Annotated in this window: 51 protein-coding genes, 2 tRNA genes and 1 pseudogene (1 of these 54 only partly in view); 45 read left to right on the top strand and 9 right to left on the bottom strand. The window is 70.1% G+C overall.

What is annotated here, in order from left to right:
* The first annotated feature begins 85 nt into the window (after positions 1-85).
* From AC07DF_RS25355 to AC07DF_RS25345, 3 genes are read left to right on the top strand one after another with little or no spacing between them, the layout of a single operon-like run.
* Positions 86-1,579 (top strand): FGGY-family carbohydrate kinase, encoded by a 1,494-nt coding sequence (locus tag AC07DF_RS25355; RefSeq protein WP_478975581.1) that lies wholly within the window; start codon positions 86-88, stop codon positions 1,577-1,579.
* Entirely contained in the window at positions 1,576-2,202 is a 627-nt protein-coding gene (locus AC07DF_RS25350) for a histidine phosphatase family protein (protein WP_478975578.1), read from the top strand. The genes AC07DF_RS25355 and AC07DF_RS25350 overlap by 4 nt, the downstream gene beginning before the upstream one ends.
* A gap of 12 nt (positions 2,203-2,214) precedes the next feature.
* On the top strand, positions 2,215-2,991 hold the full coding sequence (locus AC07DF_RS25345) for an SAM-dependent methyltransferase (protein ID WP_478975575.1): 777 nt from the start codon (positions 2,215-2,217) through the stop codon (positions 2,989-2,991).
* Between the two features lie 113 nt (positions 2,992-3,104).
* Here the strand turns inward: AC07DF_RS25345 and AC07DF_RS25340 are convergent, their stop codons facing one another.
* Positions 3,105-3,752: a superoxide dismutase gene (locus AC07DF_RS25340; RefSeq protein WP_478975572.1), complete on the bottom strand. Its 648-nt coding sequence runs from the start codon at positions 3,750-3,752 to the stop codon at positions 3,105-3,107.
* A gap of 159 nt (positions 3,753-3,911) precedes the next feature.
* On the opposite strand from AC07DF_RS25340, the gene AC07DF_RS25335 reads away from it, so the two are divergent.
* Positions 3,912-4,331, top strand: coding sequence for a hypothetical protein (locus AC07DF_RS25335; RefSeq protein ID WP_478975569.1), 420 nt, complete (start codon positions 3,912-3,914; stop codon positions 4,329-4,331).
* Entirely contained in the window at positions 4,328-6,520 is a 2,193-nt protein-coding gene (locus AC07DF_RS25330; protein WP_478975566.1) for a tetratricopeptide repeat protein, read from the top strand. Before AC07DF_RS25335 ends, AC07DF_RS25330 begins: the two co-directional genes overlap by 4 nt.
* On the opposite strand, the gene AC07DF_RS25325 is transcribed toward AC07DF_RS25330, so the two are convergent.
* Positions 6,521-7,909 (bottom strand): amino acid permease, encoded by a 1,389-nt coding sequence (locus AC07DF_RS25325; RefSeq protein ID WP_478975563.1) that lies wholly within the window; start codon positions 7,907-7,909, stop codon positions 6,521-6,523.
* Between the two features lie 403 nt (positions 7,910-8,312).
* Here AC07DF_RS25325 and AC07DF_RS25320 point away from each other — a divergent pair, with 403 nt between their 5' ends.
* A complete protein-coding gene (locus AC07DF_RS25320; protein ID WP_478975560.1) occupies positions 8,313-8,891 on the top strand; it encodes a biotin transporter BioY in 579 nt (192 codons plus the stop codon).
* Between the two features lie 83 nt (positions 8,892-8,974).
* Here the strand turns inward: AC07DF_RS25320 and AC07DF_RS25315 are convergent, their stop codons facing one another.
* Positions 8,975-9,718 (bottom strand): hypothetical protein, encoded by a 744-nt coding sequence (locus AC07DF_RS25315; protein WP_478975557.1) that lies wholly within the window; start codon positions 9,716-9,718, stop codon positions 8,975-8,977.
* Between the two features lie 240 nt (positions 9,719-9,958).
* Between AC07DF_RS25315 and AC07DF_RS25310 the strand changes: the two are divergent.
* A pseudogene (locus tag AC07DF_RS25310) lies at positions 9,959-10,667 on the top strand (serine/threonine-protein kinase); the annotation flags it as partial.
* Positions 10,668-12,532: 1,865 nt separating this feature from the next.
* Here AC07DF_RS25310 and AC07DF_RS25305 read toward each other — a convergent pair.
* Positions 12,533-14,023: an amino acid permease gene (locus AC07DF_RS25305; protein ID WP_478975554.1), complete on the bottom strand. Its 1,491-nt coding sequence runs from the start codon at positions 14,021-14,023 to the stop codon at positions 12,533-12,535.
* Positions 14,024-14,302: 279 nt separating this feature from the next.
* On the opposite strand from AC07DF_RS25305, the gene AC07DF_RS25300 reads away from it, so the two are divergent.
* Positions 14,303-14,788, top strand: coding sequence for a ribose-5-phosphate isomerase (locus tag AC07DF_RS25300; protein ID WP_478975551.1), 486 nt, complete (start codon positions 14,303-14,305; stop codon positions 14,786-14,788).
* Positions 14,789-15,678: 890 nt separating this feature from the next.
* Positions 15,679-16,488 carry an Fpg/Nei family DNA glycosylase gene (locus AC07DF_RS25295; RefSeq protein WP_478975548.1) on the top strand — a complete coding sequence of 270 codons (810 nt, stop codon included), beginning with the start codon at positions 15,679-15,681 and terminating at the stop codon, positions 16,486-16,488.
* A gap of 37 nt (positions 16,489-16,525) precedes the next feature.
* Here the strand turns inward: AC07DF_RS25295 and AC07DF_RS25290 are convergent, their stop codons facing one another.
* Positions 16,526-17,776 (bottom strand): GNAT family N-acetyltransferase, encoded by a 1,251-nt coding sequence (locus tag AC07DF_RS25290; RefSeq protein WP_478975545.1) that lies wholly within the window; start codon positions 17,774-17,776, stop codon positions 16,526-16,528.
* Between the two features lie 162 nt (positions 17,777-17,938).
* Here AC07DF_RS25290 and AC07DF_RS25285 point away from each other — a divergent pair, with 162 nt between their 5' ends.
* The 4 genes from AC07DF_RS25285 to AC07DF_RS25270 all read left to right on the top strand — a co-directional run bounded on the left by AC07DF_RS25285 (position 17,939) and on the right by AC07DF_RS25270 (position 22,928).
* Positions 17,939-19,117, top strand: coding sequence for a SpoIIE family protein phosphatase (locus AC07DF_RS25285; RefSeq protein WP_478975542.1), 1,179 nt, complete (start codon positions 17,939-17,941; stop codon positions 19,115-19,117).
* 123 nt (positions 19,118-19,240) lie between these two features.
* The gene (locus AC07DF_RS25280) at positions 19,241-20,032 is read left to right on the top strand and encodes an ABC transporter ATP-binding protein (RefSeq protein ID WP_478975539.1); all 792 of its coding nucleotides are present in this window, start codon (positions 19,241-19,243) and stop codon (positions 20,030-20,032) included.
* Positions 20,032-22,464 (top strand): ABC transporter permease, encoded by a 2,433-nt coding sequence (locus AC07DF_RS25275; RefSeq protein ID WP_478975537.1) that lies wholly within the window; start codon positions 20,032-20,034, stop codon positions 22,462-22,464. The genes AC07DF_RS25280 and AC07DF_RS25275 overlap by 1 nt, the downstream gene beginning before the upstream one ends.
* Positions 22,461-22,928, top strand: a complete 468-nt coding sequence (locus AC07DF_RS25270; protein WP_478975534.1) for an HD domain-containing protein — start codon at positions 22,461-22,463, stop codon at positions 22,926-22,928. The genes AC07DF_RS25275 and AC07DF_RS25270 overlap by 4 nt, the downstream gene beginning before the upstream one ends.
* A gap of 7 nt (positions 22,929-22,935) precedes the next feature.
* Here AC07DF_RS25270 and AC07DF_RS25265 read toward each other — a convergent pair whose 3' ends face one another.
* Positions 22,936-24,114 carry an acyltransferase family protein gene (locus AC07DF_RS25265; RefSeq protein WP_478975531.1) on the bottom strand — a complete coding sequence of 393 codons (1,179 nt, stop codon included), beginning with the start codon at positions 24,112-24,114 and terminating at the stop codon, positions 22,936-22,938.
* Positions 24,115-24,737: 623 nt separating this feature from the next.
* Between AC07DF_RS25265 and AC07DF_RS25260 the strand changes: the two genes are divergently transcribed.
* The 4 genes from AC07DF_RS25260 to AC07DF_RS25245 all read left to right on the top strand — a co-directional run bounded on the left by AC07DF_RS25260 (position 24,738) and on the right by AC07DF_RS25245 (position 29,424).
* Positions 24,738-24,932, top strand: coding sequence for a hypothetical protein (locus AC07DF_RS25260; protein ID WP_382493725.1), 195 nt, complete (start codon positions 24,738-24,740; stop codon positions 24,930-24,932).
* Between the two features lie 102 nt (positions 24,933-25,034).
* On the top strand, positions 25,035-27,281 hold the full coding sequence (locus AC07DF_RS25255) for a serine/threonine-protein kinase (protein ID WP_478975528.1): 2,247 nt from the start codon (positions 25,035-25,037) through the stop codon (positions 27,279-27,281).
* Positions 27,282-27,858: 577 nt separating this feature from the next.
* The gene (locus AC07DF_RS25250; RefSeq protein ID WP_478975525.1) at positions 27,859-28,269 is read left to right on the top strand and encodes a VOC family protein; all 411 of its coding nucleotides are present in this window, start codon (positions 27,859-27,861) and stop codon (positions 28,267-28,269) included.
* A gap of 537 nt (positions 28,270-28,806) precedes the next feature.
* Entirely contained in the window at positions 28,807-29,424 is a 618-nt protein-coding gene (locus AC07DF_RS25245; protein WP_478975522.1) for a nuclease-related domain-containing protein, read from the top strand.
* Here the strand turns inward: AC07DF_RS25245 and AC07DF_RS25240 are convergent, their stop codons facing one another.
* Complete coding sequence (locus AC07DF_RS25240; RefSeq protein WP_478975519.1) at positions 29,425-30,183, bottom strand: GntR family transcriptional regulator; 759 nt, start codon at positions 30,181-30,183, stop codon at positions 29,425-29,427. It lies immediately after the preceding gene.
* 190 nt (positions 30,184-30,373) lie between these two features.
* Between AC07DF_RS25240 and AC07DF_RS25235 the strand changes: the two genes are divergently transcribed.
* The 12 genes from AC07DF_RS25235 (at position 30,374) to AC07DF_RS25180 (ending at position 37,596) form a co-directional block, all read left to right on the top strand.
* Positions 30,374-30,706 carry an SCO3933 family regulatory protein gene (locus AC07DF_RS25235; protein WP_215121412.1) on the top strand — a complete coding sequence of 111 codons (333 nt, stop codon included), beginning with the start codon at positions 30,374-30,376 and terminating at the stop codon, positions 30,704-30,706.
* Positions 30,707-30,708: 2 nt separating this feature from the next.
* Positions 30,709-32,052: an FtsK/SpoIIIE domain-containing protein gene (locus tag AC07DF_RS25230; protein ID WP_478975515.1), complete on the top strand. Its 1,344-nt coding sequence runs from the start codon at positions 30,709-30,711 to the stop codon at positions 32,050-32,052.
* 74 nt (positions 32,053-32,126) lie between these two features.
* Positions 32,127-32,306 carry a hypothetical protein gene (locus AC07DF_RS25225; protein ID WP_478975512.1) on the top strand — a complete coding sequence of 60 codons (180 nt, stop codon included), beginning with the start codon at positions 32,127-32,129 and terminating at the stop codon, positions 32,304-32,306.
* A gap of 12 nt (positions 32,307-32,318) precedes the next feature.
* Positions 32,319-33,140: a deazapurine DNA modification protein DpdA family protein gene (locus AC07DF_RS25220; protein ID WP_478975510.1), complete on the top strand. Its 822-nt coding sequence runs from the start codon at positions 32,319-32,321 to the stop codon at positions 33,138-33,140.
* 20 nt (positions 33,141-33,160) lie between these two features.
* Positions 33,161-33,814: a DUF2637 domain-containing protein gene (locus tag AC07DF_RS25215; RefSeq protein WP_478976235.1), complete on the top strand. Its 654-nt coding sequence runs from the start codon at positions 33,161-33,163 to the stop codon at positions 33,812-33,814.
* Between the two features lie 19 nt (positions 33,815-33,833).
* Positions 33,834-34,019, top strand: a complete 186-nt coding sequence (locus AC07DF_RS25210) for a mobile element transfer protein (protein ID WP_478975507.1) — start codon at positions 33,834-33,836, stop codon at positions 34,017-34,019.
* Positions 34,020-34,033: 14 nt separating this feature from the next.
* Positions 34,034-34,357, top strand: coding sequence for a hypothetical protein (locus AC07DF_RS25205; protein ID WP_478975504.1), 324 nt, complete (start codon positions 34,034-34,036; stop codon positions 34,355-34,357).
* A 92-nt stretch (positions 34,358-34,449) separates the two neighbouring features.
* A complete protein-coding gene (locus tag AC07DF_RS25200; protein ID WP_478975501.1) occupies positions 34,450-34,629 on the top strand; it encodes a hypothetical protein in 180 nt (59 codons plus the stop codon).
* Between the two features lie 5 nt (positions 34,630-34,634).
* Entirely contained in the window at positions 34,635-34,823 is a 189-nt protein-coding gene (locus tag AC07DF_RS25195) for a hypothetical protein (RefSeq protein WP_478975498.1), read from the top strand.
* A gap of 4 nt (positions 34,824-34,827) precedes the next feature.
* Entirely contained in the window at positions 34,828-36,222 is a 1,395-nt protein-coding gene (gene repSA / locus AC07DF_RS25190) for a replication initiator protein RepSA (protein WP_478975495.1), read from the top strand.
* The gene (locus tag AC07DF_RS25185; RefSeq protein WP_390981202.1) at positions 36,215-36,427 is read left to right on the top strand and encodes an excisionase family DNA-binding protein; all 213 of its coding nucleotides are present in this window, start codon (positions 36,215-36,217) and stop codon (positions 36,425-36,427) included. The genes repSA and AC07DF_RS25185 overlap by 8 nt, the downstream gene beginning before the upstream one ends.
* Positions 36,427-37,596 (top strand): tyrosine-type recombinase/integrase, encoded by a 1,170-nt coding sequence (locus AC07DF_RS25180; protein ID WP_478975490.1) that lies wholly within the window; start codon positions 36,427-36,429, stop codon positions 37,594-37,596. The genes AC07DF_RS25185 and AC07DF_RS25180 overlap by 1 nt, the downstream gene beginning before the upstream one ends.
* A gap of 66 nt (positions 37,597-37,662) precedes the next feature.
* On the opposite strand, the gene AC07DF_RS25175 is transcribed toward AC07DF_RS25180, so the two are convergent.
* Positions 37,663-37,736 (bottom strand) — tRNA-Gly (locus AC07DF_RS25175).
* Positions 37,737-37,899: 163 nt separating this feature from the next.
* Between AC07DF_RS25175 and AC07DF_RS25170 the strand changes: the two genes are divergently transcribed.
* The 5 genes from AC07DF_RS25170 (at position 37,900) to clpX (ending at position 42,815) form a co-directional block, all read left to right on the top strand.
* Positions 37,900-37,976: transfer RNA gene (locus tag AC07DF_RS25170), tRNA-Pro, on the top strand.
* 202 nt (positions 37,977-38,178) lie between these two features.
* Positions 38,179-39,567: a trigger factor gene (gene tig / locus AC07DF_RS25165; protein ID WP_478975487.1), complete on the top strand. Its 1,389-nt coding sequence runs from the start codon at positions 38,179-38,181 to the stop codon at positions 39,565-39,567.
* Between the two features lie 358 nt (positions 39,568-39,925).
* Positions 39,926-40,531 carry an ATP-dependent Clp protease proteolytic subunit gene (locus tag AC07DF_RS25160; RefSeq protein ID WP_248501432.1) on the top strand — a complete coding sequence of 202 codons (606 nt, stop codon included), beginning with the start codon at positions 39,926-39,928 and terminating at the stop codon, positions 40,529-40,531.
* A 109-nt stretch (positions 40,532-40,640) separates the two neighbouring features.
* Positions 40,641-41,348 (top strand): ATP-dependent Clp protease proteolytic subunit, encoded by a 708-nt coding sequence (locus AC07DF_RS25155; protein WP_478975484.1) that lies wholly within the window; start codon positions 40,641-40,643, stop codon positions 41,346-41,348.
* 180 nt (positions 41,349-41,528) lie between these two features.
* Complete coding sequence (gene clpX / locus AC07DF_RS25150; protein ID WP_010041898.1) at positions 41,529-42,815, top strand: ATP-dependent Clp protease ATP-binding subunit ClpX; 1,287 nt, start codon at positions 41,529-41,531, stop codon at positions 42,813-42,815.
* 84 nt (positions 42,816-42,899) lie between these two features.
* Here the strand turns inward: clpX and AC07DF_RS25145 are convergent, their stop codons facing one another.
* Positions 42,900-43,862 carry a hypothetical protein gene (locus AC07DF_RS25145; RefSeq protein ID WP_478975480.1) on the bottom strand — a complete coding sequence of 321 codons (963 nt, stop codon included), beginning with the start codon at positions 43,860-43,862 and terminating at the stop codon, positions 42,900-42,902.
* Between the two features lie 139 nt (positions 43,863-44,001).
* On the opposite strand from AC07DF_RS25145, the gene AC07DF_RS25140 reads away from it, so the two are divergent.
* The 11 genes from AC07DF_RS25140 to AC07DF_RS25090 form a co-directional block, all read left to right on the top strand.
* Positions 44,002-46,632, top strand: coding sequence for a valine--tRNA ligase (locus tag AC07DF_RS25140; protein WP_478975477.1), 2,631 nt, complete (start codon positions 44,002-44,004; stop codon positions 46,630-46,632).
* Positions 46,633-46,804: 172 nt separating this feature from the next.
* Entirely contained in the window at positions 46,805-48,328 is a 1,524-nt protein-coding gene (gene folC / locus AC07DF_RS25135; RefSeq protein ID WP_478975474.1) for a bifunctional tetrahydrofolate synthase/dihydrofolate synthase, read from the top strand.
* 5 nt (positions 48,329-48,333) lie between these two features.
* Positions 48,334-48,690, top strand: a complete 357-nt coding sequence (locus tag AC07DF_RS25130) for a DUF4233 domain-containing protein (protein WP_478975471.1) — start codon at positions 48,334-48,336, stop codon at positions 48,688-48,690.
* Positions 48,691-48,755: 65 nt separating this feature from the next.
* A complete protein-coding gene (ndk, locus tag AC07DF_RS25125; RefSeq protein ID WP_184592637.1) occupies positions 48,756-49,169 on the top strand; it encodes a nucleoside-diphosphate kinase in 414 nt (137 codons plus the stop codon).
* A 265-nt stretch (positions 49,170-49,434) separates the two neighbouring features.
* Positions 49,435-50,454 carry a rod shape-determining protein gene (locus AC07DF_RS25120; protein ID WP_121888712.1) on the top strand — a complete coding sequence of 340 codons (1,020 nt, stop codon included), beginning with the start codon at positions 49,435-49,437 and terminating at the stop codon, positions 50,452-50,454.
* 144 nt (positions 50,455-50,598) lie between these two features.
* The gene (gene mreC, locus AC07DF_RS25115) at positions 50,599-51,546 is read left to right on the top strand and encodes a rod shape-determining protein MreC (RefSeq protein WP_478975466.1); all 948 of its coding nucleotides are present in this window, start codon (positions 50,599-50,601) and stop codon (positions 51,544-51,546) included.
* A gap of 13 nt (positions 51,547-51,559) precedes the next feature.
* Positions 51,560-52,231 (top strand): rod shape-determining protein MreD, encoded by a 672-nt coding sequence (gene mreD, locus AC07DF_RS25110; RefSeq protein WP_478975463.1) that lies wholly within the window; start codon positions 51,560-51,562, stop codon positions 52,229-52,231.
* A 76-nt stretch (positions 52,232-52,307) separates the two neighbouring features.
* On the top strand, positions 52,308-54,554 hold the full coding sequence (gene mrdA / locus AC07DF_RS25105) for a penicillin-binding protein 2 (protein WP_478975460.1): 2,247 nt from the start codon (positions 52,308-52,310) through the stop codon (positions 54,552-54,554).
* Complete coding sequence (rodA, locus tag AC07DF_RS25100) at positions 54,551-55,753, top strand: rod shape-determining protein RodA (RefSeq protein WP_478975457.1); 1,203 nt, start codon at positions 54,551-54,553, stop codon at positions 55,751-55,753. The genes mrdA and rodA overlap by 4 nt, the downstream gene beginning before the upstream one ends.
* A 54-nt stretch (positions 55,754-55,807) precedes the next feature.
* Entirely contained in the window at positions 55,808-57,313 is a 1,506-nt protein-coding gene (locus AC07DF_RS25095) for a CYTH and CHAD domain-containing protein (RefSeq protein WP_478975454.1), read from the top strand.
* 87 nt (positions 57,314-57,400) lie between these two features.
* On the top strand, positions 57,401-57,671 hold the 5' portion of the coding sequence (locus tag AC07DF_RS25090) for a TIGR03960 family B12-binding radical SAM protein (RefSeq protein ID WP_478975450.1). 1,700 nt of this gene lie beyond the right edge of the window; 271 of the gene's 1,971 nt are visible here — the first part of the coding sequence; its start codon is at positions 57,401-57,403; the stop codon falls past the right edge of the window.

The following is a 57,671-nucleotide window of genomic DNA, read 5'->3' as shown; positions in this document are numbered from 1 at the left end:
GGGCGTCAATCCCTCGCGCACGGGAAAATATCGGGGCACAGTGAGAAGTTCACAGATCCGGCTGCGACGGCCTGGGAGGTTCCGGATGGTGGACGAGGGTGCGGGCGAGGGGGAGGGCAGGGGCGCGGGCTGGCTGGGGATCGACCTGGGCACACAGAGCGTCCGCGTGCTGCTCGTCACAGCCGACGGCACGGTCCTCGGCAGCGGTTCGGCCCCCCTGGCCGGGCGGCGCGAGGGGGTCCGGCACGAGCAGGACCCGGAGCGCTGGTGGGAGGCCCTGTGCACGGCGTCGCGGACGGCGCTCGGCTCCGCCCCGCCGGGCCTGCCGATCGGCGGACTCGCGGTGTGCGGCACGTCCGGCACGGTCCTGCTCACGGACGGCTCGGGCCGGCCGGTGAGCCCCGCGCTGATGTACGACGACGGACGGGCGGCCGGGGAGGCGGCGCGGGCCCGGGAGGCGGGGCTCGCGGTGCAGGACACCTGGGCGCTGCCGAAGGCGCTGTGGCTGGTGGGGGAGTACGGTCCCGGCCTCCGCCTCGCCCACCAGCCGGACCTGATCGTCACCCGCCTCACCGGCGAACCGCCCCCGGCCGACTCCAGCCACGCTCTCAAGACGGGCTACGACCTCCACCGGGAGGCCTGGCCGGAGGCAGCCCTGGCCCAACTGGGCGTACCGGAACGCCTGTTGCCCGACGTCGTACGCCCGGGCACCCGCCTCGGCGAGATCTGCGCGCGGGCCGCCGAGGCCACGGGTATCCCCGCCGGTACGCCGGTGCTCGCCGGCATGACCGACGGCTGCGCGGCCCAGATCGCCTCGGGCGCGCTGCGGCCCGGCTCCTGGAACTCGGTGCTCGGCACCACGCTCGTGCTCAAGGGAGCCTCCCGGGACCCGGTCCGGGACCCCACCGGCGTGGTCTACAACCACCGTGCCCCCGACGGCACCTGGCTGCCCGGCGGGGCGTCGAGCGTGGGCGCCGGGGCCCTGGCGGCGCACTTCCCGGAGGGCGACCCGGCCGCGATGGACGAGCGGGCGGCGGCCTTCGAGCCGGCCCGTGCGATCGCCTACCCGCTGGTGTCGCCGGGGGAGCGGTTCCCGTTCCGGGCGCCGGAGGCCATCGGGTTCGTCCTCGGCGACCCCGCGGACGACGCCGAGCTGTGGGCCGCGCTGCTCCAGGGCGTGGGCTTCGCGGAACGCCTGTGCCTGGACTATCTGCACCACCTGGGCGCCCCCCTCGACGGCCCGCTCACCTTCACGGGCGGCGGCGCCCGCAGCCCGTACTGGAACCAGCTGCGCACCGACATCCTCGGCCGCCCGGCCCGCGTCCCTGAGCAGACGGAACCGGCCCTCGGAATGGCGGCGTTGGCCGCGTACGGGGTGTCCCGAGCGGGGACACTCGCGGAGGTCGCCGAGCGCATGGTCCGCGTCCGCACCGTCCTCGAACCCCGCGCCGACCGCACGGCGGCCTTCGCCGACCCGTACGCTCACCTCGTCGACGCACTGGAGCAGCGCGGCTGGCTGCCCGCTCCGGTCGCGGAACACGCCCGTACCCGCCTGCACCTGGACACCGGGAAGTCATGACCACCACCACCCTTCTGCTGGCCCGGCACGGGCAGACCGTCTGGCACGCCGAGAACCGGTACGCCGGTGTCAGCGACATCGAGCTGACCGACACCGGACGCGCCCAGGCCGAGGCCCTCGGCCGGTGGGCCGCCGCCCACCCCGTCGACGCGATCTGGACGTCCCCGCTGTCCCGGGCCGGCGCCACCGCCGAGCCCGCCTGCCGCGCCCTGGGCCTCACCCCGCAGCGCGAACCCGGCCTCATCGAATGCGACTTCGGGGTGGTGGAGGGCCGCACACTCGCCGAGTTCGAGGCGGAGGACCCTGAGTGGGCCGCGGCCTACCGTGCCGACCCGGTGGCCCACTCCTTCCCTGGCGCCGAGGATCCGCTGGCGGCAGCGGCCCGGGGCATCCGTGCCCTGCGGGACATCGCCACCGCCCACCCCGGCGGACGCGTCCTGGTCGTCGCCCACAACACCCTGCTGCGGCTGGTGCTGTGCACGCTGCTGTCCATCCCGCCCCGGGAGTACCGCAGAGTGCTCCCGCGGTTGCGGAACGGGGCGATCAGCGAACTGCGGATGAACTCCGACGGTTCCGCCGCACTCCTCTCACTCAATGTGCCCTGCGAGGCGGATGTGCCGTAGCAGTATGAGCCCATGACGCAGATCGACACCTCGGTGCCGCACTCGGCCCGGATCTGGAACTACTGGCTGGGCGGCAAGGACAACTACCCGGTGGACGAGGCGGCCGGTGACGCCTACACCGCCGTGTTCCCCGGCATCGTCACCATCGCCCGCGGCAGCCGCGCCTTCCTCGGCCGCACCATCCGCCACCTCGTCCAGGAGGCGGGCGTACGGCAGTTCCTCGACGTGGGCACCGGCCTGCCCACCGTCGACAACACGCACGAGGTGGCCCAGCGCCTGGCACCCGAGTCGCGCGTCGTCTACGTCGACAACGACCCCCTGGTCCTCGCGCACGCCCGCGCCCTGCTCACCTCCACGCCCGAGGGCGCGACGGCCTACGAGCCCATCAGCCTCTACGAGCCGGAGCACATCATCGAGGCGGCCGGGAAGACACTCGACCTCACCCGCCCCACCGCCCTGATCCTCAGCGGCATCCTGGGCCACGTGCCCGACTACGACCAGGCCCGCGACCTCGTCCGCCGCCTCCTGGCCGGACTGCCCGCAGGCAGCTTCCTCTCCCTCAACGAGGGCTCCCGCGGCACCGACCCGGCCTATGAGCGGGCCCAGGACGCCTACAACGAGACCGGCGCGGTCCCGTACTTCCTACGGCCGGTGGAGCAGATCGAGGCGTACTTCGAGGGCCTCGACCTGGTGGAACCGGGCGTGGTCTCGGTACCGCTGTGGCACCCCGAGCCGGGCGCGTCCACGGAGGCGATCGGCCAGCACGGCGGTCTGGGCCGCAAGCCGTAGCCCTCACACGGGAACGCCCCCGCGAGTCACGTCCTCGCGGGGGCTTCCTTCTTTCCGCCTGCCGCCGTGAAGGGTGAGAAGACGATCACGAGGCAGGACGCTTCAGAGCGACCTCAGGGCGCCAGCAGCAGCACGTCCGCGCGGGACTTGGCCGCCTCGTAACGCCGGGCCACATCCTGCCAGTTGACGACCTGCCACATCGCTTCGATGAAGTCGACCTTCTGGTTCTTGTACTGCAGGTAGAAGGCGTGCTCCCAGGCGTCGAAGACGAGGATCGGGGTGGCACCCTGGCCGACGTTGCCCTGGTGGTCGTAGACCTGCTCCACGATCAGCCGCCCGCTCAGCGGCTCGTAGGCGAGCACGCCCCAGCCCGAGCCCTGCGTGGTCGCGGAGGCCTTGGTCAGCTGTGCCTTGAAGTTCGCGTAGGAGCCGAAGGACTCGGTGATCGCGTCCGCCAGTTCACCCACGCCGTCCGCGGCCAGCGGCTCCCCGCCACCGTCCTTCGGGCCGGTCATGTTCTGCCAGTAGATGCTGTGCAGGATGTGCCCGGAAAGGTGGAAGGCCAGGTTCTTCTCGAGCCCGTTGATCGACCCCCACGTCTCCTTGTCCCGCGCCTCCGCAAGCTGCTCCAGCGTGTCGTTGGCGCCTTTCACATAGGCCGCGTGGTGCTTGTCGTGGTGCAGCTCGATGATCTCGGGGCTGATCACGGGGGCGAGCGCGGAGTAGTCGTACGGGAGCTCGGGCAGCGTGTAGACGGGCAAGGCAAGATCCCTTCGAACCTCTTATTGCAATTAGCTTGCAAGTGCAGGCTAGCAGCATCAAGGCGGTGGAGGTGGGAGGGTCGCAAGCGTTGCGTGAATGCGTTCGGCAGGGCCCGAGAGCGCGATCTACCATCGGTGTGTACGCGACAGGGGGATGCCGTGGGTCCGGAGATGGCCGAGCTCGCCAGAACGGCGGGCACGACGATGGTGACGCTGATGGCCACTCAGGCCTGGGAGTCCACGCGCGAGGGCGTTCTCGCTCTGTGGCAGCGCTTCCAGCCCGATCGCGCCGACACCGTGGGCGGTGAACTCGAGGCCACCCGCGAGGACCTGCTCCTCGCCCGCGAGTCGGGAGACGCCGACACCGAGGCCGAGCTCACCGCCGAATGGCAGGCGAGGCTGCGCCGGCTCCTGGTCGCCCGGCCCGAGGTCGCCGACGAACTCCGCCGGATCCTGGCCGAGTTGAACCCCGAGTCACCTCAGACGCATACGGCGGTGGACGTCCGGCTGCGTGCCGAGGTCTCCGGCAGCGGGCGTGTCTACCAGGCCGGACGCGACCAGCACATCACCGAGCGATGAGCGAACTCGGCGCCCGGGCCTCGGGACAGGGGCGGATCTTCCAGACCTCCGGCGACCAGTACATAGAGGAACACCACCATCACTACGACACCGGCGCCGGGGGCCCGCTCTTCGGACGCCAGGTCGTGTCCCCGGCGGGGGCCGGTCCGGCCGCTCCTGACTCCGTGCGGATGCCGCTCGTCGGCAGGGCGCCGGGCATCCTCCGCGACCGCCAGGAACTCCGCGAGGCGCTCGGCGCGGCCGTCGCCAAACCCGGCGGCGAGGTCCACGTCGTGCACGGCATGGGCGGCTGCGGCAAGACCGCGCTGGCGTACTGGCTGTTCAACGAGGCGGTACGCGAACACGGCCGCGTCGGGTTCTGGGTCAACGCGTCCGAACTGATGTCGTTGCGCGCCGGGATGCTGGCGGTGGCCGGGGACCGCGGCGCCGCGGCCGTCGAGCTCGCCGCCGCGGCAGCGGGGCAGCGCGCCGCCGCCGACCTCGTCTGGCACCACCTGGACCGCTCCACCGAGCCCTGGCTCCTCGTCCTCGACAACGCCGACGACCCGGCGGTCCTGGAGGGCGGTGCGTGGCTCCGGTCCAGCGACCGCGGCACGGTACTGGTCACGACCCGGCACGCCACGTCGCCGCTGTGGCGGGGACCGGGTGTACACCGGCACGCGTTGGGTGTCCTGCCGTTGGAGGAGGCGGCCCAGGTGCTGTGCGACCTGGCGCCGGACGCGGGGGACCTGGAGTCCGCACGGAAGGTCGCCGAGCGCCTGGGACGGCTGCCGCTCGCCCTCACGCTGGCCGGATCCCATCTCGGCCACCAACTTCTGGAGACGTGGTCCATGGACGAGTACGACCGCAAGCTCGGTGAGGAGTCGACGGCGATCGTCGACCGCGGCGCGGCCGGGCACGGGAGCAGCCAGTCCCGGCAACTGGTCGGCCGCACCTGGCAGTTGTCGCTGGACACGCTGGCGGATCAAGGCCTTCCCGAGTCGACGACGCTGCTGCGGCTGCTGTCGTTCCTGGCCGCGGATCCCCTGCCGCTGAGCGTGCTCGTACCGGTGGCCCGGGGAGAGGTGACGCTCGACGGCCTCGAACCCGCCCTTCACGCCGAACAGTTGGAGCCGGCGCTGAAGGGGCTGATCGACCACTCGCTGGCCGAGTTGGTCACCGTGGACGGGGCGCGCTGCGTGCGGGCCCACGGGGTGCTGCTCGACAGCGTGGCCGGGGGAGTTCCGCAGGACCGGCGGGCGATCGTCGCGGACACGGCGGCCTCGCTCCTGGAGGCCGCGCTGCCCGACCAGGGCTCCGACTCTCCCGAGGCCCGGCGCCGGCTCGCGCTGCTGGCACCCCACGCGACGAGACTGCTCGCGGTGGCCGCGGACGAACGGACCGCTTCCCTCGCGGTGCGGGTTTTGCGCCAGGTCTACGACTCGGGGGACTACGCGGCGGCGCTGTCCCTCGCGCCCACGGTCGTCGCGTCCGTCCGGGGTGTCCTGGGCGCTGACCGCAGACTGGTCCTGGACGCCCGGCACCTGGAGGGCACGGCGCTGTTCCGGATGGGACGCTTCGCCGAGGCCGAGGCATCACACCGCGAGGTGCTGGAACGCCGGGAGACCCTGCTCGGCGCCGATGATGTGGACACGCTCCACAGCTGTGCCGCGCTGTCCCAGTCGCTCGACCTGCTCGACCGGGACGAGGAGGCCGAGAGCTGGGGCAGGCGGGCGCTCGACGGTTACCGGCGGGTGCTGGGCGAGGAGAGCGCGGAGGCACTGTTCATCTGGTGCGGGCTGATCGAGATCCTGCCCCAGCTCGGCAAGGAAAGGGAGTTCGCGGAGGAGGGCCCCGCGCTGGTCGAGGCCGGAGAGCGTGCCCTGGGCCCGGACCATCCCACGACGGTGCTGGCCCGGCACGACTACGCGGGCGGCCTGTTCCAGTTCGGCCGCTACGAGGAGGCCGAGCCGCTGGCACGACGGGTGCTGGCCGACCGGACCCGGCTCCAGGGCCCGGAGCATCCCCTGACCTTGTCGGCCACCTCCCTCACCGCCCGCATCGCCCACGGCCTGGGCAGGATCGACGAGGCCATCGGGATCATGAAGGAGCTGTCCGAACGCCGGGCGCGGGTGCTGGGCCCCGAGCACCCGTTCGCCGCCGCCGACCGGGCCTGGGTCGCCACCTGGCAGACCGAGGCCCGGGGCTGATCAGCCCTCGGTCCGGGCGCGCGCCTTCTGCCACGCGTACCCGACGGCCGCCAGCACCAGCGTCATCGCGCCCGTCGAGTACAACTGCACCCGCGTGTCCGGCTCCCGGGCCATCAGGACGAAGACCGCGACCATGCCGGCCAGGGCGACCCACGTCAGCCACGGGAACGCCCACATCCGTACGACCAGCTTCTCCGGCGTCTCGCGCTCCAGGCGGCGGCGCAGCCGCAGCTGCGAGACGGCGATGAAGATCCAGACGACCAGGATCACCGCGCCGATCATGTTCAGCAGCCAGGCGAAGACGTCGTTCGGCCGCCAGTAGCTCAACAGCACGCACAGGAACCCGAAGACGGAGGACGCCAGTACGGCGATCCGCGGCACCCCGCCCGAGACCTTGCCCAGCACCTTCGGGCCCTGGCCGCGCTCCACCAGGGAGTAGCCGATGCGCGAGGCGCCGTAGACGTTGGCGTTCATGGCGGACAGCAGGGCCACCAGCACGACCACGTTCATCAGCTGCCCGGCGCCGGGGATGCCCAGCTCGTCCAGGGCCGCGACGTACGGGCCCTTCTCGACGACCTCCTTGGAGTCCCACGGCACCAGGGTGACGATGACGGCCATCGAGCCGACGTAGAACAGCGCGATACGCCACATCGCCGTACGGACCGCGCTCGCCACGCCCTTGACCGGGTTCTCCGACTCGGCCGCCGCGATGGTGACCGTCTCCAGGCCGCCGTAGGCGAAGACCGAGGCGAGCAAACCGATGACGAGGCCCTCGCCGCCGTTCGGCATGAAGTCGGTGAGGTGGCTCGTGCCCGGCGAGTCCGTGCCGGGCAGGACGCCGGCGATCGCCAGGACGCCGAGCGCCAGGAACAGGGTGATCGCGCCGACCTTCAGGGCCGCGAACCAGAACTCGAACTCGCCGAAGTTCTTCACGGCCGCGAGGTTCGTGCCGCAGAAGACGACCATGAACAGCGCCACCCACGCCCACTCCGGGGTGCCCGGCAGCCAGCCGCTGACGATCTTCGCGGTCCCGATGCCCTCCAGGCCGACGGCCGTGCAGAGGAGGACCCAGAACGCCCAGCCGACGGTGAACCCGGCCCAGGGGCCGATCGCCCGCTCCGCGTGCGCCGAGAACGAGCCCGACGACGGATACGCGGCCGACATCTCGCCGAGCATCCGCATCACCAGCATCACGAGGAGACCGGAGAGGGCGTAGGCGACCACGATCGACGGACCGGCGGCGGCGATGCCCGCACCGGAGCCGACGAACAGACCGGCGCCGATCACCCCGCCGAGGGCGATCATCGACAAGTGGCGCTGTTTCAGGCCATGGGAGAGGGAGGCGTCGTCCGTGCTGGGCGGCGTCGTCCCGGTGGTGGTGCTGGGCATGGGCGCGGCTCGTCCAATGCGTGAGAGGCGAGAGAGGGCAAAAACGCCGCCAGTCTGGGTGGTCCCCTCACCTGGGAGGGAGGGGAGTCCAGCATGCGGACAGCTGGAACGCACGCCGTGAGGACCCGGGGACGCAGGGTGGACGCCCGTCGCGGAAGTCATCGGCACCCGTCCTGGCGGGCGTTTGGCGAAACCCTACAGTCCGCTTCACCGTAGGGTCCGTGACCGAAACCTCGCTGCCTCAGTGACCGGCATCACGTAGCGCTCGGTGTAACCCCCACCTTTTGTCCGGAACCAACCAACCGTGCGTTCGCGCCTTTGTCGAGCGCTGACGGTGATCAGGGCGAGCGCGCTGGGATAGCGTCGCCGTGTCCCGACCGACCCTCACCCTCGCGGAGTCCCCATGAGCACCGCCGCCGCAACCGCCCGCCCCGGACAGGTCCTCGCCGACCTGCTCCCCTCCTCTCGTGTCCGGGACGCGGCCCTCGTGCTCGGCGGCGCCGCGCTCACCGGCCTCGCCGCCCAGCTCTCGGTGCCCGTGCCGGGCTCCCCGGTGCCGGTGACCGGCCAGACCTTCGCCGCGCTGCTCGTCGGCACGTCCCTCGGCGCCGGCCGCGGCCTCCTCGCGCTCGCGCTGTACGCCGTCGCGGGCGTCGCGGGCGTGCCGTGGTTCGCGCAGGGCACCTCGGGTGTCGCCCCCTCCTTCGGCTACATCCTCGGCATGATCCTCGCCGCCACCGTCGTGGGCGCCCTGGCCCGCCGCGGCGCCGACCGCTCGATGCTGCGCATGGCGGGCACGATGCTGGTGGGCGAGGCGATCATCTACGCCATCGGCGTGCCCTACCTGGCCCTTTCCACCGGCATGTCCGCCACCGCCGCGATCGCGGCCGGCCTCACGCCGTTCCTGATCGGCGACGCGCTGAAGGCGGCGCTGGCGATGGGGGCGCTGCCGACGGCCTGGAAGCTCGTCGACAAGCGCTGAATCCATGACCGTTGCCGAGAGGCCCGCCGGGCGTACTGCTCCGGCGGGCCTCTCGTGCGTGCTCAGCGCGGGCAGAGGCTGATTCAGCCCTCCCGCACCTCCGGCCGCCGCCGCTGCGACCACCACATCCCGGCCACGCCCGCCGCGACGAGCGACGCACCCGCCGCGCCCAACGGCAGCAGATCGCGTACCGGACCGGTCTCCGCCAGCTCCTTGCCGCCCGGGGGCTCCTTGCCACCCGGGGACACCGGCTTGTTGTCGGTGCCGAGCAGCAGGGGCGTGGCCGGGGCGTCCGGCGACGGGTTGGTCGTGCCGAACGGCACCGGGCCCTGCTGCCAGTACGTCTTCTTCCCGTCGCCGGTCTGGACGGGCAGACAGATCTTCCCGGCCTTGCTCAGGTCGTAGGTCGCGTCGACGGCGTACGACTTCGACTTACCGGCCGCGAGATTGTCGACGGCGCAGGCGAAACCGCTGTTCGATCCCTCGGGAAGTCCGTTCTCGGGTATCGCGGAACAGCCCTCGACCTTCTTGACCACAAGCCCGTCGAATCCGACGACCAGCAGCCTGATCTTCCCGCTGTCCTTGCTCCCCGTGTTCTTCACGGTGGCGGTAATCGCGGTCTTTTTCGAACCGTTGTCGACGGAGATCTTCTCGGGCAGCAGCGTGGTGAGCTTCACCCCCGCCGGCGCTTCGTCAACAACCTTTCCACCCTCGCTGCTTGCGGGCCCTCCGTCCTCCGCCCCGGCGGTGCCGGAAAGTATCAGCACCGCCGAGAATGATGCCGCGACCAGCGGCCCCACGACCACGGCCGTACGACGAGAACTCATGTTCGCCCCCCTTGTGTCCCCCTGGCTGCGCCTGAATTCGCAGCACTGAAAGAGGTACCACAAGATTTCGCCGCACTATCCTGGTACGGCGCGAAGTGTGACCGTTGTGTTTCACTGGATGCGGTCGCGGCGTCGTGGAGGGGGTGCAGCGGATTGCCGGGGAATGCGAATAGCGGCGGTGTTCCAGGGATATTGGTGACGGGGCGCTATCGGTTGGTCGAAAGTATCGGCCAGGGGGGAATGGGGCGGGTGTGGCGAGCCGCCGACGAAATACTCGACCGGCCGGTCGCCGTCAAGGAAATGCGGATCGACGGTCTCGACGCGGAGGACAACAGGACGCGCCGCGAACGCACCCTGCGCGAGGCCAGGGCGACGGCCCGGATCGACCACCCCAACGTCGTACGGGTCTACGACGTGGTCGACGAGGGCGAACGCCTGTGGATCGTCATGGAGTTGGTGGCCGGCCGCTCCCTCGAGCGGATCCTCGCGGAGGACGGCCCCCTGAGCCCCTGCGAGACGGCCCGGATCGGGCTCGGCCTGGTCGCGGCGCTCCGCCAGGTGCATGCGCGGGGGGTCCTGCACCGGGACATCAAGCCCGGGAACGTCCTGGTGGACAGCTCCAATGAACGGCGCGTCGTCCTCACGGACTTCGGCATCGCCGCGATCCAGGACGCCAAGGCACTCACGATGGTCGGGATGCTGGTCGGCTCGCCCGACTACATGGCCCCCGAGCGCATCTCCGGCCGCCCCCAGGGCCCGCCTTCCGACAACTGGTCCCTCGGCGCGACCCTCTGCGCCGCCCTGGGCGGCCGCTCCCCCTTCACCCGCGACACCACGCTGGCAACCCTGCACGCGGTCCTCTACGAGGAACCCGAACTCCCCGCTGCCTCCGGCCCGCTGCGCGCCATCCTGACGGCCCTCCTGGAAAAGGACCCGTCGACCCGCCCGACCCTGGACGACCTGGAAACGACCCTGGAAGCGGTGGCGTTTCCGGCCCCCACACCGACACTGTCAGTGGGGTGGGGGCCGGCCGGCCTCGAGGAGACCTTGGGGGGAGGGGGCCTTGGGCTGCAACGGCCGCACCGGGAAACGGAGCCGGAGCCGGAGCCGGACCAGGCGGCGGCTGCTCCGGGGCAGGACCGGGGGCCGGAGTGGCCTGAACAGGTGACGATGCCGGACACGGACACGGAACCGGAAGCGAGGCCAGACCCGGGCACGGAACCGGAAGCAAGGCCGGACCCGGGCACGGAACCGGAAGCGAGGCCGGACGCGGGCACGGAACCGGAAGCGAGGCCGGACCCGGGCACGGAACCGGAACCGGAACCGGAAGCGAGGCGGGACGCGGGCACGGAACCGGAACCCGCACCGGAACGCATCCCAGAACCGGACCCGGGGGAGGACCACCGACCTGCCCCGGAACCCGAGCCCGTGCAGCACCAGCAACGCGCCACAGAACCGGAGTCCGAGAGGGACCACCGACCTGCCTCGCGACCGGAGCCCGGGAGGGACGACCGAGCTGCCTCGCGATTGGAGCCCGGGAGGGACGACCGACCTGCCTCGCGACCGGAGCCCATCCAACATCAGCAATCCGCCCCGCAACCGGAGGTTGTGCACGACCAGCAACCCACCCCGGAACCGGAACCCCGAACACCGGCCCCGACCACCGCGCCGCCCCCACCCCTCACCGCCCCCACCGCGTCCCAATCACCCACCCCCACCCCCGCCCACGCCCACTCCGTGCCCCAGGACCCCCGCCGGCCCGCCCCCGTCCTGGACGCGACCCCACGCCAACGCCCCGACCACCACCCCACGGCCACGGCTACCGTTCCCACCGCGGAAGCCGCCGCCAAAGCGCAGCCGCGCGCGGTCCGTTCCGACGGCCGCGCCGCCACCACCCACCGCGCGAGCCCCGTCTCCCTCACCCGCGCACAGGCGGCCACCGAGTGCCGCCCGCACCCCACACCGCCGCCCTCCCCGATGCCGCCGGGCGAACTCCCCGGCCCCGCGGCCCCGGCCGTGTCCCGCCCGCGCGCAGGTCATCGCCGTACGATGCTCGCCGCCGCGGCGGCCACGGTCGCGACCGCGGGTGCCGTCGTGGGAATCCTGCTGGCGACGTCGTCCGGTCCCCCGGACGACAACGACACCCGCGCGGGCTCCTCGGCCTCCGCACCCCCCACCACCGGCACCGCCCCGACCCCCAAATCCACACCCACACCCACACCCACACCCTCGCCCACCTCCACCGTCGAGGGCACAACCCGGCCGCAGAGCCTGCCGCCGGGCGCGCACCGGGAGGCGGGCGGGTTCGCCTGGGCGACACCGGACGGCTGGCGGCGGGACGTGAAGACGGGCGCTGAGGTGCACTACACCTCCCCGGACGGGGCGCAGGAACTGGTCGGCAAGTCGGCCTTGGCCCGCGGCGATCTCCTGGAGACCTGGCAGACCTCGGAACGCAACGCCCACCAGGGCCAGGACTACCGCAAGGTCCGCCTGGAGGAGACGACGTTCCGCGGCCACCCGGCGGTGGTCTGGGAGTACACCTTCACGCTGGAGGGCGTCCGCTGGCACGCCCGTCTGCTCGGCTTCAACGTGGGCGGCAAGTCGTACCAGATCAACACCTGGTACCAGTCGGGGATCGAGGAGGAGGCCCTGAGCACGTACGAGAAGGTCAAGGACAGCTTCACGGTGCTGTAGGGACACAAGACGGTCCCGTAGGGGCACAAGAGGATACGAAAAGGGACCTGCGGCGCGCGTCCTGAAGAGAGGAACACGCACCGCAGGCCCCGCACAGCGAAGAGGCGAGCGCCCGCCCGGTCAGCCGGCCGAGACCTCGTCCCGGTCCTCGTCCGGAACCTGGACCCGCGCGGCGTCGGCGCCCCGGCGACCGCTGCCCCGGTGCTTCACGAAGGCGATGACGAGCACCACGGCCGCGACGAGCAGCGACAGCAAAATGGTCTGGCGCCCGTCGTGCTCGGTGTCGGTGAGCATGTAACCGAGGATGAACACGATCAGTGCGGCCGTCGCCCAGGTCAGATACGGGTACAGCCACATCTTGACCACGAGCTTCTCCGGCGCCTCCGCCTGAATGATCTTCCGCATCCGCAGCTGGGAGAAGCAGATCACCAGCCACACGAACAGGGCGACCGCGCCACTGGAGTTCACGAGGAAGAGGAAGACGGAGTCCGGGAACTTGTAGTTGAAGAAGACGGCGACGAAGCCGAAGGCGACGGACGCGAGGATCGCCGTCCGCGGCACACCGTTGCCGGTCGTGCGGGCGAAGGACTTCGGCGCGTCACCGCGCTGGCCGAGCGAGAAGGCCATGCGGGAGGCGGTGTAGAGACCGGAGTTGAGACAGGACAGCACCGAGGTCAGCACGATGAAGTTCATGATCTGACCGGCGTGCGGAATGCCCAGGGAGTCGAGCGCGGCGACGTAGGAGCCGTCGTCGGTGATGGACTTGCTGTCCCACGGCAGCAGGGCCACGACGACGAAGATCGAGCCGAGGTAGAAGACGGCGACTCGCCAGATGATGCTGTTGGTGGCCTTGGTGACGGCCTGCTGCGGGTTCTCGGACTCACCGGCGGCCAGGGTGGCGATCTCGCTGCCCATGAAGGAGAAGACGACGAGCAGCACACCGGTGAGGATCGCGCCTGCCCCATGGGGCAGGAAGCCCCCGTGCTCGGTGAGGTTGCTCAACCCGGCCTGCTCACTGTCCACACCGGGCAGCAGCCCGAAGACGGCAAGCCCACCGATGACGATGAACGCGGCGATCGCGACGACCTTGATGCCGGCGAACCAGAACTCGAACTCGCCGTACGACCCGACGGAGACCAGGTTGGTGGCGGTGAGCACCAGCATCACGATCAGGGCCCAGGCCCACTGCGGCACGGCCGGGATCCAGCCCTCCAGGATCACGGCACCGGCGGTCGCCTCGACCGCGAGCACCACGACCCAGAAGAACCAGTACAGCCAGCCGATGGAGAAACCGGCCCAGGGGCCGAGCGCCCGGTCGGCGTGCGCGGAGAAGGAACCCGATGTCGGGTTGGCGGCGGACATCTCTCCGAGCATCCGCATCACCAGCACCACGAGCGTGCCGACGAGGGCGTACGACAGGAGAATGCCGGGGCCCGCGGTGGCGATACCGGAGCTGGACCCCACGAAGAGCCCGGCCCCGATGACTCCGCCGATGGCGATCATCGACAGATGCCGGTTCTTGAGCCCGGCCTGCAGCCCGGAGCCGCCGCCGGGTTCTCCGGGGCCTCCAGGGTCGTTTCCGGTCGTCTTCAGTGTCGGCTGCGAGGTCATGGAACGGATTTCCTTTGCGCCGGGGAGCTGTTCTTCCGTACGGAGCCGCACCAGCCGTACGAACGGGGTGTGTCGCGACATGACGGTGTACGGGTCCTCGTACGAGCGGGTGTACGAGCCGGTCCAGTGAATCTGAGGCGAACGTTTTCGAAAACCTTTGAATCCAGATTGTTACTTGAGGTTTTCCTGAGGTTCCGTAATGCGGCTCACATTCGCCTCACGTTTTCATGAGCGCCACCCCGCGCGCCTTCCCCGAAACACCCGTGTCACACTCTCCCCATGCGCGTGTACCTCGGCTCGGACCATGCCGGCTACGAACTCAAGAACCACCTCGTCGACTGGCTGAAGGCGGCGGGTCACGACCCCGTCGACTGTGGCCCGCACATCTACGACGCCCAGGACGACTACCCGCCCTTCTGCCTCCGCGCCGCGGAGCGGACGGCCGCGGACCCCGACGCGCTCGGCGTCGTCATCGGCGGTTCCGGCAACGGCGAGCAGATCGCGGCGAACAAGGTCAAGGGCGTCCGCGCGGCCCTCGCCTGGAGCGAGGAGACGGCGGCCCTCGGCCGCCAGCACAACAACGCCAACGTCGTCGCCGTGGGCGCGCGCATGCACTCACAGGACGAGGCGACGGCCTTCGTCGAGAAGTTCCTCGCAACGCCGTTCTCGGGTGACGAACGTCACATCCGCCGAATCGACATGCTCAAGGCATACGAAACGACGACCGAACTCCCCCCGATCCCCCCGCACCACCCCCAGCCGTAAACCCCCATCCAGGGCCGACACCGGCCCTGCGAAGACCAGCCACCGGCCCCGATCCGGGAAGCCGACGACCGCCCCAGGGGCGCAGGCGGCCCCGGGCCGGGCACGGTGCCGGGGCGCAGCCCCCGCCGGGTCCCGAGGCAGAGCCCCGCAAGAGGTTGCAGGGGATTAGTCCCTGCTGGAATCCCGGGACGGAACTCTGCGAGGGGCACGGGACGTAGTTGCTGCCGGGGTCCCGAGCTGGAGCCCCGCCAGGGGTTGCAGGGGACGCGGTCCCCGCCGGGGCCCAGGGCAGAGGCCCGCGAGGGGTTGCGGGACGTAGCCCATGCTGGGGTCCCGGGGCGGGAATCTGCGAGGGGTACAGGACGTAGTTACTGCCGGGGCCCCGAGCTGGAGCCCCGCCAGGGGTTGCAGGGGACGCGGTCCCCGCCGGGGCCCACGGCAGAGGCCCGCGAGGGGTTGCGGGTCGTAGTCCATGCTGGGGTCCCGGGGCGGGAATCTGCGAGGGGTACAGGACGCGGTCCCCGCCCGGGCCCGGGACAGAGCCCCGCGAGGGGTTGCAGGACGCAGTCCCCGCCGGGGCCCCGGGCAGCGCCCGCGGAGGTGTCCAGGGCAGAGCCCCGAGGTGTCCAGGGCAGAGCCCCGAGGGGTCCTGGGCAGAGCCCCGAGGGCGTCCGGGGCAGAGTCGGAGAGGGCGTCCGGGGCAGGGTCCGAGAGAGGTGCCGGGGTGGAGCCCGGCGAGGGGTGCAGGGGACGCAGTCCCCGCCGGGGTTCGGGGCGGAGCCCCGATGTCCTTCGACCTCATCCTCTTGACGAACTGCTTCGGGTGGGTGGGTGGGAAACCCCCGTCCGGCGCGGAGCACGACGCAAAGGCGACGATCACAGGAGAACCCGTGCCAGAAGGCCACACCATCCACCGCCTGGCCCAGGACTACGCCGCCGCCTTCCTCGGCACCACCCCCCGAACCACCAGCCCCCAGGGCAAGTTCACCGACGCCGCCGCCCTCCTCACCGGCACGGAACTCACCCACACCGAAGCCCACGGCAAGCACCTCTTCCTCGGCTTCCGCGACACCGACTGGGTCCACATCCACCTCGGCCTCTTCGGCAAGGTCACCTTCGGCCCGGCCCCCGAACCGCCCCCCACCGACACCGTCCGCCTCCGCCTGGCGAACGACACCACCTACGTGGACCTCCGGGGCCCCACCACCTGCGCCCTGATCACACCCCCGGAGAAGCAGGCAATACACGACCGCCTCGGCCCCGACCCCCTCCGCGAGGACGCCGACCCGGACACCGCGTACCGCCGTATCTCCCGTAGCCGTACGACGATCGCCGCCCTCCTCATGGACCAGAAGGTCATCGCGGGCGTAGGAAACGTCTACCGCGCGGAGGTCCTCTTCCGGCACCGCATCGACCCGTACCGCCCCGGCAAGGACATCACCCCGCCCGAGTGGCACGCGATCTGGACCGACCTGGTCGAGCTCATGCGCGAGGGCGTCCGCAACAACCGCATCGACACCGTCCGCCCGGAACACACCCCGGAGGCGATGGGCCGCCCACCGCGCGTGGACGACCACGGCGGCGAGGTGTACGTCTACCGCAGGGCCAACCAGCCCTGCCACCTCTGCGGCGGCGAGATCCGCACCGCCGACCTCGCCGCCCGCAACCTCTTCTGGTGCCCGGCCTGCCAACTCCCCTGACTCCGCCCGGCGTCAGAGGCCCGGAACGCCACCCGCGTCAGAACCCGTGCGGCAGCCAGGGCAGGACCTCGGCCTCGAACCCCCGCGACGCCTCCGCCAGCGCCCCCCGTCGAAGCTGCCGGACCCGCCCCGCCGCCGCCAGCGCGGTCAGAGACACGCCGCCGAGATAGGCCGCACCCAACTCCCGTACGGACAGGGCGACATCCGCCGCATCCGCCGTACGCTCGCAGGACGCGCCCTTCGCGTCCCCGCTCAGCCGCCAACGCCCGGCGTTCCAGGGACAGAACGCGTCCTCCACCTCGAACACCACGTCCACCGGCGCCCGATACGTCCGCGCCTCCAGCGCGGCCCCCAGCTCGACCGGCCGCACGTAGAGCGAGTCCCGCAGCCGCAGCTGACACCGCCGTATGTCGGACACCAGGTACTGCCACGCGTCGTCGACCGGACGCGACTTCACGGACACCGTCGACGTCAGGTCGATCCCGAACAGGAACCGCCACAACGCCGCGTCCGCCGCGGGGTCCAGCGCCGCCAGGTCCGCGACGGCCACCGTGCCCTTGGGCCCGGACAGGTCCCACTCGGGCTTGACGCGGAACCGCGCGTAGCCGACCGTTTCCCCGTCCCGCTCGGCGAGCACGCACTGAAGAGGCGACGCGCCCTCACGATCGCTCTCCGGGTCCAGCAGCCCGAGCCGCTCCCAGCCCGGTCGCCGCTCCAGCATTCCGGGCCGCGCCGGAACCAGCCGGGCGTACACCGCCTCGCACACGTCGAGGACATCGGCCGGCGCCGCGTACCGCACGCGTACGTCGTCCGTACCGTCCGGCACCGACAGCCGCACCTGGGTCGTGTCGATCTCGGCGTACAACGACAGGGTCGCGTTGCCGTATCCGAACCGTCCGTAGATCGCCGGCTCGGACGCCGTGAGCGCGGCCAGCGGCTCACCCAGGGCGTGCACATCGTCCAGCTGCCGGCGCATCATCGACGTCAGCACCCCGCGCCGGCGATGCGTGGCGGCCACGCTCACCATGGTGACGCCCGCCACCGGCAGCGACGCGCCGCCCGGCACGGTGAGCCCGAAGCTGAACGCCCCGGTCGTCCCCACGCACTCGTCCCCGTCCCACGCCCCGAGCGAACGGTCGATCTCGGTCAGGGAGTTGTACAACCCCCGCTCCTCGGCCGACTCCGGCACCCCGCCGAAGCCCCGGATCAGGGTGTCGTACCACTTGTCCCAATCGTCCTTCCGGAGCGTCCGCAGGTCGATCGAAGAACCGTTCGCGTCAGTCGCCATGGGCCATGAGTACCAGGACAATGCGGGACGAGCGAGGGAATTTCTCCCGGGCGGCGACAGGGCGGCGCACCGTGAAGTTCACTGTGATGTCGGCCCTCGGACGGGGGACAAGTGGGACCTCAGGTGCCAAGCGGCTGGTCCGATGGATAGGGTCCCGAACTAATGGCATCAGGACGAGAGCGGCGCGCGGAAGCCGACACGTTCACGGCCCGGTTGAAGAAGCAGTGGCACCGGGCCCGCGTCGGCGTGCGCCGGGCCGCCGTGGACTACTTCCGCGGCGACGGCTCGGACTGGATCGCCCTGGCCGGCCTGCTCCTGACCGTCCCGCTGATCGCGGCGGCGACGCTGGCGAACTCGGTGTGGTTCTCGCCGGCCGCGCTCGTCCTGCCCGTCGTCGTGGGCGGCCTGCTGCTGCGCCCGGCCAGCCTGCTCGGCCTGTACGCGGCGGCGGCCACGGCGCTGATCGTGGAGTCGGTGCAACTGGGCCCGTACACGGAGGGGCCCTCCAGAGTCACACCGGGCATCGTGCTCGTGGTCGCGGCCTGCGGCTTCTTCGGCCTGCTGCTGGCCCAGTTCCGCAGCCGGGTCGGTGTGCCCTGGCGGCGCGGCGGCACCATGCTCTTCGACCTGCGCGAACGCATCCGGGTGCAGAGCCAGCTGCCGGACCTGCCGGGCGGCTGGCACCAGGAGATGGCACTGCGCCCGGCGGGCGGCCAGTCCTTCTCGGGCGACTTCGTGGTGGCGGCCCGCACCAACGGCGGCCGTACGCTCGAGGTCGTCCTCACCGACGTCTCCGGCAAAGGCATGGACGCGGGCTCCCGCGCCCTGCTCCTGTCCGGCGCCTTCGGCGGCCTGCTGGGTTCCCTCCCGCCGCACGCCTTCCTCCCCGCAGCCAACGGCTATCTGCTCCGCCAGGACTGGGACGAGGGCTTCGCGACCTCCATCCACCTGGTCCTCGACCTGGACTCCGGCGACTACGAGCTCTACTCCGCCGGGCATCCGCCGGGCCTGCAGCTCAGCGCGGGCACCGGACGCTGGGAGGAGAAGGCGGCCGAGGGGCCGCTCCTCGGTGTCTACGACGGCGCCCAGTTCGACCCCGTGAAGGGCTCGCTGCGCTCGGGCGACGTGCTGATGCTGTTCACGGACGGCCTGGTGGAGACCTCCGACCGCGACATCGTCGAGGGCATCGACCGCCTCACCGGCGAGGCCGACCGCTATGTGGCCGGCGGCTTCCACGGCGCCGCCTGGCACCTCATCGAGGCAGTGGCCAAGGACGTCAACGACGACCGGGCCCTACTGCTGATCTGCCGAGAGGGCCCGACGGCTGCCGCGACCCGCTGAGGTGGGGTTTTCCTCAGGAAGGTTCGGCGGCGGTCCTCATGGTCCGCGGCCCCTCCGGCTCCGTACGTTCGACACACCACCGGCGAAACGGTGCGCGAACGACTCGGATCCGGAAGGACAGACATGGCAGGCGACTGGGCCGTAGAACTGCACGGCGTCCGCAAGCGCTACGGCCGCGGCCGCACCGCCGTCCACGCCCTGCGCGGCATCGACCTCACACTCCGGCACGGCAGTTACACCGCGGTGATGGGCCCCTCGGGCTCCGGGAAGTCCACGTTCCTCCAGTGCGCGGCAGGCCTCGACCGCCCCACGACGGGCGCGGTCCGCCTGGGCGGCACGGAGATCACGGGCATGAAGGAGAACAAGCTCACCGCCCTGCGCCGCACCCGCATCGGCTTCGTCTTTCAGGCCTTCAACCTCCTGCCGTCCCTCACGGTCGAGCAGAACGTCGTCCTCCCGATGCGCCTGGCCGGGCACCGCCCCGACCGCCGCCGCGCCGCCGAGGTGCTGGCCCAGGTCGGCCTGGCGGACAAGGCACGCCGCCGCCCGGGCCAGCTCTCCGGCGGCCAGCAGCAGCGCGTGGCCATCGCCCGCGCCCTGGTCACCCGCCCCGACGTCGTCTTCGCCGACGAACCGACCGGCGCCCTGGACACCACGACGGCCACCGAGATCCTCACCCTCCTCCGCCAGGCGGTGGACACCCACGGCGCCACGGTCGTCATGGTCACCCACGACCCGGCGGCAGCGGCTTGGGCGGACCGCGTCCTGTTCCTTTCGGACGGCGAGATGGTCGACCACTTGGACCGTGACGCGGCCCCGGGCAGCGCTGCCCACAGCCGTGCCCACGCCGACCGCATTGCGGCCCGCATGACCTCCCTGACCACCTCACCCCTGCGCACGGAAGCGGCGGCCTGATGTTCGCCCCCAACGGCCTCGCCCGGGCGGCCTTCCGCTTCCGTCCCGCCGCGTTCGTCGGCACCTTCGTCGCCCTCGTGCTGGCCGCGACCATCGTGTCCGCCTGCGGCATCCTCCTGGAGACGGGAGTGCGCGCCGACGTCCCGCCCCGGCGCTACGCGCACGTCCCCGTCGTGGCCGCCGCCGAGCAACGGGTGGGGAACGCGGACGAGAGTGACGCCGTGCCGGACCGGGCCCGCCTCGACGGCTCCCTGGTCGCGAAGGCCGCCGCCGTACCCGGGGTACGCGCGGCGATCCCCGACATCACCTTCCCGGTGCTCACCTCCGAGGCCACGCTCACCGCCCACGGCTGGGGCTCCACCGCCTTCACCGGCGAGCGCCTCACCGCCGGGCGCGCCCCCGGCCCCGGCGAGGTCGTCCTCGCCCAGGGCCCGCGGGCCTCCGTCGGCGACACCGTCACCCTCACCACTCCGGACGGTCCCCGCGCCTACCGCGTCTCCGGAACCACCGCCGCGAAGGCCGCGAAGGAAACCGTCTGGTTCGCCGACGCCGAAGCGGTCGGTGTCTCCGGCCACCCCCACCGCGTCGACAGCATCGCCGTCCTTCCGGAGCCCGGCATCAGCACCGGGACCCTCGAGTCCCGGGTCGCCCACGCCCTGGGGGCCAAGGCCGAGCTCCACACCGGCGACGGCCGGGGCGCCGTCGAGGACCCCCTCCTCACCGAGGCCAGGGAGGTCCTCACCGGGATCGGCGGCTCGTTCGGCGGCATCGCCACCCTGGTCGCCGTCTTCACCGCGGCCGGTACCGTCGCCCTCGCCGTGGGCCGGCGCGCCCGCGAGTTCGCCCTGCTGCGCGCCATCGGCACCACCCCGCGCCAGGTCCGCCGCACCATCGCCACCGAGGCCCTGCTCGTCGCTCCGGTCGCGGGCGCGCTCGGCTGCCTGCCCGGAATCGCCCTGGCCGCCTGGTGGTTCGGCCGGCTGAAGGACAAGGGCGCCGTCCCGGACGCCGTCGACCTCGCCGTCTCCTGGATCCCGCTCGTGGTCACCGCTGGGACGGTCCTCGTCACCGCCCTGCTCGCCGGATACGTCGCCGCGCACCGCAGTTCGCGCATCAAGCCCGGCCAGGCGCTCAGCGAGGCGTCCGTGGAGCGTCTGCGCCCGGGCTGGATCCGCACCCCGCTCGGCGTGGCGGCAGCGGCCGGCGGCTGTGTGTGCGCGGGCCTGGCAGCGTCGGCGACCGGCGAGGACGCGGCCAACGCCGCCCTCGGCGTCGTCATGCTCTTCATGCTGGCGGTCGCGCTGCTGGGTCCGCTGGTGGCCCGCGCCTGCGCCGCCCTGTTCGGCCTCCCGCTGCGCGGCGCCGGCGCCCCCGCCGCGCTCGCCGCCGCAAACTCCCGCACCAACGCCCGGCGTCTGGCCTCCGCGATCACCCCGATCGTGCTCGCCATTTCGTTCTCCTCCGTCCTCGTCTTCCTGCACACCAGCGAGGACCGGGTCACCGGCGAACAGCAGCGGGCGGGCATCGTCGCCGACCACATCGTCACGGTCGAGCGGGGCGCCCTGCCCCCGGAGGCCCTGCGGAGGGCCGAGCGGACTCCCGGAGTCACCGCCGCCGTAGGCCTGTTGAAGACATCCGTCCTCGTCAGGTCCTCCGGCGTCCTGACACCCGTCTCCGCACAGGGCGTGAGGGGCTCCGCCCGCGCCCTGACCGCCGTACAGGACCTGGACGTCGAGCGAGGACGACTGACCCTGAAACCGGGCGAGGTAGCCCTCGACGCCTCCGTCGCCGGCAACGCGAAGGTCAAGGTCGGCGACCGCGTGCGAGTCCACCTGCCCGACGGCACCAGGGTCACCCCGCTGGTGGTCGCGACGTACGGACGCGGCCTGGGCCTGTCGCAGGTCACCCTGAACCGCGCCGACCTGGCCCGCCACGTCAGCTCGTCCTTCGACTCCGAACTGTGGGTCAAGGGCGGCACGGCGAAGGCACTCGCACCGCTCGGCCGGGTCCGGGCCCGCACCGACTACACGACCGCCACGTCCCTCGACCGCGAGCTCAACGGCTGGGCGAACCGGGTGATGGCGGCCGTGCTCGGCGGCTTCGCGGCCGTCGCGGCCGTCAACACGCTGGTGATGACGGTCCTCGACCGCCGCGGCGAACTCGGCACGCTCCGCCTGCTCGGCTCCACCCGCCGCCAGGTGCTGCGCATGGTCCGCTGGGAAGCCCTCCTGATCGCCGTCGCGGGCATCGCGCTCGGCACGGCGATCGCCCTGGCCACGCTCGTGCCGATGATGAGAGGACTGACGGGCCAGGGACCGTACATACCCCCACTGGTGTACGGCTCGTTCGCGGCCTCGGTCCTCGTCCTCGGCGTGGCCGCGGCGACCCTGCCGGCCCGGGCGGCACTGCGCGGGGAGACACTGGAGCGGTGACCGAGACACCCCGCACCCCGCTGACCCTGGCCCAAGTCGAGGCCACCGCCCGCGCCGCGCACGCCGGCCAGACCGACAAGGCGGGACGGCCCTACGCCGAACACCTGCTGGCCGTGGCCGAGGGAGTACGGGAACGGGGCGGCGACGAGGACCAGATCGCGGCGGCCTGGCTGCACGACGCCGTCGAGGACGACGCCCTCTCGCCCGAATGGCTGCGCGACGCGGCGCTGAGCAGCCGCACGAAGGACATCGTCCTCGCGGTCACCAAGCGGGCCGGGGAGCCGCCCGAGGCGTACGCCGCGCGCATCCTCGCCACCCCGGGCGCGCCGCTGGTGAAGGAGGCGGACCTGGCGCACAACGCGGATCCGGAACGCCTCGCGGTCCTCGACGAGGCCACCCGCACACGACTGACCGAGAAGTACGCACGGATGCGCGCACTTCTCGGTCAGGGAGATGCGATCTGAAAGGCGCCTAGGCGCTGACCTTCTCGCGCTCGCGCCGCTCGGCGCCCTGGCGCTCGCGGGCCAGCTCGGCCGCGTCCCGCTTGAAGGCCCATTCCATCTTCGGCTCCATCGCGAAGCGGAACATGCGCTGCACCGGCTTGGTGCACAGCACCGTCACGACGGCGGCCGCGAGGGCGGTCACGGCGATCTGCCCGGCCGGGTGGTGCATCCAGTCCGGCTCGAACCAGCCCTGGTAGTCGCCGGCCTTCACGAGGAAGCCGTGCAGCAGGTAGCCGTAGAGCGTGCCCGCGCCGAGCGCGGTGAACCACATGTGGCGGCGCGGCACCCAGGCGAAGAAGCAGGCGGTCAGCACCAGGGAGCAGCCGAACATCGCGAGCACCATCACCGGACCGGCCCACCACGGAGCGCCCAGCTCCTGCGCGGCGTCACGGTGGTAGAACCACGCGGTGTTCATGCGCGGCACGGCCCACCAGCTGACGGCCAGGGCGGCGGCGAACACCGGCACCGAGGCGATCCGCACCGAACGGCGGCGCACCATCTGGAAGTGCTCGGGCTTCATCACGAGGCCCAGCACGAAGAACGGCAGGAACTGCAGGACGCGCTGGAGGTCCAGGTCGTCACCGATCGACGGGGTGACGGTCGCCAGCATCGCGAGACCGAGCGCGAGCGGCAGCGGCCAGCGCACCATGTTCCAGATGGGGGTGGTCAGCCGCCAGATGAACAGCGCGACCAGGAACCAGGTGAGGTACCACGGGTCGAGGAGGCTGATGTCCTGCCCCGGGTCGTCGTCGATCCACCGCTTGAAGAGCGGGTAGGCCGTCTCGAAGATGATGTACGGCACCGCCACGCCGGTGATCAGGCGCTTGAGCCGGTCGGGCCGCATGTCGAAACTGCGCGAGAAGTAGCCGGAGATGAGGATGAACGCCGGCATGTGGAACGCGTAGACGACCTGGTACGCGGCCTCGAGTATGCGGCTGTCGCCCTTGAGCGGCTCCCAGGCGTGGCCCATGGCCACCAGCACGATCGCGAGGTACTTCGCGTTGTCGAAGAACGCGTCGCGCTGCTTGCCGTTCTGCTTCTTCTGGGGGCTCTGCGGCGAGCGCGGGCTCGGCACTCCGCCTGCCGGCGACTGTGCCGGGGGAAGTGGCGCCTTGCGGTCGCCGTTCGGTCGCAGCGAGTTCGTCACAGACCCTCCCACCAGGAACTCGGGGAGACGATCCGGGACCTCGCTGCGCTTGCGGGGGACGAGGCAGCGTGGAACATCTGAGGCACCCTAGCCTTCCCTGCGGCTATTCGTAAAACGCCGGACGTGATTCCTGGCTATTCGCTGTGGGTACCCCGGATTTCGGGTAGTTGACGTCACTGTCGGCGTGATGACCAACACATCTTCGGCGCCGAGTTGCGCTCGTCACAGGTGCCCTGCTTGTCGGGATACTTCCGGACTAAGCGGCGCATAAGACCAGCAGGCGACTCCAGCGGAATGTCCGCTTCAGCGCTCTCCGGGAACCTCTCCGCAGGGCTGTTGAGGAGCCTTGGGTAGTAATTCGAATTAGCTGCGAACGCGTTGTGTGGAGACGGAAACGATCCGACCGAATTCCCTGCGCGGGTGGCCCATCGAATTGCCGTACGAGTCCCTGCCGTCGGGTCCCCTCCCGCGCGCGACGTACACAGGCCCGGACGACACCAGGAGGGTCGATGCGTCACCGGCCGCATAGCCCGGCCGCGTTGGTGGCACGATGGTTCTGGCGGGGGTGTGCCGAGGCGCGCCCCCGGGCCGGGAGAGCGGACCGACCGAGGGTGTGATCAGTTGTGGCCATTTCACTGTCTGTGGTGCTGCTGTTGGCGATCATCCTTGTGGTGTTGCTGAGAGGGGGATCCATCAAGGCGGGCCCCGCGATCGTGGCGATCCTCTTCGGCTTCTTCCTCGCCTCGACCGGCATGGCCCCGTCCATCAACCGGTTCCTCAACTCGATAGCGGAGACGGTCAACTCCATCAGCTTCTGACCGGCCGCGGTCGCACCCTCCCGGCCCGGTGCCACGGTCCCGCGGGGCGGGCGGATACCCTCCTCCCGACGGGACAGTGCGTGACGGGGGGAACGTACGGGGATGGCGCTGCGCGATTCTGACCCCGCGGAGGTGGGCGGCTACCGCATCGAGGACCGCCTCGGCTCCGGCGGCATGGGTGTGGTCTACCTGGCCCGCTCGGCCTCCGGCCGCCGCCTCGCCGTCAAGGTGGTGCACGGCCAGTACGCCGACGACGACGAGTTCCGTGCCCGATTCCGCCGCGAGGTGGCCGCGGCCCGCCAGGTCAGCGGTGCCTTCACGGCCCCCGTCGTGGACGCGGACGCCGACGCGTCGCGCCCCTGGATGGCCACGCTCTACATCCCCGGTTCGGACCTCGGCACCCACGTCCGCGAGCACGGCCCGCTCTCCGTGCCCCGGCTGCGTGAACTCGCCGCCGGCCTCGCCGAGGCGCTGCGCGACATCCACCGCGCCGGAGTCGTCCACCGCGATCTGAAGCCGGCCAACGTGATGCTCGCCGAGGACGGCCCCCGCGTCATCGACTTCGGCATCTCCCGCGCCGCCGAGTTCGCCGCCGCCGACGTGCTCACCCAGACCGGCCGCGTCATGGGCACGCCGCCCTTCATGTCGCCGGAGCAGTTCTCCTCCCCGCAGGACGTCGGCCCCGCGGCCGACATCTTCTCCCTCGGCTCGGTCCTCGCCTACGCCGCCACTCGCCGCGGCCCCTTCGACAGCCCGAGCCCCTACGAGACGGCCGTCCGGGTCGTCGAGGGCGAACCGGCCCTCGCGGGCGTACCGGACGAGCTCCTCCCCTTCGTACGCCTCTGCCTGGAGAAGCACCCCAAGTCCCGTGTCACCGCCGACGAGCTCCTGACCCTGCTGCGCGACGGAGACCCGGCCGCCCTGTTCCCGGCCGACGAGGAGCGGAGGATCGTTCCGCCCAGGCGTGACCCCGCGGCCGCGCCGACCCGCGACACCCCGCTCGCCGACCCGCCGCCCGAGCCCGCCCGGCCGCGAGGCAACCGAAGACGCCGCTACCTCCTCGCCGCGGCGGCCGGGACGGCCGTGGCCGCCGTCCTCGCCGCCACCACCGTCCTCCTCGGCGGCGCCCTCTCCCGCGACGGCGAGCCCGGCCCCCCGGCCGCCACCCGCAGCGATCTCCCCGACGGCTGGAAGCCCTGGGCCACCGCCGCGAAGGCCCCCAAGGGCAGCGAGCGCCTCCTGGGTGGCGCCGGCGGCTCCCTCGCGGGCTGCGCGGCCGTCGAGTCGTCCTTGGTGTGTGCCGGCGCCAACCTCATGGCGACCCGCTTCGACCTCGCCGACGGCCGCAACACCTGGGGCCGGTCCGTCGACCCCACGCCCGGCGGTTCCTCCAGCGACGAGGGCGCGCTCATCGGCAGTGACGACGGCCGCGTCTACGCCTACGAGGCCGAGGAGGGGGAGACGGCGGGCGGCGTCCGGCTCGGCTACACGGTGTACGCCCTGGCGGCAGGCACCGGCAAGGAAATCTGGCGGACCCCGACCGGTACCGGCGAGATGGCCACCGCCCCCGACAGCACGCGGAACTCCGCCACGGCCGTCCCCGAGGGCGTCGTCACCTTCTACGGCTCCGCGGGCGACCAGTACGCCCTGCTCGACGCCGAGACCGGCGACGTCCGCTGGAAACGCCCGAAGCCGGACACCCCGGACGCCCCGGCCGACTGCCTGCTGCGCTCCGCGGCCGACCACGCCTACCTCGTCTGCGTGATCGGTCTGACGGAACGAGGAGCCTCCCGCACCACCGTCTCCCAGATCGACCCGGCCACCGGAAAGGCCCGCTGGACCGTCGAGGCGAAGGGCACCCAGTACCTGCTCGGCCAGCACGACGGACGTCTGGTCCTCGCGGACGCCTTCACCACGGACCGCGGTCTGACCCTGATCGACGTCTCCTCGCGCGTGCTCACCGTGCGACCGCTCGCGCAGCCCCGGCCCGATGACGCGCAGGCGTACCTGGTCCGCGGCACGGTCTACTTCACGCGCGACAGCGGCGGCGTCCGCGCGGTCTCGCCCCGTACCGGCCGGACACTGTGGGAATCCAACCCCACCGTGGAGAAGCCGGGGCCGCCGACCGCCTCCGCCACCCATCTGTACGTCGCCTCTCCCAGCGGCCGCCTGGCCGCCCTGGACGCCGGCACCGGCGAGGTCACGGGCACTCTGCCCGGCCGCGACGACGGAGGCAGAACCGACAGCATGCTCGTCACCTCGGGCGCCCCGCTCGTCCTCGTCGGCGACGCCCTGTACGTCCCGTACGGCGTCCGCTCCGTCTACACGGCGGACGTACGCGCCCTCTGAATCCCTGAAGTACCGAAAAAACACCTCGGGCCCGGTTCCGAAGAACCGGGCCCGAGCCGTTCAGAGCGGGCGACGGGAATCGAACCCGCGTAGCTAGTTTGGAAGATCGCGTATGCGGATCGGGGCTGAGCTGGCGAGACGCTGACCTGCGTGTTCCTCGGGCCGTCTCCGGCGTTCCCCGTTGTTCCCCGTCGGGCGCTGCTCGATCGGGCACGCAGAGGGCACGTGCAGCCTTCTCCGGGCCATCAAGGGTTGCGGGGCCCTCCTGCCCGATCGGAACCTAGTCGGCGCTCATGCGGCCGCCTGGGCGCTCCGTCCAACGGTTGAGGGCGTTGCTCCTGTTCGATACAGGCTTTGAGGCCGGGCCTCATCCTTATCAGGTCGATCATGTGGGGTCATGCACGTCGGCCAACTCGCTCTGGGCCTCGCTGGATCGGACCGTCGGTGTTCGGCGCTGACCGCTGCCGTTCGCCCCTGTTGATGTCGGCCGTTGATGTCAGCGACGAGGGGTGCTCTTGACAAACCCAACGCAGAGCCTGTCTCGAAGTCGGGTGTGGGCTTGTGCCAAGATCGCGGGATGCTGCGACTCACCGATTTCATTATCGACTGCCCGGACACGATGAAGCTGGCGGCTTTCTACTCCGAGGTGACGGGCCGTCCGATCAAGGAAGGCAGCTCCGAGAACTGGGCTGGCATCCAGTTCGGCGAGATCGAGCTGGCATTCATCCGGGTGGACGACTACCGCGCGCCGCAGTGGCCCGACAGCGAGCACCCCAAGCAGTTCCACCTCGACTTCGAAGTGGACGAGATCGAGTCCGAGCAGCGCCGCGTCCTCGACCTCGGCGCGACGCTAAAGCAGGACTTCATCGGCCCCAACGGCTACGGCTGGCAGGTCTACACCGACCCGATCGGCCACCCCTTCTGTCTGTGCCGCAACAAGGGCGTCATCTGGACCGACCAGGGCCCGATCTGGCCCAAGCGCGACTAATTAGCCGCCCACTTCCTCACCCACCACTCTCCCCAGCTCCCATCCCGTCCGCCGTCGACCCACACACCATGGAGCGGGCGTGGTTCATGGCGTCCAGGTGGAGCGCGCCACTGTACGAACGACCTGGACGCCATGGGCCGCGTCTGCTCGGCTCTGCCTGGGTCGGCGGTGGACGGGATGGGAGCTCCCCGCGCACGCCACTACGGGCCCGCGGTCGGGAACGGCGCCCCCTCCATCCCGGTGCCGGCCGATCCCCCGCCGGAGGCATTGCCTTGACCGCGGGCCGCTCTCTGCGGTGATCGACTCATGGCCTCCGGCCCTATCCACATGTGGGCGCGCGTCGGCGCAGCGCGGGCGGAGCGGGCCGGAGGCAGGAGCGGCGCCCGGAGCGGAGCCGGGAAGCGCGCCCGGCGGAGCGGAGCGCAGCCGGGGCTTGATGAGGTAGAGAAACCTGTAACAGCTCATGGCCAGTACGGGCCTTGGCGCTGGTCACTCCTCCGTGGTGATCTGGGAGAGATCCGCGCGCGAGGGGGCAAGGTGGAGCCGTTATTCGAGGACTTGGCACGGAATCGGCCGGGCGACGCGGTGCGCCGCAAGATCCGTGAGCTACAGCCGAACCCACTGCTGAGACTGCTTGATCGCTGGCGCACTGAGTCGGAGATCCGTAGTTGGTCAGATGGCCTCACAGGCGAGCGAATCACCGGCAAACGACTGAACAGCCTGCGGGCCCGTGGCTGGTTCGCCCTCCATGCCATCCAGTGGGCGACCGGCGCGGACATTGATCACCTTGCCATCGGCCCGGCTGGCGTCTTCTCCATCAACTCCAAACGCCACCGGGCCAAGTCAGTCTGGTACGGCGACACAGCGATCACGGTGAACGGGGCCGTTCAGCGTCACATCGCAGTCAGTCAGTCCGAGGCACGCCGTGTGTCCCGTGCCCTGTCCCGACACTGCGAATTCGACGTGCCTGTTCGCCCCGTGATCTCCGTGGTGCACGCAGCGAAGCTCACGGTCAAGAACGCGAACCCTCCGGTGCTGGTCCTGGCTGTCGAGCATCTCGACCGGGTCTTGTCGGGCCTGTCGCCGATACTCGACGCCGACCAGGTGGCGCACATCTACGGTGTGGCGAGGGATGCTCGGACCTGGGTTGCCTGATCAGGCGTCGAAGTCGTACTCGAGCACGTACGCGTTGGCGTCAAGGATCATCTCGTTCACCTCGACAGGGCGCCCCTCGTCCGCGAACGCCGTACGGCAGATCATGATCACGGGAGTGCCCGTAGAGAGCTGGAGTCGGCTGGCTTCCTCCTGTGACGGCATCCGGGAGCGGATTTCCTCACGGAAGTGCACGGGCTTGTAGCCAAGCTCCGCCAAGCGGGCGTAGGTGCCGCCGGGCCCGGTGTCCTCCTGCGTGATCGCTGAACCGGCCACTAGGTCGGCAGGCAGGTAAGACGTAGACAGCAGGACCGGCTTGCCGTCCAGCACGAAGCGGCGGCTCCGTACGCAAGCCGAAGCGCTGGCCTCGATGCCGAGTACCTGATTGATCCGATCGGGTGCAGCCTCGTCAGTGACCTGCACCTGGTCGACGACCAGTGCGCGGTCCCCAATGTCCGCCGACCAGATCGAGCGCCCAGAGCCCCACTGGTCTCGGGACAGTCGTTGTATGCCTCGCCGCCTGAGCGGTTTGAAGGAGCGCACGAACACGCCCGCGCCCTTGCGGGACTCGGCCAAGCCCTCGTTCTGGAGCACCCCGAGTGCTTGCCTCGCGGTCATGCGAGCCACGTCATACGTGGCCATGAGGTCGTTCTCACCTGGTAGCCGATCGCCTGGGCCGTATTCGCCGGCCTGGATCGCTTCCCGCAGTTCGTCGGCGATGCGCTGGTACTTCGGCTGGCGTCCGCTGCCCTGGGTGGCCATGTTGATCCCTCCTTTCCTCTCTAGACACCTTAGGGGGAGTCATGTCGGTCGACACAACTGCGGCTCGCCTCAGTAGCCAAGCTGAAACATCTCTAGAGATGCATTGACGTCTCTAGAGATGTGCTGTTCCATGGAGTCATCTCTAGAGAGGTTGCCCACAGGGGGTGGCCTCGGAGACGAGGGGACAGCTATGCCGTCGTTCAAGATCGACACGTCGACCGCCGTGGTATTCGTCGCGACTGCGCCGGAGCCGAAGATGGTCAACAAGAAGACCGGTGAGCGGGCCGTGGACCGGGACAACCCCGCCGTGGGGCTGTCGACCGTGGGTCTGCTGGTCTCGGACGAGGGGGAGGGGAACCTGTACCAGGTCACCGTTCCGGAGACGGGCCTTCCCGAGGGGCTCGCCCCTGGGATGCCGGTACGGGTGGTCGGTCTCAAGGCCCGTGACTGGGAGAACGAGTTCAACGGCCAGAAGCGCCACGGCATCTCGTTCCGTGCGGTCGCGATCACGACGGTGGCCTGATCATGACTGACCTGCCTACCTGGCTGGAGCTGGGAACGGCGGCGGCTGGTGCCGGTGGGATTGGCTACGCCAAGGTCCGTGCCCCGCGCGTGTACTGGTCGCTGATCGGTCTCCCGGTCACCTGGGGCCGGTTCACGTGGTCCTACCGCAACACGATGGAGGTGTGCGGGCTGACGGTGCAGCCGTCCGGCTTCCGTGCCTTCGTCAAGCGCAACGTGGCCCGTAGCGAGGTGCGCCCGGTGCCGCCGAAGGTTCGCCGGGTCCGTCCGATCACCACGGGTCTGCGGGTCACGCTCCGGCTGCCCGCCGGTCTGGAGCCCGCCGACATCGCCGCATCGTCGGAGCGGCTTCGGCACGCCTTCGGGGTCCGGTCGGTGCGGGTCACCGAGACCAAGCCCGGCTTTGTTGAGCTGCGGATGACCGGCTATGACGTGCTCGCCCGGGTCACGCTGCCGCGCAAGGCGCAGCCTCGTGATCTGGTGGTTCCGGTCGCGCTGTGCGAGGACGGCACGGTGTTCGAGCGGGACTACCGCCAGGTGCCCATGGCGCTGACGCTGGGGGCCACGCTGTCGGGTAAGTCCATGTACCAACGGAACCTGATCAAGGGTCTCGCTCAGCTCCCCGTCGCGCTGGTCGGCATCGACTGCAAGCGCGGTGTCGAGCACGGCCGCTACGCGCCGCGCCTGTCGGCACTGGCCACCGACCTGCCTTCGGCCGGGCGCCTGATAGACGCGCTCGTCGCGGAGATGGAAGAGCGCTTCGACCTGCTCTCCCTGTACGGGGTCTCGGACATGTGGGAACTGCCCGCACGCGTCCGGCCCGTGCCCCTGGTCGTGCTGATCGACGAGGTGGCGGAGCTGTTCTTCGTGCTCTCCAAGAAGGATGAGCCGGAGCGTGACCGTGTGGTCATGCAGTTGGTCCGCCTTGGGCAGATGGCCCGTGCGATCGGCATCTACCTGGAGGTGTGCGGACAGCGCTTCGGCTCGGACCAGGGCAAGGGTGCCACCGCTCTGCGTGCTCAGCTCACCGGCCGGGTCGTGCACCGCGTCAACGACAAGGCCAGTGCTGACATGGGCCTGGGCGACATCTCCCCTGAGGCCGTCTTGGCGGCCACGTCCATCCAGGCCGATCGTCCGGGTGTGGCGGTGGCCGGTGACACCTCCGGCGGCTGGTCCCGCATCCGCACCCCCAAGGTCACCCCGAACGAGGCGGCGGCCGTGTGCCGGCAGTTCTCCCACCTGACCCCGGACCTGCCGTTCCTGGCACCGTTCCGCCCGGTCGGCTCGGGGATCGTCCCGCCGATGCCGACGACTCCGCCCCGGGTGCCGCAGCCCGTCACCGAGTAACCCCCTGTTCTCCCCGGTCGGCGCGACCGCCTTCGCGCCAGGTCCCTACCCGAGCCATGCCCGAAGGAGACGCCATGGCCGAACGGAAGACCCGCCGCAAGCCCGCCAAGAAGCCGTGCCCCGACTGCCAGACGGGCCAGATCTCGGAGTCCTTCAAGGTCGGCGGTCGCAGCAAGCGCGTGAGCGACGACCGGCAGGAAGCCCTCTGCCTGACCTGCCTGGGCACCGGCGTCGACCCCAATCCGGATGCGTGAGGGAGCTCCCAGATGCGGTTCTACCTGACGACCCACAAGCGGCACTGGCTCCGCCTGACCGGCGTGCCGCTGTTCCTGAAGTCCGAGCACTTCGACCGCGCCATCAAGTGGGACGAAGCTCAGGGCCCTTACGCCGTCGACTCCGGCGGCTTCATGGAACTGAAAGACAAGGGCACCTGGACCCGCCCGCCCCGGCAGTACGTCGATGACCTGCGCCGCATCTGGGAGCACGTCGGCCCCTATGACTGGGCCGCACAGCAGGACTGGATGTGCGAGGACGCCATCATCCACGGCGGCACCTTCAACGGTCAGCACTTCGTCGGCACCCATCTGAGCGTGATCGAGCACCAGCGCCGCACCGTGGCCAACTTCCTCGAACTGCGCTCGCTCGCCCCTGAGTTGCGGATCATCCCGGTTCTCCAGGGCCGGACCATCCCGGACTACGAACGCTGCCTGGAGATGTTCGAGCGGGCCGGGGTCGACCTGCGCAAGGAACCAACGGTCGGGCTGGGCTCGGTATGCCGGTTGCAGTCCACTCGCGAGGGCGCCGCCATAGTCACCGCCATGGCCGCACACGGGCTGAAGCTGCACGGCTTCGGCTTCAAGACCCTCGGCCTGGCCAAGGTCGGCCATCTGCTTGCCTCCGCCGATTCCGCCGCCTGGAGCTCCCACGCCCGCCGCAGGCCCGCTCTGCCCGACCACACGCACAAGAACTGTGCCAACTGCATCGACTACGCCTTGGGCTGGCGCGACGGGGTCCTTCTCAAGGCCGCGCGGTCCGTCGCACCGGCCACGAGCCCGGGCGCCCCGCACGCGCAACTCCCCCTGTTCTGAACCGAAGGGAGGTGAAGACTGTGCCCCGCTCGCTGCGCCCGGACGCCGTCCTCGTACAAGCCGTGATCGCCGGTGCCCTGTCCTTCGCCCACCTGCACGACCTTGCCGAAGCGGCCGGTCAGACCGGATGGAAGGCCTGGGCCTACCCGGTCTCCGTCGACCTGCTCCTTGTCGCTGCCTGGCGCAGGTTGCGCACCGCACGGCGCGACCGCTCCGCCTGGACCTGGTTCGTCATCGCGCTGACCGCGTCGCTCGGCGCCAACATCGCCACGGCCGGACTGCTCGACCTGACCGACGTGCCTGCCTGGCTGCGGATCCTCGTCGCTGGCTGGCCCGCTCTGGCCTTCCTCGGTGGAACCCTGCTGGTCCACTCGCCCACCGAACCGGCCGCACCTGCACAGCCTGCGGACGAACCGGCCGCGCCGGAAGTCGAGACGCACCGCGTCGACGACCCCGAGCCCGACCCGGCACCGGAGATCACCACACCGGAGCCCGCACCGGCCCTGCCCGAAGCACCCGCCCCGGCGGTGCCCCCTGCGCTGATCGACCACGCACGCAAGCTCGCCACCGACCACCGCACCCGCACCGGCACAGACATCGACACCGCCACCCTGCGCGCCCGGCTCGGTGTCCCTGAGGACCTCGCTGGCGCGATTGTCGCCCAACTCGCTTGAGACACAAGGAGGTTCACCCATGCGTCCGAACCGCTTCTACGACGTGATCCGCATCGGTCCCGTCAAGGTCGGCTCCTTCAACAACGGCCGGGGCCAGACCCGGCACACCGCCGCCTGTACCGCCCCGAAGTGCGGCTTCTCCAATGAATACGGCGACCGCTCGGCGGCCGAACTCGCCGCCCGCACCCACCGCTGCACCGCCTGAGCCGGAGAGACGCCATGCAGTTACCTGAGGACCAGATCAGGGCCGGACACATCCCGGCCGAGCTGTACCGGCAGATCCCGCCCGGCGCCGACGTGCGCAAGGTTGTGATCGTCCAGGAAGCCCCGCGCTCCTACAAGGGGCCGATCGTCATGACCCTGCTGGTCACCGCCGGGTCCGTGGTGGTGCTGCTCGTGCTCGCCTTCGTCGTCCAGGTCATCGCCGCTTCCATCGTCACCGTGCTGTCGGCGACCTGCGGCATCACCTACACGCTCAACCGCGCATCCAAGCACCCGGTCCGCTCCCGGCCTCGCCGGGCCAAGAGCCGTCGTTTCAAGTAGCCCTCCGGGGCGGCCTCTACCGCCAAGTATCCGCCGCCCCGGACGGCCCTGACCGCTTCCAGATCTCTCGACCCGAAAGGGCTCCACTCATCATGCCTTCTCACGCCTCGAACCGTCCGCTCTGCCGTGACTGCGACGGCTTCGCCACCGCCGCCATCACCACCGGCACCCGTCACGCCGACGGCACCCGCGCGACCCTGTGCGTCACCTGCCCGGCCTGCCAGGGCACCGGCCACCGCCGCTCCTCCGCCCCCGCGCGGACCGGGAGGTGACCGGCATGGGCGATCTCACGCCGACCCGGGACCGCCCCGGCCTGCACATCAGCAAGCCCTCCCCGAACGCCCCCGCCCAGGGATCCGCCGTGTGCCACTGCGGCGCGAGCGCCACCGCCACCGGTGACGCCCAGGTCCGCCTCCTGGTCCAGGGCTGGGAGGCCAACCACGGCTCTGCCCACACCAAGGGGTGACAGCGTGACCGACACCGCCACCATGGCGGGCCTGGACCCGGCCACCCTCGCCGACGTGCTGAGGGTGGCCGGGTCTCCCGGCTTCGACCGCATCCAAGACCAAATCCGCCGCACCGGCGGCTGCTCCGACCCCATCCACCTGCAAGGCGCCACCGTCACCCGCGACGCTGCTACCGGGCAGGTCCTGCACTCCTACTCCACCGACACCGAGCCCGGCGGACGGCTTCGGATCGCCTGCGGCAACCGTCGTGCCTCCCGCTGCCCGGCCTGCGCCTGGACCTACGCCGGAGACACCTACCACCTCATCCGCGCTGGACTCGTCGGTGACCCCGCAAAGGGCACGCCGCACACGATCCGCGATCACCCCCGCGTCTTCGCGACCCTGACACCCCCGTCGTTCGGGCGGGTCCACAATCGTCTGGGCAACCGGCCCTGCCGTTGCGGCCTCCGCCATGGTGAGGACGCGCCTGAACTTGGCACCCCGCTCGACCCGGACACGTACGACTACGCGGGCGCGGTGCTGTGGAACAACCACGCCTCCGACCTGTGGCGCTACTTCACGATCTACCTGCGCCGCGAGATCGCCAAGCGGGCTGGCCTCACGCAGAAGGACGCCCGCGAACAGTCCCGCGTCTCCTTCGGCAAGGTTGCCGAGTACCAGAAGCGCGGGGGCGTGCACTTCCATGCCGTGATCCGATTCGACGGCCCCGACGGGCCAGACGACCCGCCGCCGTCCTGGGCGACCCTCGACCTGCTCACCGATTCGATCCACGCTGCCGCCGCTCGAGTAGCGGTCGACGTGAGTCCGGCTGGAGACCAACCGGCTCGCGTCCTGCGCTGGGGCACACAGGTCGACGTTCGCACGATCCGGGCCTTCGGCGACGACAAGGAGATCACCGAACAAGCCGTCGCCTCCTACGTCGCCAAGTACGCCACCAAGGCCGCCGAGACCACCGGCACCGTCGACCGCCGCATCGGCAACAAGGAAGCCCTGATCCTGCTCGGCGTGCCCGACCACCCCCGCCGCCTCATCGAAGCGTGCTTGGACCTGCACCCGCTCTACCCGGACCGCAAGCTCCGGGACTGGGCTCACATGCTCGGCTTCCGAGGCCACTTCTCCACCAAGTCCCGCCAGTACTCCACCACCCTCGGAACCCTCCGCCAGACCCGCGCCGACTACCGCGCAGCCCAGCAACGCGAAGCCCTCGGCCTACCCGACCCCGATGACGAGGACGCGACCACGCTCACCCTCGCCCACTGGACCTACGCCGGTCACGGCCACACCCCCGGTGAATCCTGGCTCGCCGCCAACATCCACCGCGACATCCAACAGAACCGCGAAACCGCCCGCGAAGCGCTCGCAGACCTGCGCCAGGAAGGAGAGCACGACCATGAATGAGCGGTACCTCAGCGTCGACCAGGTTGCCGAGCTGCTCGGCACGACGGTGCGATTCCCTCGACGTCTGATCGAAGAGCGGCGCATCACCTACGTGAAGGTGGGCCGACACGTCCGGATACCCGAGAGCGCGGTTCGCGAGTTCATCGACGCCAACACCGTGCAGCCGCGGCGGCGTGGAGCAGCCCTTCGGGGGGTGGCTGCCTGATGGCACAGAAGCGCCGGCACTTCGGCCGGGTCCGCAAGCTCCCGTCCGGCCGCTACCAGGCTCGCTATCTCGGCCCTGACGGTCAGCTCCGCCCCGCGCCCCACACGTTCCGCACCAAGAAGGACGCCGACGACTGGCTTGCCGACAAGCAGACCGAGCTGCGGCGCGGCGATTGGCACGACCCGGACGCCGGGAAAGTGCCGTTCGGTGAGTACGCCGCTGCCTGGATCAAGGAACGAGAGCTGACCTCCACCACCCGTCAGCTCTACGGCTCGCTCCTGCGGCACCACCTCGAACCTGCCTTCGGGGGCGTCAACGTCGCGGAGATCTCGCCCCCGCTCGTGCGACGCTGGCGCGCTGACAAGCTCGCGTCCGGCACCGGCCCCACGACCGTCGCCAAGGCCTACGCGCTACTGCGCGCGATCATGGGCACGGCTGTCGCCGACCAGATGATCAGGCGCAATCCGTGCACCATCAAGGGCGCCAGCACCGTGCACACCCCCGAACGGCCCACCGCCACCGTGCAAGAGGTCTACGACCTTGCCGACGCGATCCAGCCCCGATACCGGGCGCTCGTGCTCATGGCCGGGTTCCTCGGCCTGCGCTGGGGCGAGCTGATCGGCTTGCACCGCCGGGACATCGACCTCGACCACGGCACCGTGCGCGTCCGCCGTGCAGTCGCCGAGCTGAACAGCGGGCAGCGCGAGATCAAGGCACCCAAGAGCGCGGCGGGCAAGCGAACGGTGTCCATCCCGGCCGCGATCATCCCGGACATCCGTGACCACCTGAAGCGGTACGCCGAGCCGGGTGCCGACGGCCGGGTCTTCGTCGGTGCCAAGGGGGCGACCCCGCGCCGGAACCACTTCAACCGGCTGTGGCGCACGGCGTGCGAGGACGCCGGGATCAAGGGCCTGCACTTCCATGATCTACGGCACACAGGCAACACCCTCGCCGCTTCGACCGGGGCCAGCACGCGGGAGCTGATGTCGCGCATGGGTCACAGCACTGCCCGGGCCGCGCTGATCTATCAGCACGCGAGCGCCGACCGTGACCGGCTGATCGCCGACGCGCTGAGCGGCCTCGTCCACAAGGCCCGGAAGAAGGTCCGGAAGGCTAAGAAGAAGCAAGATCGAAAGCCGAAGGGGCACGCGGGGGACACGGGGGACTGAACACGGTCCCGGGAAACGATCAGGGCCAGGCGGAGGAATGATCCTCTGACCTGGCCCTGAGTCGTATGGAGCGGGCGACGGGAATCGAACCCGCGTAGCTAGTTTGGAAGACTAGGGCTCTACCATTGAGCTACGCCCGCACGGTGCGCGCCACAGGTCGGGTGACCTCGGCACGCAAGCATCGTAGCGGGTCGTGCGCCCTCGTCGCACACCGCATTCGGAACCGGACCTCCCCGGCGCCGACGCAGCGGAAATGCGGCGGCCGCACGGCCTTGCGCCATGTACCCTACGTGTCGCACCAGACGGGGTGTGGCGCAGCTTGGTAGCGCGTCCGCTTTGGGAGCGGAAGGCCGTGGGTTCAAATCCCGCCACCCCGACCAGCCACCCGATCATCTCGACTCACCTCGGATGATCGCCTTCCGGTCACTCATGTGATCGCCTTTTGGGCGGTGTAGTCGCTGCCGTTACTATGCAAGCTGCACGCCCGTGTGTCTCAGCGTCTGAAGTCTCCGGGCGGCGAAATCCGCCGGGCCGCTCTGGCCCCGGCAGAACCCAAGAAGTCAGCCACAAGGAGACCGAACCGTGAAGAGCGCCGTGGAGACCCTGAACCCGACTCGGGTTCGGCTCACTGTCGAGGTGCCCTTCGAGGAGCTCAAGGACAGCCTCGACGCGGCGTACAAGAAGATCAACCAGCAGGTCACGGTGAAGGGCTTCCGCAAGGGCAAGGTCCCGGCCCGGGTCATCGACCAGCGGTTCGGCCGCGGTGCGGTGCTGGAGGAGGCCGTCAACGACGCGCTGCCGAAGTTCTACACCGACGCGGTCAACGAGGCCGAGCTGAATCCGCTGGGCCAGCCCGAGGTCGACATCACGGAGCTGAAGGACGGCGAGACGCTGAACTTCACCGCCGAGGTCGACATCCGTCCCTCCATCGAGATCCCGGACTACTCCGGCATCGAGGTCGAGGTCGACGCGGTCGAGGTCACCGAGGAGGACGTCGACAAGGCGGTCGAGGAGCTGCGCGAGCGCTTCGCCTCCACCGCCCCGGTCGAGCGTGCCGCCGAGGACGGCGACGTCGTGACGATCGACCTGGAGGCCAAGGTCGAGGGCGAGGTCCTCGAGGACGGCGTCGCGGACGGCGTCTCCTACACCATCGGCTCCGGCGAGCTGCTGGACGGCATCGACGACGCCGTGAAGGGCGTGGAGGCCGGTGGCGAGGCCACCTTCACCTCCGAGCTCAAGGGCGGCTCGGCGGCCGGCAAGGAGGCCGAGGTCACCGTCAAGGTCACCCAGGTCGCCAAGCGTGAACTGCCCGAGCTGGACGACGAGTTCGCGCAGCTCGCCTCCGAGTTCGACACCATCGAGGAGCTGCGGGCCGACAGCCGCAAGCGCCTGGAGAACATGAAGCAGTACGACCAGGCCACGCAGGCCCAGGAGCGCGTCCTGGAGAAGCTGCTCGAGCTGGTCGAGGTGCCGGTCCCGGACAAGCTGCTCGAGGACGAGGTCAACACCCGCAAGCACAACCTCGAGCACCACCAGCTCGGCCAGATGGGTCTCGACCTCGAGAAGTACCTCGAGATCCAGGGCAAGACGGCCGAGGAGTTCGACGCCGAGACCAAGGAAGCCGCGGTCAAGGGCATCAAGACGCAGTTCGTGCTCGACGAGCTCGTCAAGCAGGAGAAGCTGAACGTCAGCCAGGAGGAGCTCACCGAGCACCTCATGCGGCGCGCCGCCTCCTCCGGCATGTCCCCCGACCAGTTCGCCCAGGCCGTCGTCGAGGGCGGTCAGGTTCCGCTCCTGGTCGGCGAGGTCGCCCGCGGCAAGGCCCTGGCCGTCGTGGTCGAGAAGGCCACGGTCAAGGACACCAACGGCGAGGTCGTCGACCTGGACGACGAAGAGGACGAGACCGAGGCCTCCACCGAGGAGACCCCGGCCGAGTCCGCCGAGACGGCCGAGGAGAAGACCGAGGGCTGAGCCCCCGGTACCGGGTAGGTCGTAGGAAGGCCCTGGGGTTGTGAACCCCGGGGCCTTCTTGTCACCCGTAGGGGCGGCGCCCTCAGGGGCGCGGGGAACTGCGCGACAAGCCCTCACCCGCCCGCAGCCCGGTGATTCCCGCACCACCCTCGACGAGACCGCACGGCCCTCCCGGCGGAGCCAGTCGCGCTACGCCCCCGGCGAACACTCCCATCTCCGGGATTCCCCGAAGGGACCCGCGCGTTAGGGTCCATGAATACGAGGGCAGTGGAGTCCCCGAACGGCTCCTAGCCCCTAGGGAAACGTGAGACGGCCCGGCGCCGTCGTAAGACGAGCAGGTGGATACGTGACGAATCTGATGCCCTCAGCCGCCGGCGACCCTTCAATCGGTGGTGGCCTCGGTGACCAGGTCTACAACCGGCTGCTCAACGAGCGGATCATCTTCCTCGGCCAGCCGGTCGACGACGACATCGCGAACAAGATCACCGCACAGCTGCTGCTCCTTGCCTCCGACCCGGACAAGGACATCTACCTGTACATCAACAGCCCCGGCGGTTCGATCACGGCCGGTATGGCGATCTACGACACCATGCAGTACATCAAGAACGACGTGGTGACCATCGCCATGGGCCTCGCGGCCTCGATGGGACAGTTCCTGCTCAGCGCCGGCACCCCCGGCAAGCGCTTCGCGCTGCCGAACGCCGAGATCCTGATCCACCAGCCCTCCGCCGGCCTCGCCGGCTCGGCCTCGGACATCAAGATCCACGCCGAGCGACTGCTGCACACCAAGAAGCGCATGGCCGAGCTGACCTCGCAGCACACCGGCCAGACGATCGAGCAGATCACCCGCGACTCGGACCGCGACCGCTGGTTCGACGCCTTCGAGGCCAAGGATTACGGCCTCATCGACGACGTGATGACGACGGCCGCCGGCATGCCGGGCGGCGGCGGCACCGGGGCCTGAGAGGTCCCCACGGGGCCTGTGGCGCCCCGTGAGGCCCCCGGAGCCCTCCCGGGCCCCAGCGACCCCAGACAGCCCCAGCCGACCGCCTCAGCCCTTTTCAGGAGACACCGTGAACCAGTTCCCCGGCAGCGGGATCTACGACCGTATGCACGCCGTGCAGGACATGAGCGCCTCACAGGGCCGCTACACCGGCCCGCAGGCCGAGTCCCGCTACGTCATCCCCCGCTTCGTCGAGCGCACCTCCCAGGGCATCCGCGAGTACGACCCGTACGCGAAGCTCTTCGAGGAGCGCGTGATCTTCCTCGGCGTCCAGATCGACGACGCCTCCGCCAACGACGTCATGGCGCAGCTGCTGTGCCTGGAGTCGATGGACCCCGACCGTGACATCTCGGTGTACATCAACAGCCCCGGCGGCTCCTTCACGGCGCTCACCGCGATCTACGACACGATGCAGTACGTGAAGCCGGACATCCAGACGGTCTGCATGGGCCAGGCCGCCTCCGCCGCCGCCGTCCTGCTGGCCGCCGGTACGCCGGGCAAGCGCATGGCCCTGCCGAACGCGCGCGTGCTGATCCACCAGCCGTACAGCGAGACCGGCCGCGGTCAGGTGTCCGACCTGGAGATCGCCGCGAACGAGATCCTCCGGATGCGCTCGCAGCTGGAGGAGATGCTGGCCAAGCACTCCACCACGCCGGTCGAGAAGATCCGTGACGACATCGAGCGCGACAAGATCCTCACGGCCGAGGACGCGCTGAGCTACGGACTGATCGACCAGATCATCACCACTCGGAAGATGGACAACTCGAGCCTGCGCTGAGGCGAGAGGCTGTATCGTCTGCCGCCCCTTGGCACGGTTTGGCACGGTCCACGTCAAAGTGAACCGCGCCAAGGGGGGCCCGAACGAGGGGCCCGGCAAGGTACCGTCGGACATAAGGCTGCACCAGGAGCCGCTGGACGTGGACGTCCAGTCGTCTCCCAGGCGAAGGGGAAGCACACCGTGGCACGCATCGGTGACGGCGGCGATCTGCTCAAGTGCTCGTTCTGTGGCAAGAGCCAGAAGCAGGTCAAGAAGCTCATCGCAGGGCCCGGTGTGTACATCTGCGACGAGTGCATCGACCTCTGCAACGAGATCATCGAGGAAGAGCTCGCGGAGACCAGCGAGGTGCGCTGGGAGGAACTCCCGAAGCCCCGCGAGATCTACGAGTTCCTCGAGGGGTACGTGGTCGGTCAGGAGGCCGCCAAGAAGGCCCTCTCCGTAGCGGTGTACAACCACTACAAGCGCGTCCAGGCCGGTGAGAACGGCGGGGCGAACGGCCGTGACGACGCCATCGAGTTGGCGAAGTCCAACATCCTCCTCCTCGGCCCCACGGGCTCCGGCAAGACCCTCCTCGCGCAGACCCTCGCGCGCATGCTGAACGTCCCCTTCGCGATCGCCGACGCCACGGCGCTGACGGAGGCGGGATACGTCGGCGAGGACGTCGAGAACATCCTCCTCAAGCTGATCCAGGCCGCCGACTACGACGTCAAGAAGGCCGAGACCGGGATCATCTACATCGACGAGATCGACAAGGTCGCGAGGAAGAGTGAAAACCCGTCGATCACGCGCGACGTGAGCGGCGAGGGCGTACAGCAGGCCCTGCTGAAGATCCTGGAGGGCACCACCGCCTCGGTACCGCCGCAGGGCGGCCGCAAGCACCCGCACCAGGAGTTCATCCAGATCGACACGACGAACGTGCTGTTCATCGTGGGCGGTGCCTTCGCCGGCCTCGAGAAGATCATCGAGTCCCGGGCGGGTGCCAAGGGCATCGGCTTCGGCGCGCAGATCCGCTCCAAGCGCGAGATGGAGTCCAAGGACCAGTTCCAGGAGGTCATGCCGGAGGACCTGGTCAAGTTCGGCATGATCCCCGAGTTCATCGGCCGGCTCCCGGTCATCACCTCGGTTCACAACCTCGACCGCGAGGCCCTGCTGCAGATCCTCGTCGAGCCGCGCAACGCGCTCGTCAAGCAGTACCAGCGCCTCTTCGAACTCGACGGTGTGGAGCTGGACTTCGAGCGTGAGGCCCTCGAGGCCATCGCCGACCAGGCGATCCTCCGCCAGACCGGCGCGCGCGGCCTGCGCGCCATCATGGAGGAGGTCCTCCAGGGCGTGATGTACGAGGTCCCGTCCCGCAAGGACGTCGCCCGCGTCGTCATCACGGCGGACGTCGTCCAGTCGAACGTCAACCCGACGCTGATTCCGCGGGATGCGCGGGGGCGGGGGCCGGGGGAGCAGAAGACCGCGTGACGCAGCAGACCGCGTGACGCAGCAGACGTAAGGAAGGGCCCCGGTCGGTCGACCGGGGCCCTTCCTGTTGTCCGTTGAGCGTCGTCAGGACGCGACGCGGATCTCCGGGCGGAGCTTGGTCGTGATGTCGATCGCGACGTCCTTGGAGATGCTCCCGCTGACCTCACCCGGCGACACCATGGTGACCGTGCTGTAGTCGGCCCACGCGCAGAACCAGTCGGTCTTCTCCTTCTTGGTCGCCAGGTCCTGGCCCTTGGCCGCCTGGCACTTCATGATCGCGCCGTCGAGCTCAGCCTCCTCGGGCTCGCCGAGCAGCTCGGTCTTGCTGCCGCTGCTGCCGGAGGAACCCTCCTCGGACGACTTCTTGAAGTTGGCGAAGAACAGGTCCAGCGCCGCCTCGGGGTCGGAGATCTCACCGTAGACGCCTACGAACGTGACGCCCTTGGCCGTTGCCATCTGGGCGGCGGAGGACGGGTCGTCGGGGTCGTACTTGCTCATGTCCGCCGTGGAGTAGGAGCCCACCACGGACTTGCCGTTCTTGACGCCGCTCTTCTCGAGCTCCTTGGTCGTGTCGTCGCCGACCGTCTGCCCGTCCTTCGTGATGCGCTTGTACTCGCTGAGGACCTTCGCCGGCGTCGCGATCTTGTGCGGCCCGTCGTCCTCCAGACCGCCACCACCCCCGCCGATGACGAAGTACGCGCCCACACCAATAGCGGCGACCACGGCCACCGCACCGAGGATGATGCCCGTCTTCTTCTTGCCGCCGCCCGGCGCCGGGGGCTGCGGGACGCCGTACTGGGGCTGCTGACCGTAGGGCGGCTGCTGGCCGTACGGGGGCTGTTGGCCGTAGGGGCCGCCCTGGGGCGGGACGCCCTGCGGGGGCTGCTGCGGGTAGCCGTAGCCGGGCTGGGGCGGAGGGGCCTGCTGGGGGTAGCCGTAGCCGGGCTGGGGAGCCTGCGGCGGCTGGCCGTACGGGCCCGGCTGGCCGTACGGACCGGGCTGCTGAGGCTGCTGCCCGCCGTACGGGCCCGGCTGGTTATAACTCATGTTCTGGGTTCCCCTCCAGATGCTTATGTGTTCCAGACATCCTGGCGCAGACCCGTCGTGTGCATGGCATCGGGGTCGCCACCGTTACAAAGGGAAACGCGTTTCGGGACGGGGGAGTGACACCTCTAAACTGACCCCCGTGACCGAGAACGCTCAGCAGCAGCCACCAGCGCCCAGCACCGACCTGCCGACCCAGTACGCGCCGGCCGACGTAGAGGGGCCGCTGTACGAGCGCTGGGTAGAGCGGGGTTACTTCGAGGCGGACGAGAAGAGCGACAAGCCGCCGTACACCGTCGTCATCCCGCCGCCGAACGTCACGGGCAGCCTGCACCTCGGGCACGCCTTCGAGCACACCCTCATCGACGCGCTGACGCGCCGTAAGCGCATGCAGGGGCACGAGACGCTCTGGCAGCCCGGCATGGACCACGCCGGTATCGCCACGCAGAACGTCGTCGAGCGGGAGCTCGCCAAGGAGGGCAAGTCCCGGCACGACCTGGGCCGTGAGGCCTTCGTCGAGCGGGTCTGGCAGTGGAAGGGCGAGTCCGGCGGCCAGATCAGCGGCCAGATGCGCCGCCTCGGTGACGCCGTCGCCTGGTCGCGTGAGCGCTTCACCATGGACGAGGGCCTGTCCCAGGCCGTCCAGACCATCTTCAAGCGGCTCTACGACGACGAGCTCATCTACCGTGCCGAGCGCATCATCAACTGGTGCCCGCGCTGTCTGACGGCCATCTCGGACATCGAGGTGGAGTACCAGGACGACGACGGCGAGCTCGTCTCCATGAAGTACGGCGACGGGGACGAGACGATCGTCGTCGCCACGACCCGCGCCGAGACGATGCTCGGTGACACGGCCGTCGCCGTTCACCCCGGGGACGAGCGGTACAAGCACCTGATCGGCAAGCTGGTCAAGCTGCCGCTGACCGACCGCTCCATCCCGGTCGTCGCCGACGAGCACGTCGACCCGGAGTTCGGCACCGGTGCCGTCAAGGTGACCCCGGCGCACGACCCGAACGACTTCGAGATCGGCCAGCGCCACGACCTCCCGGCGCTGACGATCATGGACGAACACGCGGTCATCACGGCACATGGCCCCTTCCAGGGCCTGGACCGGCTCGAAGCGCGGTCGGCGATCGTCGCGGCCCTGCGCGCCGAAGGGCGGATCGTCGCCGAGAAGCGGCCGTACGTCCACTCCGTCGGCCACTGCTCGCGCTGCAAGACCACCATCGAGCCGCGCCTGTCCATGCAGTGGTGGGTCAAGGTCGGCCCGCTCGCCAAGGCCGCCGGTGACGCGGTCCGCGACGGGCGCGTCAAGATCCATCCGCAGGAGATGGAGAAGCGCTACTTCGACTGGGTCGACAACCTCCACGACTGGTGCATCTCGCGGCAGTTGTGGTGGGGTCACCGGATTCCGGTCTGGTACGGGCCGAACGGCGAGGTCGTCTGTGTCGGCCCCGACGAGGAGCCGCCCGGCACCGAGGCCGAGGGCTGGCGTCAGGACACCGACGTCCTCGACACCTGGTTCTCCTCCGGCCTGTGGCCGTTCTCCACGATGGGCTGGCCCGAACAGACCGAGTCGCTCGCGAAGTTCTACCCGAACTCCGTCCTGGTCACCGGCTACGACATCCTCTTCTTCTGGGTCGCCCGGATGATGATGTTCGGCCTGTACGCGATGGACGGCACCCCGCCGTTCCACACCATCGCCCTGCACGGCATGGTCCGCGACCAGTTCGGCAAGAAGATGTCGAAGTCCTTCGGCAACGCGGTCAACCCGCTGGACTGGATGGACAAGTACGGCAGCGACGCCCTGCGCTTCACCCTGGCCCGGGGCGCCAACCCCGGCGTCGACGTCCCGATCGGCGAGGACTGGGTCCAGGGGTCCCGCAACTTCGCCAACAAGATCTGGAACGCGACGCGCTTCGCGATGATGAACGGCGCGACGGTGGACGGCCCGCTGCCGGACGCCTCGAAGATGTCGCCGACCGACCGCTGGATCCTGTCCCGGCTCAACTCGGTCGTCGCCGAAGTCGACGCGTTCTACGAGGACTACCAGTTCGCGAAGCTGTCCGACGCCCTGTTCCACTTCGCCTGGGACGAGGTCTTCGACTGGTACGTCGAGCTGTCCAAGACGACGTTCCAGGCGGGCGGTGAGGCGGCCGAGGTCAGCAAGCGCGTTCTCGGCGAGGTCCTCGACGTGACGCTGAAGCTGCTGCACCCGGTGGTTCCCTTCGTCACCGAGACCCTGTGGACCACGCTCACCGGCGGCGAGTCGGTCGTCATCGCCGAGTGGCCGAAGGACAGCGGCTTCCGGGACACGGCTGCCGAACGGGAGATCGAATCGCTCCAGTCGGTCATCACCGAGGTCCGCCGCTTCCGCGCCGACCAGGGCCTCCAGCCCGGCCAGCGGGTTCCGGCCCGGCTGACGCTGGACGGCACGCCGTTCGCGACCCACGAGGCCGCCATCCGGCAGCTGCTCCGGCTCCAGCCGGAGGGCGACGCCTTCACGGCCACGGCGACCCTCCCGGTCGCCGGTGCCGAGGTCGCCCTCGACCTCTCCGGCACGATCGACGTCGCGGCCGAGCGCAAGCGCCTGGCAAAGGACCTCGCGGCGGCGGAGAAGGAGAAGGCCCAGGCGACCGGGAAGCTCGGCAACGAGGCGTTCCTGGCAAAGGCACCCGACCACGTCGTGGACAAGATCCGCACCCGCCTCGCCAAGGCGGAGGAGGACATCGCCCGGATCCAGGCACAGCTGGATCGCTTGCCGCAGGCGTAAGGGTTCGTACGGTCGTGGAGGCCCCGGTGCTGCTCGGCGCCGGGGCCTCCACGTGGTCAGGGGCGCGGGGCTGTATCGATATGCGGCTCCGCCGCGTGGGCGCGACCAGCCCCCACGGACCCGCACCCGCCCACAGCGAACAATGTCACTGCCCCTCCGTAGACTGGGCCCCGTGAGCGAGCTCCCTCCAGACCACAACGCCGACGACCAGCCCGACCCCCTCGACAGCTTCGACGAGATCATCGCGGAGGAGACCACCCGCGACCCCGACCTCGCGGTCATCGAGGCCGGCAGCCGAACCCTCCGCACCCAGGGCGGCCCGCCCGACGCCGACATCCCCACCCGGCCCGCCGACCCCGAGGTGGACAAGGCCCTGCGCGAGGTCGAGGCGGAGCTCGCCACGCGCTGGGGCGAGACCAAGCTGGAGCCCTCCGTCAGCCGGATCGCCGCGCTGATGGACGTGCTGGGCGAGCCGCAGCGGTCGTACCCGTCGATCCACATCACGGGGACCAACGGCAAGACCTCCACCGCCCGCATGATCGAGGCCCTGCTCGGCGCCTTCGAGCTGCGCACCGGCCGCTACACCTCGCCCCACGTGCAGTCGATCACGGAGCGCATCAGCCTGGACGGCGCCCCGATCTCCGCCGAGCGGTTCATCGAGACGTACCAGGACATCAAGCCGTACATCGAGATGGTCGACGCGCAGCAGGAGTACCGGCTGTCCTTCTTCGAGGTGCTCACCGGCATGGCCTACGCGGCCTTCGCCGACGCGCCCGCGGATGTCGCGGTCGTCGAGGTCGGCATGGGCGGCTCCTGGGACGCCACGAACGTGATCGACGGTGACGTCGCGGTCGTCACGCCCATAGACCTCGACCACACCGACCGGCTCGGCTCGACGCACGCCGAGATCGCCACGGAGAAGGCCGGCATCATCAAGCAGGGTGCGACGGTCATCATGGCGCAGCAGCCGGTCGACGCGGCGCAGGTGCTGCTGAAGAAGGCCGTCGAGGTGGACGCGACCGTGGCCCGGGAGGGGCTGGAGTTCGGCGTCGTCGACCGGCAGGTGGCCGTCGGCGGGCAGCTGGTGACCCTGCGTGGCCTGGGCGGCGAGTACCCGGAGGTGTACCTGCCGCTGCACGGCGCGCACCAGGCGCACAACGCGGCCGTCGCGCTCGCCGCCGTCGAGGCGTTCTTCGGGGTCGGCGCGCAGCGGGCCGAGTCGCTGGACCTGGACGCCGTCCGCAAGGCGTTCGCGGCTGTGGCCTCGCCGGGCCGGCTCGAGGTCGTGCGGCGTTCGCCCACCGTCGTGCTCGACGCGGCCCACAACCCGGCGGGTGCCCGGGCGGCGGCCGAGGCGATCGGGGAGGCCTTCCAGTTCAGCCGTCTCATCGGCGTCGTCGGCGCGAGCGGCGAGAAGAACGTGCGCGGGCTGCTGGAGGCCTTCGAGCCGGTGTTCGCCGAGGTCGTGGTCACCCAGAACTCCAGCCACCGCGCGATGGACGCGGACGAGCTGGCCGGTATCGCCGTCGAGGTGTTCGGCGACGACCGCGTCCAGGTCGAGCCGCGGCTGCCCGACGCGCTGGAGGCCGCGATCACGCTGGCCGAGGAGGAGGGCGAGTTCGCCGGCGGCGGTGTGCTCGTCACCGGTTCCGTCATCACCGTCGGCGAGGCCCGACTGCTCCTGGGGAAGGGCTGAGACCCGTGCGTACCCTCTGTTCCTCGACCCTGATCGGCGAGTTCTTCGTCATCGGCTTCGCCGGTCTGGTCGCCATGAAGGATCCCGATCTGTCCATGGCGACGGTGTGGACGGTCAGCGGTGTCGCGATGTTCCTGTGCCTGGTGCTGTGCGGACTGTTGACGCGCCCCGGCGGGGTCGTGCTCGGCTGGGCGCTGCAGCTCGCGCTCGTCGCGTCGGGCTTCGTCGTGCCGATCATGTTCTTCCTTGGCGCGATCTTCGCGGCCCTGTGGTGGGCGTCCGTGCACTACGGGCGGAAGGTGGACGAGGCCAAGGCGAGATTCGCGGCCCAGGCGAGTTCGTCCACACCTGACGCTGCGTAACGAGCGCCCCGACACGCCGGGTAATCTCGTCTTTCCGTAAAACCTTGACGCATAAGGAGCCCGTCGTGACCCAGCGCACCCTCGTCCTGCTCAAGCCCGACGCCGTCCGGCGTGGCCTGACAGGCGAGATCATCGGCCGCATCGAGCGCAAGGCGGGCTGGCGGATCACCGCGCTGGAGCTGCGCACCCTGGACCAGGACACGCTGGAGCAGCACTACGGCGAGCACAAGGGCAAGCCCTTCTACGAGCCGCTGGTGGAGTTCATGGCCTCCGGCCCGGTCGTGGCGCTGATCGTGGAGGGTGAGCGGGTCATCGAGGGACTGCGCGCGCTCGCCGGCCCGACCGACCCGATCGCCGCCGCGCCCGGTTCCATCCGCGGTGACTACGGCGTCATCGTCCGCGAGAACCTGATCCACGCCTCGGACTCGGAGGAGTCCGCCGAGCGTGAAGTGAAGATCTTCTTCCCGGGTCGCGCCTAAAGCGCGAAGGGCGAGCAAAGTCCGGGAGCGCCGCTCCCGGACTTTCCTGGCATATACGTGCCGATCGAGGGAACGATCGCCCCCGAACGCCCGTCTCCACAAGCGAACCCGCACAGCATCTGCTGACATTGGCGGAGACCCTCCCGCAGTGTTCGCGAAGGCGCGTCTACGATGGAAGCCTTCACGTCACAGCACCCACCTTTGCCTACCTGATAAGCCCTCAAAAGCTAGTGGGAAGGCCAGACGAATCCTGATGGGGAACTCAATGTCGTTCATCGGCCGTGACATGGCTGTCGACCTCGGGACCGCCAACACGCTGGTGTACGTCAGGGGTCGCGGGATCGTACTCAACGAACCGTCCGTCGTCGCGATCAACACCAACACCGGTGGCATCCTCGCGGTCGGGGCCGAAGCGAAGAAGATGATCGGGCGCACGCCCGGCAACATCGTTGCCGTACGTCCTCTGAAGGACGGCGTGATCGCCGACTTCGAGATCACCGAGCGGATGCTCCGCTACTTCATTCTGAAGATCCACAAGCGGCGGTATCTGGCTCGTCCGCGGGTCGTCGTCTGTGTGCCCTCGGGCATCACCGGCGTCGAGCGCCGCGCCGTCATCGAGGCGTCGTCCCAGGCCGGCGCCCGCCAGGTGCACATCATCGAGGAGCCCATGGCCGCGGCCATCGGCTCCGGCCTGCCGGTCCACGAGGCCACGGGCAACATGGTGGTCGACATCGGCGGCGGCACCACGGAGGTCGCGGTCATCTCCCTCGGCGGCATCGTCACCGCCCAGTCCATCCGGGTGGCGGGCGACGAACTGGACAACGCGATCATCCAGCACATCAAGAAGGAGTACTCCCTCCTGCTGGGTGAGCGCACGGCCGAGCAGATCAAGATCACGATCGGTTCGGCGTACGACCTCGACTCCGACGAGCACACCGAAATCCGCGGCCGGGACCTGGTGTCCGGGCTGCCGAAGACCGTGGTCATCTCCGCCGGTGAAGTCCGCAAGGCGATCGAGGAACCGGTCAACGCGATCGTCGACGCAGTCAAGACGACCCTCGACAAGTGCCCGCCGGAGCTGTCCGGCGACATCATGGACCGAGGAATCGTTCTGACCGGCGGCGGGGCGTTGCTGCGGGGCCTGGATGAGCGGCTGCGCCGGGAGACCGGCATGCCGATCCATATCGCCGAGGATCCGCTGGACAGCGTGGCGCTCGGTTCCGGTAAGTGCGTCGAGGAGTTCGAGGCACTCCAGCAGGTGCTGGACGCCCAGCCGCGCAGATGACATAACTCTTCGATTCCGCCGTACGGGACGATCTCCTCTCGTGCGGCGGATCGTTGATATAGAGGCATAAGCTCCCACAAAGCAGCCCCTCGGGTTTCCCTGGGGCTCCCCGAATTCCTATGAGGAAGGGCACGGCCGCCGCACGTGAGGGACACACGAGAGAGCCGGCTGCTCCTGGTGCTGCTGATCGCCATCGCGTTCGCTTTGATCACGGTGGACATCCGCGGTGGAGAGGACTCGCCCGTCGACGGTGCCCGGCAGGGCGCGGCTACGGTCTTCGGCCCGATCGAGAGCGGTGTCTCGGCCGCGGTCGACCCGGTCGGCAACGCGGTCTCCGCCATCCGCGACTCCGGCGAACGGCACGACCGGCTCGCCGTGCTGGAAGAGGAGAACGCGGCCCTGAAGGCGCGGCTCGGCAGCGACGACCGCAGCCGCAGCCGCCTCAAGCAGCTCGACAAGATGCTGAAGGTCGCGGGCACCGGCCAGTACGGCATCAAGGGCGCCCAGGTCATCGCCATAGGGGCCGCGCAGGGCTTCTCCTGGACCATCACCATCGACGCCGGCGCCAACGACGGCATCAAGCGCGACATGACCGTCCTGAACGGGGACGGGCTCGTCGGCCGGGTCACCACCGTCGGGCCCAACACCGCCACGGTCCTGCTGGCCAGCGACCCCGACTTCACGGTCGGCACCCGGATGGAGTCCGGCGACGAGCTCGGCTTCGCCTCCGGGCAGGGCGACCGCCCGCTGCGCGTGGAACTCCTCAACGGCAAGGCGGAGGTGAAGAAGGGCGACCGTCTGGTCACCTTCGGCTCGCAGGCCGACCGGCCGTTCGTGCCCGGCGTGCCCGTCGGCGTGGTCTCGCGTGTCGACCCGTCCGGCGGCGGACTGACCCGCACGCTCTATGTCACGCCGTACGCGAGCTTCACCAAGCTCGACATCGTCGGTGTCGTCGTCGAGGTCCCGAAGAAGGACCCGCGCGACACGGTGCTCCCGCCCAAACCCAAGCCCACCCCCAGGCCGACGGTGACGGTGACCGTGACGCCGTCCGCCGAGGCACCCGCAGACGGCCAGAACCAGCAAGAGCAGTAGGAGCTGTCACCTCATGCGCGTCAACCGGATCCTGCTCTCCTCCGCCCTGGTCGTCGTCGCCCTGGTGATCCAGGTGAGCGTCCTCGCCCGTCTGCACCTGCCGGGCGCCGTGCCCGACCTGATGCTCCTCACCGTCCTCGGCCTCGCCCTGGTGTACGGCCATGTGGGTGGCGCCCTCGTCGGCTTCGGCGCGGGCCTGCTGGCCGACCTCGCCCCGCCCGCCGACCACGCCGCCGGGCGGTACGCCCTCGTGCTGTGCGTCATCGGCTATCTCGCCGGCCTGGCGAAGCCGGAGACGGGCCGGCTGAAGTCCGCCACCGGCCCCATGATCGTGGTGGTCGCCGCGGCCGTCGGCGCGACCCTGCTGTACGCCGGGGTCGGTGCCCTCGTCGGGGACACCGCCGCCCGCCATGTGGGCCTGGGCAGCCTGCTGTTCACCGCCGCCCTGTACGACCTGCTGCTCGCCCCGTTCGTCGTGCCGGGGATCATGGCCCTGGCCCGGCGCGCCGAGAACGATCCGCTCGCCGACACCGGCTCGTCCTCCAAGGCCACCGACATCTCCTCCGGCTGGCTCTCCGGTGGTACGGGCCTGAAGATCGGCAGCCAGCGGAACGGGTTGCGGGTGAAGGCGGCCCGGGCCCGGATGGCGCGGGCCGGACGCATCAAGGGGGTCAAGCGGCTGTGAACGCAGGGGACTTCATCCCGTCATCACAGACGTCATCACGGACTCGTACGCGTAGGGAGAGGGGGAGGCAGCACCCGTGACCAACATTCCCGAGACCGGTCGGAACACACGGGTCCAGATCCGGCTCGTCGTCATCCAGGTTCTCGTCCTCTCCCTCCTGCTCACGCTCGGCGGACGCCTGTGGTACCTCCAGATCCGTGAGGGCGCGGCATACGCCAAGGAGGCGTCCGGGAACCACGTCCAGCAGGTCGTCCAGCCCGCCGTCCGGGGTTCGATCCTGGACGCGCGCGGTGTGGCCCTCGCCGACAACGAGACCCGGCTGGTCGTCTCCGCCTCCCGCACCGACCTGCTGAAGATGCCGGACGACGGCAAGGACGTCCTCGCCAAGCTCGCCAAGGTCCTGGGCATGAAGCCCAAGGAGGTCATGGCCAAGGTCCGGCTGTGCGACTCCGAGACGCCCCAGCCCTGCTGGAACGGCTCGCCGTACCAGCCGATCCCCATCACCGACGAGGCCACGCCCAAGCAGGCCCTGCAGATCCGCGAACGCGCCGAGGACTTCCCCGGCATCACCGCCGAGCCGCAGGCCATGCGCCGCTACCCGAGCCCAGGCAAGGCCAACACCGCCCAGGTCCTCGGCTACCTCTCGCCCGTCACCGACGAGGAGATCAAGCAGGCGCAGAACACCAACTCGCCGTATCTGCGCTCCGACCAGGTCGGCCGCTCCGGTCTCGAACGCCAGTACGACAAGGCGCTGCGCGGCAAGGCCGGCGTCACCCGCTACGAGGTCGACAACCTCGGCCGCGTCATCGGCCAGGCCGAGGCCGACCCCACCCACCCGGGCGACAACCTCGTCACCAGCATCGACTCGCGCGTCCAGCGGATCGCCGAGTACCAGCTGAACGAGGCCATGAAGGAAGCCCGCAAGCAGCACGACCGGAACACCGGCACCAACTACAAGGCCGACTCCGGTGCCGTCGTGGTGATGGAGGCCAAGACCGGCCGCGTCGTCGCCATGGCGTCCAACCCGAACTACGACCCGAACGCCTGGGTCGGCGGCATCTCCGCCAAGGACTACGCGCGGCTCACCGGCAAGAGCTCCAACTACCCGCTGCTCAACCGCGCGATCCAGGGCCAGTCGGCGCCCGGCTCGATCTTCAAGGTCGTCCCGACGGCCGCCGCGATCAACGCCGGCTACTCCTTCGACGGCCCCTACCAGTGCTCCAGCTCGTTCAACCTCGGCGGCCAGGTCTTCAAGAACTTCGAGTCCAAGGGATACGGCCCGATCAGCCTCGGCCGCGCCCTGGAGGTCTCCTGCGACACCGTCTTCTACCGGCTCTCCCACGAGGAGTGGAAGAAGGACGGCGGCGCCAAGCCCAAGAAGAAGGCCAACGACTGGTTCTACAAGACCGCCCACCAGTTCGGCCTCGGCAAGGAGACCGGCATCGACCTGCCCAACGAGGTCACCGGCCGCATCCCCGACCGCCAGTGGAAGCTGGACTACTGGAAGGCCAACAAGGACGTCTGGTGCCGCACCGGCAAGCGCAACGGCAGCTACGCCGAGAAGATCGCCTACGAGAACTGCCTCGAAGGCAACCGTCTGCGCGCCGGTGACTCCGTCAACTACTCCATCGGACAGGGCGACACCCTCGTCACCCCGATCCAGATGGCCACCATCTACGGGGCCATCTCCAACGGCGGCACCCTCTACGACCCCTCCGTCGGCAAGGCCGTCATCAGCGCCGACGGCAAGACCGTCACGCCGATCAAGCCCAAGTCGCACGGCAAGCTGCCGATGTCGAAGACGACACGCGACCGGATAGACGATGCCCTCGCGGGAGTCGCCACCCGCGGTACGGCCGCCTGGAGGTTCGGCGGCTGGCCGCAGGACAAGATCCCGATGCACGCCAAGACGGGTACGGCCGAGGTCTACGGCAAGCAGACGACCTCGTGGTTCGCCACCTACACCAAGGACTACACGATCGTCATGACGATCGCGCAGGGTGGTACGGGCTCCGGCGCCTCGGGCCCCGCCGTCCGCAACATCTACAACGCGCTGTACGGCGTCTCCGAGGACGGCAAGATCGACAAGAAGAAGGCCCTGCTGCCCACCCCGCAGGAGGCCCTGCCGAAGGTCAGGACCGACGGCACCATCTCCTCCCCGAAGGTCTCCAAGGACCCGGCGAAGGACCAGCAGGCCGGCAAGAAGGACCCGAAGGCCCCGGCCGACCCGCTCCAGCCGGCGACGGCGGCCCCGCCGACGCCCGAGAACCGTGACACCCGAAGGCGGCGGCGCCGCAGGGGAAGCCGGAGGCCGACGACATGACCGGCGGTGTGAACAGCTTCCAGGTCTCCGGCTACGGGCCCGAGCGCTCCGGCTGGACCCGGCTCCTCGCCCGTGACTCCGTGGTGCGGCGGCTCGACTGGCCGATCCTGCTGTCGGCGCTGGTCCTGTCGCTGCTCGGCACGCTCCTCGTCTACTCGGCGACCCGCAACCGCACGGAACTCAACCAGGACGACCCGTACTACTTCCTCATCCGGCACCTGCTGAACACCGGCATCGGCCTGGCCTTGATGGCCGGCACGATCTGGCTCGGCCACCGCGCCCTGCGCACGGCCGTGCCGATCCTGTACGGCGTCTCGGTCCTGCTGATCCTGCTGGTGCTCACCCCGCTCGGCTCCACGATCAACGGCGCCCACTCGTGGATCAAGCTCCCCGGCGGCTTCTCCCTGCAGCCCTCGGAGTTCGTGAAGGTCACGATCATCCTGGGCATGGCCATGCTGCTGGCGGCCCGGGTCGACGCGGGCGACAAGCAGTACCCCGACCACCGCACGGTCGTGCAGGCCCTGGGCCTGGCCGCCGTGCCCATGCTGATCGTGATGCTCATGCCCGACCTCGGGTCGGTCATGGTCATGGTCATCATCGTGCTCGGCGTGCTGCTCGCCTCCGGGTCGTCCAACCGGTGGGTGTTCGGCCTGCTCGGCGCGGGCACCCTCGGGGCGGTCACCGTATGGCAGCTCGGGGTGCTCGACGACTACCAGATCGCCCGCTTCGCCGCCTTCGCCAACCCCGAGCTCGACCCGGCGGGCGTCGGCTACAACACCAACCAGGCCCGGATCGCCATCGGCTCCGGCGGACTGACCGGCTCCGGCCTCTTCCACGGCTCGCAGACCACCGGCCAGTTCGTCCCCGAGCAGCAGACGGACTTCGTCTTCACCGTGGCGGGCGAGGAGCTGGGCTTCCTCGGCGGCGGCCTGATCATCCTGCTGCTCGGCATCGTCCTGTGGCGGGCCTGCACCATCGCCCGTGACACCAGCGACCTGTACGGCACGATCGTGGCCGCGGGCATCGTCGCCTGGTTCGGCTTCCAGACGTTCGAGAACATCGGCATGACGCTCGGCATCATGCCGGTCACCGGCCTGCCGCTGCCCTTCGTGTCGTACGGCGGTTCGTCGATGTTCGCCGTGTGGATAGCGGTCGGGTTGTTGCAGTCGATCCGCGTGCAGCGGCCGATGTCGGCGTGACACGGGCGGGGCGGCACTCTGCCGCCCCGCCGCCGAGCCGACTAGATTCGGTTCATGGCGGACAGCAAGCGCGAGATCGAGCGGAAATACGAGTCCGAGGACAGCGGGCTTCCCGACCTGACCGGCGTCGCCGGGGTCGCGGCCGTTGCCGACAAGGGCGTCGCCCACCTCGACGCCACCTACTACGACACCGTCGACGAACGCCTCGCCGCGTCGTCCGTCACCCTGCGCCGCCGCACCGGCGGCTCCGACGCGGGCTGGCACCTGAAGTTCCCGATCGCCCCGGGCGTCCGCGACGAGCTGCACGCCCCGCTCTCCGACACCCTCCCCGACGATCTCGCCGGGCTCGTCCGCTCCCGCGTCCGAGGCGGAGAGCTGCTGCCCGTGGTCCGGCTGCGCACCGACCGTGACGTACGCCACCTCGTCGACGCCGACGGAGGGCTCCTCGCCGAGGTCGCGGTCGACGCCGTACACGCCGAGCGGCTCACGGCCGGCGGCGGCCAGGCGCAGTGGACCGAGATCGAGGTGGAACTCGCCGACGGCGGCGACCCGGCCCTGCTCGACAAGGTGGAGAAGCGGCTGCGCAAGGCGGGCGTACGGCCCTCGGCGTCGGCGTCCAAGCTGGCCCGCGCCCTCGCCGAGACGGCGCCGGCCAAGAAGCGCCCGTCCGCCCCCGCCGGGGACCCGGTGACCGCCGGGGACCATGTGCTCGCCTATGTGCGCACCCAGCGCGACGCGATCGTCGAGCTCGACCCGGCCGTCCGCCGGGACGCCGAGGACTCCGTGCACAGCATGCGCGTGGCCACCCGACGGCTGCGCAGCACCTTCAAATCGTTCGGCAACGTCCTCGACCGGAAGGTCACCGACCCGGTCGGCGACGAGCTGAAATGGCTGGCCGGCGAGCTGGGCCTGGACCGCGACCGCGAAGTGCTGGCCGAACGGCTGACGGCGGCCCTCGACGAACTTCCCGCCGGCCTAACCCGCGGACCGGTGTCCGAGCGGCTGCTCACCTGGTCGAGCGCCGAGCACGAGGGGGCCCGCGGCCGGCTCCTCGGCATCCTGGACTCCCGCCGTTACCTGGCCCTGCTCGACACCCTGGACGCGCTGATCGCCGACCCGCCGCTGCGCGAGGCGGCCGGCAAGAAACCCCGCAAGGTGATCGCCAAGGCCGTGAAGAAGGACTTCCGCAAGGTCACCGGGCTGGTCCAGCAGGCACGGGAACTGGGACCCGGCACCGACCGGGACATCGCGATCCACGACGCCCGCAAGAAGACCAAGCGCACCCGCTACGCGGCGGAGGCGGCCGAACCGTCCCTCGGCAAACCGGCCAAGAACCTGGTCAAGTCCATGAAGGGATTGCAGAACCTGCTCGGCGAGCACCAGGACAGCGTGATGGCCCGGGGAACCCTCCGCGAGCTGTCGGCGGTCGCCCACGCGGCGGGGGAGAGCGCCTTCACCTACGGCCTGCTCCACGAGCGCGAGGAGCAGCGGGCCCTGCGCGTGGAGGCCGAACTGCCCGGGTTCTGGGACGGGATCAAGGACGGGGCGGCGAGCCTCTGAGCCTCGGGCGTACGAGGACGCCCCGCGGTCACGTTAGGCTGGATGGTCACCCCTGTCAGTACAGTCCAGCTCACGAAGGTGCGCGACATGCCTGCCGAAGTCGCTGCGTCGGTGTTCCCGCAGCTCGAAGCTCTGCTCCCGCATGTGCAGAAGCCGATCCAGTACGTCGGCGGAGAACTCAACTCCACGGTCAAGGACTGGGAGTCCTGCGACGTCCGCTGGGCGCTCATGTACCCGGACGCCTACGAGGTCGGTCTGCCCAACCAGGGCGTCATGATCCTCTACGAGGTCCTCAACGAGCAGCAGGGCGTCCTCGCCGAGCGCACCTACAGCGTGTGGCCGGACCTCGAGGAGCTCA

The sequence above is a fragment of the Streptomyces sp. NPDC044719 genome (genome assembly GCF_056433405.1).
This window is presented reverse-complemented; position numbering and strand designations above follow the sequence as displayed.

Coding starts and splice junctions, on each gene's coding strand:
- AC07DF_RS25225 (WP_478975512.1), top strand. CDS start 32,127: ATGGCCGAACGGAAGACCCGCCGCAAGCCCGCCAAGAAGCCGTGCCCC.
- AC07DF_RS25185 (WP_390981202.1), top strand. CDS start 36,215: ATGAATGAGCGGTACCTCAGCGTCGACCAGGTTGCCGAGCTGCTCGGC.
- AC07DF_RS25145 (WP_478975480.1), bottom strand. CDS start 43,862: ATGAGTTATAACCAGCCGGGCCCGTACGGCGGGCAGCAGCCTCAGCAG.
- AC07DF_RS25120 (WP_121888712.1), top strand. CDS start 49,435: ATGTCGTTCATCGGCCGTGACATGGCTGTCGACCTCGGGACCGCCAAC.
- AC07DF_RS25180 (WP_478975490.1), top strand. CDS start 36,427: ATGGCACAGAAGCGCCGGCACTTCGGCCGGGTCCGCAAGCTCCCGTCC.
- AC07DF_RS25315 (WP_478975557.1), bottom strand. CDS start 9,718: ATGAGTTCTCGTCGTACGGCCGTGGTCGTGGGGCCGCTGGTCGCGGCA.
- AC07DF_RS25250 (WP_478975525.1), top strand. CDS start 27,859: ATGCTGCGACTCACCGATTTCATTATCGACTGCCCGGACACGATGAAG.
- mreD (WP_478975463.1), top strand. CDS start 51,560: ATGCGCGTCAACCGGATCCTGCTCTCCTCCGCCCTGGTCGTCGTCGCC.
- AC07DF_RS25325 (WP_478975563.1), bottom strand. CDS start 7,909: ATGCCCAGCACCACCACCGGGACGACGCCGCCCAGCACGGACGACGCC.
- AC07DF_RS25230 (WP_478975515.1), top strand. CDS start 30,709: ATGACTGACCTGCCTACCTGGCTGGAGCTGGGAACGGCGGCGGCTGGT.
- AC07DF_RS25200 (WP_478975501.1), top strand. CDS start 34,450: ATGCCTTCTCACGCCTCGAACCGTCCGCTCTGCCGTGACTGCGACGGC.
- AC07DF_RS25205 (WP_478975504.1), top strand. CDS start 34,034: ATGCAGTTACCTGAGGACCAGATCAGGGCCGGACACATCCCGGCCGAG.
- AC07DF_RS25220 (WP_478975510.1), top strand. CDS start 32,319: ATGCGGTTCTACCTGACGACCCACAAGCGGCACTGGCTCCGCCTGACC.
- AC07DF_RS25355 (WP_478975581.1), top strand. CDS start 86: ATGGTGGACGAGGGTGCGGGCGAGGGGGAGGGCAGGGGCGCGGGCTGG.
- AC07DF_RS25280 (WP_478975539.1), top strand. CDS start 19,241: ATGGCAGGCGACTGGGCCGTAGAACTGCACGGCGTCCGCAAGCGCTAC.
- AC07DF_RS25160 (WP_248501432.1), top strand. CDS start 39,926: ATGCCCTCAGCCGCCGGCGACCCTTCAATCGGTGGTGGCCTCGGTGAC.
- AC07DF_RS25320 (WP_478975560.1), top strand. CDS start 8,313: ATGAGCACCGCCGCCGCAACCGCCCGCCCCGGACAGGTCCTCGCCGAC.
- AC07DF_RS25095 (WP_478975454.1), top strand. CDS start 55,808: ATGGCGGACAGCAAGCGCGAGATCGAGCGGAAATACGAGTCCGAGGAC.
- AC07DF_RS25285 (WP_478975542.1), top strand. CDS start 17,939: ATGGCATCAGGACGAGAGCGGCGCGCGGAAGCCGACACGTTCACGGCC.
- AC07DF_RS25210 (WP_478975507.1), top strand. CDS start 33,834: ATGCGTCCGAACCGCTTCTACGACGTGATCCGCATCGGTCCCGTCAAG.
- AC07DF_RS25305 (WP_478975554.1), bottom strand. CDS start 14,023: ATGACCTCGCAGCCGACACTGAAGACGACCGGAAACGACCCTGGAGGC.
- AC07DF_RS25235 (WP_215121412.1), top strand. CDS start 30,374: ATGCCGTCGTTCAAGATCGACACGTCGACCGCCGTGGTATTCGTCGCG.
- AC07DF_RS25275 (WP_478975537.1), top strand. CDS start 20,032: ATGTTCGCCCCCAACGGCCTCGCCCGGGCGGCCTTCCGCTTCCGTCCC.
- rodA (WP_478975457.1), top strand. CDS start 54,551: ATGACCGGCGGTGTGAACAGCTTCCAGGTCTCCGGCTACGGGCCCGAG.
- AC07DF_RS25345 (WP_478975575.1), top strand. CDS start 2,215: ATGACGCAGATCGACACCTCGGTGCCGCACTCGGCCCGGATCTGGAAC.
- AC07DF_RS25255 (WP_478975528.1), top strand. CDS start 25,035: ATGGCGCTGCGCGATTCTGACCCCGCGGAGGTGGGCGGCTACCGCATC.
- AC07DF_RS25300 (WP_478975551.1), top strand. CDS start 14,303: ATGCGCGTGTACCTCGGCTCGGACCATGCCGGCTACGAACTCAAGAAC.
- AC07DF_RS25195 (WP_478975498.1), top strand. CDS start 34,635: ATGGGCGATCTCACGCCGACCCGGGACCGCCCCGGCCTGCACATCAGC.
- AC07DF_RS25290 (WP_478975545.1), bottom strand. CDS start 17,776: ATGGCGACTGACGCGAACGGTTCTTCGATCGACCTGCGGACGCTCCGG.
- AC07DF_RS25240 (WP_478975519.1), bottom strand. CDS start 30,183: ATGGCCACCCAGGGCAGCGGACGCCAGCCGAAGTACCAGCGCATCGCC.
- AC07DF_RS25350 (WP_478975578.1), top strand. CDS start 1,576: ATGACCACCACCACCCTTCTGCTGGCCCGGCACGGGCAGACCGTCTGG.
- AC07DF_RS25330 (WP_478975566.1), top strand. CDS start 4,328: ATGAGCGAACTCGGCGCCCGGGCCTCGGGACAGGGGCGGATCTTCCAG.